This window comes from Streptomyces sp. NPDC006309 (genome assembly GCF_040613095.1).
In the GTDB taxonomy this organism is placed as follows: domain Bacteria; phylum Actinomycetota; class Actinomycetes; order Streptomycetales; family Streptomycetaceae; genus Streptomyces.
This window is the reverse complement of sequence record NZ_JBEXRO010000003.1, coordinates 430,444-482,051: the sequence shown is the minus strand read 5'-3', so window position 1 is coordinate 482,051 and position 51,608 is coordinate 430,444. Positions and strand designations below refer to the sequence as shown.

Sequence of the window (51,608 nt, the reverse complement as noted above, 5' to 3'; positions counted from 1 at the left end):
AAACGCCCGGTTACATACCGAACCCGGAAGCTAAGCCTCACAGCGCCGATGGTACTGCAGGGGGGACCCTGTGGGAGAGTAGGACACCGCCGAACAATCTTTGGGAAAACCCCCGCATCTTCGATGCGGGGGTTTTCTGCGTTTATCCCGATCACGGTCGATGACGAGCCTGGCGGTGTGGGGCCGGTCGTCGAGTGTGGTCGTGCTGTCGAAATACGGGGTGCCACCGACAGCGGGTCGTCTACGGTGACCACATGACCAGCCTTACCGGTGCACCTGGCCTGACCAGGGACGACTACACCATCCGTGCCATACGTCCCGACGAGTGGGCCGCTGTGCGGCAGCTGCGGCTCGACGCGTTGCGGGATCCGGCCGCGCGCATCGCCTTCCTGGACACCTACGAGGAGGCATCCCGCAGGCCCGACGACTTCTGGCAGGACCGGGCCGCCCGGTCCGGTGTGGGATCGACGACGTCGCAGCAGTTCATCGCCGAGGCGCCGGACGGGACGTGGGCCGGCACCGTCGCCGTGCTCATCGAGGAGGCCGGGACGAAGGACTGGGCCGGTTGCCCGGTCGAGCGGCGTCAGGGACACGCCGTGGGCGTGTACGTGCGGCCGGAACACCGTGGGAACGGGCTGATCGAGGCGCTGTTCACCGCCGCCGTCGACTGGGCCTGGCAGCAGCGGGCCGAACGGATGCGGCTGATCGTGCACGAGGACAACGTGCGGGCCCAGGGCGCCTACCGCAAGGTGGGGTTCGTGCCGAGCGGACTCGTCGTCGCGTTCTCCCACGACGAGTCCGAGAACGAGCTGGAGTTCGTCCTGGACCGGCAGGCGGAGAACCCGCCAGCTTAGGCCGCGTCCGCGTTCTCAGACCGGCAGTTCCTGGTGCGGCCAGCGGGAGCGGGCCTGTTCGCGGGAGCGGAGCAGGGCCAGCGTCGGCAGGCCCTGGTCGGTTCCGGTGGCGAGCAGGGCCGGCAGCTCGGGGAACGGGGCCACGGCGGCGATGTCGTCCAGGACCAGGGTGAGTGGTGGGTCGAGCCGACCGGAGGATGACCGTTCGGCCATGCGCCGGCCGTGCTCGACCACGCTGGAGACGAGGGCCGTCAGGAGCGGCATCGCGCCCGGATCGCTCCTGGGATCCTCGATGGATTCACCGACCACGTAAAGTGTGCCCCCCTCGTGGACGAAGGAATCCAGGGCGAGGGCGTCGGTTCGGTTCGGGGTGCAGGCCTCGCGGATGTTGACCGTGAAGAGGGCGGACAGGGCCCTGCTGGTCAGTTCCTGGGCGATGTCCCGGCGTTCGGGGTGTGCGGTGAGGGCCGCCTCGAGTTCGCCCGCGGCGCCGGGAGCGGCCTTGGAGTGGGTGCGCAGCGTCCGTACGGCGTCCTGGACCTGGGTGCCCTGGGCCCAGCGGTGGACGTGGCGGATGGTGCGGTTCTCCAGGGCGGCGGCGTGGAGGTAGCTGCGCAGGAGGGTGGTCGCCGTGTCGGCCACGGCCTGGTCGATCCTGGCGGTGGGCCGCACGGGGGCGAGGAGGGCTGTCGCCCGGTGCAGCGCCGTCTGTCTGTCCGCGCAGCCCGCCGTGGGCGACCAGTGGAGGCGGGCCGGGGTGTCGCAGAGGTGCGCGGGGTCGTAGAGGAGAGTGGGGCCCAGCTTGGCCTTCGCGTCCTTCGTCTCCGCCCAGAGTGCCGGGTTCGACGTGACGACGAGGGTGGGGCCGGCGGCGTCCCGGATGGCCTGGACCGCGGCCGGCTGCCGGGTCGCGGGGGTGCCGTAGAGCACCGGGCCGTCGATGCGGGAGGCTTCCCAGCCGCCCGTCCGCGCGGCGCCGGCCGACAGGGGGCCGGCCCCCTGCGGCTCGGGTTCGCTGCGAGGCGCCGGGATCTCGCGCGTGGGTGCGGGGGCGGGTACGGCCGTGGGTGGGGGTGGCGGCGTGGGTGCCGGTGTCGGGGCTGGGGCCCGGACCTCGAACGCCGGACTCGCGGTCATGGGCTCGGGGGCGACAGGCCCCTTGGCCGAGGGCCCTGTGGCATCAGGTCCGCTGACCCCGGCCCCGTCGTCCGTCAGCCCACCGCGTCGGATCGTCGCCCGGCGCGCGCGCCATCGCGTCACCGTGCCGATCACGAACACGGTGAGGACGAAGAGGATCATCAGCTGGCCGATGAACAGGCCCCAGAAAAGGCCCCAGCCGGACAGCTGGGCCGGTGGGGTGTCCGGCCAGGCGCCGGTGATGTCGTGGGGGCGGGCGATGAGGTGCCGCATGGCCAGGGGGGTCCGGGTGAAGGTGACGCCGTGGGGCCAGGCGCCCTGCGCGAACCGGGCCGCCAGCCCCGTGGCCGTCCACACCAGCAGGGTCATGCCGAGGAGGAACGCGAGCATGCCGACCAGCAGCCCGTCGGGGATGCCGCCGCCCCGGCCCTCCCCGCGGCCGTCACGGCGGTCGTCCGGTCTCACCGCGCCCCTCCCTCCCTACGCCACCGTCGACTCGGGATCGCCCAGATGCTGCTCCACGAAGGCCGCCGCGCGCTGCTCGGCCTCCAGCTCGGCCGCGCGCAGGGCCTCGTCGGCCGCCAGGTCGCTGGAGGACTGGGTCATCGCCCGGTCGGTGAAGACCAGTGGGCGTTCGGTCTCCGTGATCAGGTGTTTGACCACCTGGACGTTGCCGTTGACGTCCCAGACCGCGATGCCGGGGGTGAGCGTCGGGATGATCTCGACCGCCCATCTGGGCAGGCCCAGCACCCGGCCCGTGGCGCGTGCCTCGTCGGCCTTCTGGGCGTAGATCGTGCGGGTCGACGCCATCTTCAGGATGGCCGCCGCCTCCTTCGCGGCGGCACCGTCGACCACGTCGGACAGGTGGTGGACGACGGCCACGAAGGACAGGCCGAGCCGCCGGCCGAACTTCAGCAGCCGCTGGAACAGCTGGGCCACGAAGGGGCTGTTGATGATGTGCCAGGCCTCCTCGACCAGGAAGATGCGCTTCTTCCGGTCGGGGCGGATCCAGGTGTGCTCCAGCCAGACGCCGACGATCGCCATGAGGATGGGCATGGCGATGGAGTTGCGGTCGATGTGGGAGAGGTCGAAGACGATCAGCGGGGCGTCGAGGTCGATGCCCACCGTGGTCGGGCCGTCGAACATGCCGCGCAGGTCACCGTCGACCAGCCGGTCCAGGACCAGGGCGACGTCGAGGCCCCAGGCGCGTACGTCGTCTATGGCGACGTTCATCGCCTCGGCCGACTCCGGCTCCGGGTGCCGTAGCTGCTCGACGATGTCGGTGAGGACCGGCTGACGGTCGAGAATGGTCTCGTTGACGTAGGAGTGGGCGACCTTGAGGGCGAAGCCGGCGCGTTCGTCCAGGCCGTGGCCCATCGCCACCTCGATGATCGTCCGGAGCAGCGCGAGCTGCCCGGTGGTGGTGATCGCCGGGTCCAGGGGGTTGAGCCGGATCCCGTGGTTCAGGGCGGCCGTCGGGTCGAGCCGGATGGGGGTTATTCCCAGCTCCTCGGCGATCAGGTTCCACTCGCCGACCCCGTCCTCGCCCTGGGCGTCCAGGACGACGACCTGGCGGTCCTTGAACCGCAGCTGGCGCAGGACGTACGTCTTCTCCAGCGCCGACTTGCCGTTGCCGGACTCGCCGAGGACGAGCCAGTGGGGGGCCGGGAGCTGCTGGCCGTACAGCTGGAAGGGGTCGTAGATGTATCCCTTCCCGGAGTAGACCTCGCGGCCGATGATGACGCCGGAGTCGCCGAGGCCGGGCGCGGCCGTGGGCAGGTAGACGGCCTGGGCCTGGCCCGTGGAGGTGCGCACCGGCAGCCGGGTCGTCTCCACCTTCCCGAAGAGGAAGGAGGTGAAGGCTTCGGTGAGGACGGACAGCGGATCCCGCATCGGCGAATCAGCCCCTACCTTCGGATGCCGGTGGCGAACGGAAGTGTGTTCACGAAGGCGCGGTGGTGCTCTCGGTCGCACCATTCCAGCTTGAGGTACGACTTGCCGGCGGAGGCCCTTATCGTGCGCTTGTCGCGGGCGAGGGCCTCGGGGGAACGGGAGGAGACGGTGATGTAGCCGACGAGGTTGACGCCCGCGGCGCCGCTGGCGAGATCCTCGCCGCGCTGGTCGAGGCGGTTGTGGGCGGCGATGTCCCGGGGGTCCACGGTGCGGTTCATCTTGGCGGCGCGGGACGCCTCGGCGTCGTCGTTGGTCTTCTCGGTCAGCATGCGCTCGATGGCCACCTCGGTGGGTTCGAGGTCCATCGTCACGGCGACCGTCCGGATGACGTCCGGGGTGTGGACGAGCAGCGGGGCGAGGAAGTTGACGCCGACGGGGGTCATCGGCCACTCCTTCACCCAGGCGGTGGCGTGGCACCAGGGGGCGCGGGTGCGGGACTCGCGGGTCTTGGCCTGGAGGAAGGTGGGCTCCATGGCGTCCAGCTCGGCCGGCCAGGCGTTGCGCTTGGTCATCGCCTGGATGTGGTCGATGGGGTGGTCGGGGTCGTACATGGAGTGGATGAGGGAGGCCAGCCGGCCCTGGCCCAGGGGCTGCCGGACGCGGATGTCGGCCTCCTGGAGCCGCGAGCAGATGTCGGTCAGCTCGCGGGCCATGACGACGGCGAGCCCGGCGTCCCGGTCGACCTTGGTGCCGCGGGCGCGGACGGCGCGGGCCATGGCGTTCGCCTCGGCGGCCAGGTCGCGGGTGTAGTGCATGCAGGCGACGAGGTAGGCGCGGTGCTGCTCGCTGCTGGTGGACACCATGGACTGCAACTGGTCGTAGGAGCGCTGGAGCCAGTCCGGGGAGCGGTCGTCGCCGCGCAGGGTGACGTCCTTGGCGTGCGCGTCCGGGTCGGCGGGCAGGGTCCGGGCGAGCATCTGGATCCGGGTGACGAAGCCGTCCCCGTTGGCGACGTGCTTGAGCAGCGTGCCGAAGCGGTCGACGAGGGCCTCCTGGTCCTCGGAGTCGCGCAGGCCGACGCCCGGGCCCTCGATCTCGATGGCGGCCGTGACCGTCTTGCGGTCGGCGTGCAGCAGTACGGCGATCTCGTCGGGCCCGAAGGGGGCGGCGAGCCAGTTGATGCGCCCGATGCCGGGGGGAGGCCCGATCTCGACCTCGCGTCCGTCGAGGCCGGTGCCGGCCTCCATGACGGTCGAGCGGTAGTGGGCGTTCCGCTTGACGGTCCGTTTGTAGCTGCGGTTGATCTCGAACCACTTGTAGAAGGTGCGGCGCTTGTACGGCACGTAGACCGCGGCGAGCGCGAGCAGCGGGAAGCCGGTCAGCAGCACGATGCGCAGGGGCAGCACCGGGACGAGGAGGCCGCACATCATGCCGAGGAACGCGCCGATGACGATCAGCGCGATCTCGCCGGACTCGCGGTTCCGGCCGACGATCGCGTTGGGCCGGGCGCGGCCGATCAGATACGTACGGCGGGGCGTGATCGGATGGGACAGATGGGACTCGGTCGTCAACGCCCTTCACCTCCCGAGCGGTTGTTGCGGGTGTTGCCGGCGTGCGGGGTGTTGACCGGGCTGGCCGCGCGGGGCGCGGGGGCGGCGGAGGGGACGGCTCCGCCGGAGCTCCCGGTCGGGGTACGGCTGCTGTGGGCGGCGACACCGCCGGCGAGGGGGTTGGCCGGGCGGGGGGCGCCGCCGGACTGGCCTCCGCCGCCGTTGTTGTCGGCGCGGGTGCTGTGGGTCTTGATGCCCTGGGCGACGAGGGTGGCGGGCGAGCTGATGACGGCGGCGGCCTTGCCCTCGGCGCCCTGCATGATGCGGTTGCTGCGGGAGCCGGCGATCTCGTCGCCGAAGCCGGGGACGAAACGGTAGATCATCGCGCTGGCGAAGATGGCGAGCAGGATGATGGCGAGGCCGGAGACGACGGCGGAGAAGGCGTCGGGGCCGTCGGCGCCGGAGAGGGCTCCGGCGAGGCCGAGCACGATTACGATGACCGGTTTCACGAGGATGACGGCGATCATGATGCCGGCCCAGCGGCGTACGTGGCCCCACAGGTTCTTGTCGACCAGTCCGGCGTAGACGACGGTGCCGAGGAGGGCGCCGACGTAGAGCAGGGCGGCGCGGATGACCAGCTCCAGCCAGAGGATGCCGGCGGCGAGGATGCTGACCAGGGAGACCACGATCAGCATGATGGGGCCGCCGCCGATGTCGGTGCCCTTGTTCAGGGCGCCGGAGAAGGTGCCGAAGAACGTGTCGGTCTGGTCGCCGGTGGCCTTGGCGAGGACGTCCGTCACGCCGTCCGTCGCCGACACGACCGTGTACAGGATCAGGGGCGTGAAGGCGGAGGCGAGCACCGTCAGCCACAGGAACCCGATGGCCTCCGAGATGGCGGTGGTGAGCGGCACACCGCGGACGGCCCGCTTGGCCACGGCCAGGAGCCACAGGAGGAGGGTGAGGATCGTGGAGGCGGCGAAGACGACGGCGTACTGCTGAAGGAACTTCGCGTTGGTGAAGTCTACGTTTGCGGTTTCCTTCACGGCCTTGCTGAGCTTGCCGATGGTCCACGCGGCGGCGTCGGCACAGCCCTTCGCGAGAGAGGAAAGGGGGTCGAGGGTGTCGGTTAGGGGGTTGTTGGTGATACCGGAGGAGCCTTTAGAGCTGCCGCCGCCCTTTTCGCAGTACTGCTTGGCGGGTCCGACGATGAGGTCGCACTTGTCGGAGGATGAGTAGGACGGGGTGGGAGTAGGGGCGGCTACAGCTCGTCCGGCCACCAGGAAGAGAGCACCCTGGACGACACTGACGGCGGTGGCGACTTTGAGTACGCGGCGCGGGCTACCGGGCATAAGTGAAGCCTCCGTACTCCTCGACTGCTTTGGCCATCTGATCAGCGTTGGACGCTTTGTCGTCACCAGGGACCGGCGCCGGGCCGTCCTTCTGGGAGAAGCTGCTGACCTTCCAGTCATCACCCGACCAACTCAGCTCAAGAGTCATGGTGAACCAGTCGCTGGTGACAGGGCTGGTCGAATCGGCGCCGGCGGTACCGAACACACCGGTGCACCACACCTCGACAGTGGCAGCGGTGCCGGAATAGCTAATCGTCTTAGTGCCGATCGGTGCCGTACGTGAGACATACGTGTGTCCGGCAGGCGCATTGCCGTTGGCGTCAAGGCCCAGGTTGGTCAGGAATTCCTTGCTGTAAGCCTTGTTGAACTTGCTGATCAAGGCGGCTTGCTGGTCCGCTGCAAACACCTGACTGACAATCGCGCTTCGTCGCATCGGCTTGAGGATGTCGGCAGAGACGAGCACGACCGAGTAGTTCGCCGCCGCACTCTGCGCCCCCTGTTCCGTGCGGGGGAAGTTTGAGGGGATGCCTGTGGTCTTGGTGCCGACGGGGTGGGTGCCTGAGGGGGCTGTCGAGGAGGTCTGGGGGCGGGAGCCCTTGGTGGTGGCGGTGTCCTTGGTCGTGTCGTCGCCCCTGTTCGCGAAGGCGATGGCCGCGATCAGGAGGACCACCACGCCGACCACCGTGACCAGGCTCTTGGAGGAGGAGCGGTGGGGGCGGCGGGGGGCGCCGCCGTAGGGGTCGTTCTCCGGTAGGCGGGTGCGGGTGTGGCCCGTGTCGCCGTAGTCGGTGTAGCCCTGTTCGTCTCCGGGATTCATGCCGCGTACGCCCCCTCCACCTCGTAGACATACGACGGTAGCCGTGCTGGTTCCCGCGCGGGCGCGGTGTGGTGACTCGACATCAGGGAGACGCAACCTCAGCCGGTGGGCACGACGGGTGGGTGGGGTGGAGGGGACAGCCGTGGCCGGGCGTGCCCGGGAGGGGAGGGGCTACACCGCCATGCCGTACACGATGGTGAACAGGGTGCCGAGGGAGCCGATGATGAAGACTCCGGTGAGGCCGGCGATGATCAGGCCTTTGCCCTGTTCCGCGCTGAAGGTGTCCCGCAGGGCCGTGGCGCCGATGCGCTGCTTCGCCGCGCCCCATACCGCGAGGCCGAGGCAGAGGAGGATGGCCACGGCCATGACCACCTCGATCATCACCTTGGCCTCGTTGCCCAGGCTGCCGAAGGGGCCCCAGTCCGGAGCGATACCGCCGATGATGGTGTTGATGTCTCCCTTGTCGGCCGCAAAGAGCATGTAAGTCACCGCCCCTGGTGGGTAGTTCCGCGTGTGCCTCTGCGGTGTGCAGAGGTCAGGCCTCATTGTCGCCGACAACGTCGCCTACGTATGTCGACTTGGCGTCATTGGCTGGCGGGTTTCGTGCGAACGGTCCGCACGGTCACTCTGTGTATCACGGCAGGTCACCCCGGGCAATGAGGTCGGAGCGGAACCTGGTGCGTGGTTCGGTCGTTGACTCCCTTCACGGCCGGTTGCGGTTCGTGGCGCGGTTTCTGACGGCCGGTCGGGGGGAGGTTCCGTGCCGATGTTCTCACGGGTGGTGGGGTCGGTGGCTCGGCGGACCCGGCCGGCGCGGTCCTCGTGGGGTGGCGGCCGGGGGTGGTTGTCGGGGGTGGTTGTCGGGCTCGGCCGTATGTTCGATGAGGTGGCCGGCGGGTGGGTGCTGGGGCCTGGTGGCCCTTGGGTTTTGGTGTCTGCGGTGGCGGGGCACCTGGTGTTCACAGGAGAATCTCAGTGATGTCGGAGCAGGTTTCTCAGCTTCGTGGGACAGAGTGGGGCTTGATGAAGCGCATCTCACGCATCTCACGCATGTCGGTCACCTCCCGGCCCGCGCTGCTCGGCGCGGTGGTGCTGCTGGCGCTGACCTCGGCGTCGGTGGCCGCCGCCGACGACGGGCGGGGGCCGCTGGAGGTCACGGCCGACGCGGTCCCGACCCGCCAGAGCGCGCGGGTCGGGGCGCTGTTCGGCGCGGACCGGGCGGGCAGGCCGTCCGGCGGTCACTTCTGCACCGCCTCGGTGGTGCACAGCCCGCGCGGTGACCTCGTCGTCACCGCCGCGCACTGCGTGGACGGCGACGACGGCGACCTGGTGTTCGCGCCGGGCTACCGGGACGGCCGGACGCCGTTCGGGGTGTGGAAGGTGACGCGGCGGTTCCTGCCCGATGGGTGGACCGGCGGCCAGGACGAGGACAGTGACGTGGCCTTCGCCGCCGTCGCCGAGCGTGACGGTGAGCGGCTCGAGGACGTCGTCGGGGCCAACCGGTTCGCGGCCGGGGTGGCCACCGGTGCCACCGCCGTGACCGTCACCGGCTATCCGGACTCCCGCGAGGCGCCCATCAGCTGCACCGACAGGCCGGCATCGCACAGCACTACGCAGCAGCGCATCACGTGCCCGGACTTCACCGGCGGCACCAGCGGCAGCCCCTGGGTCAACGGTGACGGCCAGGTCGTCGGTGTCATCGGCGGCCATGAGCAGGGCGGGGACACGGCCGACGTCTCCTACAGCGTGGTGCTGGGCGGCGAGGCGGCCGAGCTGTACCGGGACGCGGCCTCCGCGTCCTGAGAAGGCGTCAGTCCGGGCGGTTCAACTGTGAAATGGCGCCACTTCGCGTCCAAATGGCCTTGAACGGGGTCCGCATGGGGGAAAGTTGAACCGTGCGGAAGGTATGGGTGTTCGGTGGGGCGGCCGTCGCGCTCGGCATGGGCTTCGTCATGCTGCTCGTCGTCGGGGTGTACATCGTGGCCGGGAACCTGGTCAACGGGGCGACCTCGGGTGCCCGGGGGCTGGCCAAGGGCGCCGTGCCGGCCGCCTACAAGTCGCTCGTGCAGCAGTGGGGCAACCTGTGCCCGGCGCTCAGTCCGGCGCTGCTCGCCGCCCAGCTGTACCAGGAGAGCGGGTGGAACCCGACGGTGGTCAGCCCGGCCGACGCCCGCGGCATCGCCCAGTTCATCCCGAGCACGTGGGCGACCCACGGGATCGACGGCAACGGCGACGGCAGGCGGGACATCTGGGACCCGAATGACGCGATTCCGTCGGCCGCGTCGTACGACTGCGAACTCGCCAAGTACGTCAAGGACGTCCCCGGCAACGTCTCCGACAACATGCTCGCCGCCTACAACGCGGGCGCATACCGCGTCATAAGGGCGCGCGGGGTCCCGGCCATCAGCGAGACGCGGAACTACGTCCAGCGCATCCGCAGCCTGGAGGAGAGCTTCGCCGCGCCGGTCAGCCGGCTGGACCCGACCCGGGCGGCGGCGGGCGCCATCGCCTTCGCGCAGAGCAGGCTCGGCACGCCCTATCTGTGGGGCGGCAACGGCACCGCCGACCAGGGCGGACGCTTCGACTGCTCGGGTCTGACGAAGGCCGCGTACGAGAAGGTCGGCATCACCCTGCCCCGGGTCGCCAACGACCAGTACAACGCCGGCCCGCACCCCTCGCGGGACCAGCTGCTCCCCGGTGACCTCGTGTTCTTCTCGGACAATCTGACCGACTCCCGGGCCATCCGGCACGTGGGTATCTACGTCGGCGGCGGGTACATGATCGACGCGCCCCGCACGGGTGCCGTGATCCGGTTCGACCCCGTCGACACCCCGGACTACTTCGGGGCGACCAGGGTCACCGAAGATGGCGCAAAAGCACTCCCCACGAGGGTGTGAACCGTGTGTGAACCCACCCCCTGAGCTGCGGCGATGAGTCTCTCTTCGATAACGTCTGCGTGATCATTCGGTGGAGAGTGGAACGTATGAATGGTGGCTGTGCGTTCCTGTTGACGTAGCCGAGCGGACGTCAGTGCGGCAGTGCAGCGGAAGCGGATCTACGTACCACAGGGGGCAGGAGCGACGCACACCCGGTGCGTCCGGACGAACGACGAAGGGGCCGCAGCACCATGGCTGTACTCGCCGATTCCGGATCGAACCCCGACGTCGACCTGCTCTACGACATCAATGGCCTGGCCAAGGACGCGCCGCACTGGTGGGACCGGGTCATGGCGTTCGTCGGCGAGTACGGCCTGCTGGTGGCCATGGTGCTGCTGATCCTGGGCTGCTGGTGGTCGGTGCGGCGCCGAGGCGGTGAGGAGGCGGCGCCCTCGGTGGCCGCGCTGCTGTGGGCGCCGCTGGCGGCCGGCCTGGCGGTGCTGGTGAACGTCCCGATACGGGGTTTCGTGCAGCGCCCCCGCCCCTTCCTGGACCACGAGGGCCTGGACGTCCTGGTCGCCGGGAAGAACGACTTCTCCTTCGTCAGCGACCACGCGACGATCACGATGGCGCTCGGGGTCGGTCTGTTCGTCGCCCACCGGCGCTTCGGCCTCGTGGGCATCGGCCTGGCCCTGCTGGAGGGCTTCTGCCGGGTCTACATGGGCGTGCACTACCCGACGGACGTCGTCGGCGGTTTCGCGCTCGGTACGGCGGTCGTCCTGCTCCTGTCCCCGCCGGCCATGGCCCTGCTGACCCCGCTGATGCGGGCCGTGGAGCGCTCGCCGTGGGCGGGCGGGCTGGTGCGGCGGCGCTCGGCGCCGGGCGTCCCGGTCCTCGCCGGCGCCCACCGGCCGGCGGACTCCGAGGAACGGGACCTGGCCGCGTGAGCCGGGCCCGGCGGTGTCCCCCGCCGGGGGATGACACCGGCGGGTGCTACAGCCCCTGCGTGTAGGAGAAGAAGCGCTGGGGGTCGTACTGCTTCTTGACCTTGGCCAGACGGGTGGCCGCGTCCCCGTAGTACGCCGTCTTCCAGTCCTTCAGCGTCGGGTCGGTGTAGTTCTGGTAGGCGGCGCCCGAGGCGTACGGCTTCATCGCGGTGTGGGCCGACGTGAGCCAGGACCGGGCGGTGCCGCCGGTGGCCCCCGCGCCCCAGGAGACTATGTACTGGGCCAGCATCCGGGAGCGGCGGTGCACGAAAGCGGTGGCGGTCGGCGAGACCCGGTTGACGGCGCCGCCGAGCGCGGTGAACGCGATGCTGCCCGCGCCGCCCCGCACGGCGGCGGTCTGCTTGAGCACGGTCTGGATGCCGGCCGCGGACAGCGAGCGGTCGAAGAAGTCGGAGCGGGCCGCGTACGTCTCCCGGCCGAGCCTGCCCTGCGGGGAGCGGCCCGGGGTGGAGCCTGGCAGGTGGCACTGGGCGTCGGCGGCGAAGGAGGAGCAGCCGGCGTAGATCTCCATCGCCTCCTCGTAGCCGCGGCGGCGCAGGGTGACGGAGGCGGCGTCGGCGCCGGCCCGGTGGGCCAGGTGGTCCACGGCGTTCTGGAGTTCGCCGTAGGTGCCGAGGGAGAAGCAGGAGACCGAGACGCTCGGGGTGCGGCCGGGGGAGCACGACAGGTGCAGGGAGGACCAGATCTCGTCGGGCTGGCTCGGGCCCCACTCCTGCCAGGCCTTGAGCACCTGGGCGGCCTTGGCCCAGGGCCAGGTCAGGTAGGCGGTCACGGCCTGCGGTGCCGGGTGCGTCCGGAAGTGCAGCTCGGTGACGACGCCGAAGTTGCCGTTGCCGGCGCCGCGCAGCGCCCAGAACAGGTCGGGGTGGTGGGTGGCGTCCGTGGTGACCTGGGTGCCGTCCGCGGTGATCAGGGTGGCCTGGGTGAGGTTGTCGCAGGTGAGGCCGTAGGCGCGGGAGGCGACTCCGTGGCCGCCGCCGAGCACCAGGCCGGAGATGCCGACGGTGGGGCAGGAGCCGGCGGGCAGGGTGACGCCCTTCGCGGCGAGCCCGCGGTAGACGTCGATCAGCTTGGCGCCGGCGCCCACGACGGCCTGGCCGCCGCCGGCCCGGACGCGGTTGAGCCGGGAGACGTCGAGGATGAGCCGGTTGTCGCCGGAGGAGTAGCCGGCGTAGGAGTGGCCGCCGTTGCGTATCGACACCTTGATGCGGTGCGCGCGGGCGTAGGCCAGGGTCGTACGGATGTCGGCGGGGTGCTCGACGTAGGCCACCGCGGCCGGCCTGAGACCGTCGAAGCGGGTGTTGTACAGCTGGTGGGCCGTCTTCCAGGAGGCGTCACCGGGCCGTACCAGGGTGCCGTCGAGGTCGCGGGCGAGGGCGGCCCAGTTCGCGGCGGCGCTCGCGCTGGTGGTCCTCAGGGCCGTCAGCGAGGACGAACCCGCCGGTGACGGTGTGCCCGGGTGCGCCGCGGCCGGGGCGGAACCGCCTCCGCCCGCACCGCACGCGGTCAGTGCGGTCGTCGCCAGTGCGGCCGTGCCACCCGAGATGAACGTACGCCGTTCCATGTCCGTCGCCTTTCGTCGGCTCTCGGGGAACGAGACGGCGCCCCGCGTCGGGGGGTTCCCCCGTCCGGATGAAGAGCATCGAATATACGTCCGCGTGCTCCGGCCGTCGGAACCTCCACGTGCTCTCCCCGTGAGCATTCCGTGACCTCACCGGGCCGACGGCAGGGGTTCACTCCTCGTTCACTTCCGGCCATTGGTGGCTTCACCTGTTCTGCCTAGTTTCGGCCGTACCGGGTGCTGAGTGCGGGCATGAACGCGCTCAACGCATTCATGCACCTTTTCGACCCTCGCGCGCCGCCCGACAGCGGCGGCTCCTGGAAGGAACCACCAGAAGTGAAGCTTCAGCGCAAGAACCGGCTGCGCGCCCTCTCTCTCGGTGCTGTCGCTGTCTCCGGCGCCCTGGCCCTGACGGCGTGCGGCTCGGACGACAACGGCGGCGGCGGCAAGGCGTCGGGCAACACCTCCGCGTCGGCCGGCGCCGGCTCGGTCAAGTGCGACGACGCCAAGGGTCAGCTGCTCGCGGACGGCTCCTCCGCGCAGAAGAACGCGATCGACGCCTGGGTCAAGGCCTTCTCCCAGGCCTGTCACGTGCAGATCAACTACAAGGGCGCCGGCTCGGGTGCCGGTGTCACCTCCTTCAACCAGGGCCAGATCGCGTTCGCCGGTTCGGACTCCGCGCTGAAGCCCGAAGAGGTCACCGCCTCCAAGAAGGTCTGCTCCGGCGGCCAGGGCATCGACCTGCCGATGGTCGGCGGCCCGATCGCCCTCGGCTACAACGTCCCGGGTGTCGACAACCTGGTCCTGGACGCCCCGACCCTCGCCAAGATCTTCGACAGCAAGATCACCAACTGGAACGACGCGGCGATCAAGCAGCTGAACCCCGGCGCGAAGCTGCCCGACCTGAAGATCCAGGCGTTCCACCGCTCCGAGGACTCCGGCACCACGGACAACTTCACCAAGTACCTGATCGCCACCACCCCGGACAACTGGAAGTACTCCGGCGGCAAGGCCTGGCAGGCCAAGGGCGGCCAGGCGGCCTCCGGTTCGGCCGGTGTGGCCCAGGGCGTCAAGCAGAACTCCGGCGCGATCGGCTACTTCGAGCTGTCCTACGCCAAGGACATCTCCACGGTCTCCATCGCCACCGGCGCCAAGTCCCCGGTGAAGCCGTCGACCGATTCCGCCACCGCCGACATCGCGGCCGCCAAGGTCGTGGGCACCGGCAAGGACCTGTCGCTCCAGCTGGACTACAAGACCAAGGCCGACGGCGCCTACCCGATCACCCTGGTCACCTACGAGATCGTCTGCGACAAGGGCAACAAGGCCGACACCCTGCCCGCCACCAAGGCGTTCCTGCGCTACATCGCCGGCGAGGACGGCCAGAAGGTGCTGGCGCAGAACGACTACGCCCCGATCCCCGACGAGATCATCACCAAGGTCCGCTCCACCATCGAGGGCCTGAGCTGACCTGATCCGAGAGTGCGGCCCGGGACCACCCAGGTCCGGGGTCGCACCGTCCGGTGCACCGCCGCCACGAGCCGCGGCCCCAGGTGGGGGCGCGGCTCCGCAGACCGGAGAACCCGATGGACATATCGACGACGACCGACGTTCCCCCTCCAAGCCCTCAGCCACCGGTGACGGAGCAGAAGCGCGTGTCCCGGGGCGCGACCCGCCCCGGTGACCGGATCTTCCTGGGCCTGACCCGCGGCTCCGGCATCCTGCTGCTCGTGGTGATGGGCGCGATCGCGGTGTTCCTCACCTACCGCGCCTCCCTCGCGATCAGCAAGGACCACGGGAACTTCCTCACCACCTTCGAGTGGAACACCAACCTCACCCCGCCGGTGTTCGGCATCGCGGTGCTGGCCTTCGGCACGGTCGTCTCCTCGATCGTCGCCATGGCCATCGCGGTCCCGATCGCCGTCGCGATCGCGCTGTTCCTCACCCACTACGCCCCGCGCCGGCTGAGCGGTCTCATCGCCTACGTGATCGACCTGCTCGCCGCCGTACCGTCCATCGTCTACGGCCTGTGGGGTGCCCTCGTCCTCGTCCCGCACATGCAGGGCCTGTACGCCTGGCTGGACACCTACCTCGGCTGGACGGGCCTGTTCGCCTGGGACGGCGGGGCGCCCCGCGCGATGCTCACCGTCGGCATCCTGCTGGCGATCATGATCCTGCCGATCATCACCAACGTCAGCCGTGAGGTCTTCCGGCAGGTCCCGCGGATGCACGAGGAGGCCGCGCTGGCCCTCGGCGCCACCCGCTGGGAGGTCGTCCGCATGTCCGTCCTGCCCTTCGGCCGCTCCGGTGTGATCTCCGCGTCGATGCTCGGCCTCGGCCGCGCCCTCGGCGAGACGATGGCCGTCGCCACCGTGCTCTCCCCGGACTACGACATCCATCTCAGCCTGCTCGACCCGGGCGGCGGCACCTTCGCCCAGAACATCGCCAGCAAGTTCGGTGAGGCCACCGAGCAGGGCCGCGACGCGCTGATCGCCTCCGGTCTCGTCCTGTTCGTCATCACCCTGGTGGTCAACGGCGCGGCCCGCGCGATCATCGCCCGCCGCAAGGAGTACTCGGGGGCCAACGCATGAGCACCGCAGCCGTCACCGACAAGCGCCCCGGCTCGCTGCGCGGCGCCCGCCTGCCGAAGTGGTCCCCGTGGGCCATCGCCGCCGGTTCGATCGTCCTCGCGGTCGTCATCGGCCTGGCCGGCGGCCTGCACAGCAAGGTCCAGTGGGGCCTGATCGCCGCGATCCTCTTCATCCTCGGCACCTACGGCATCGCCACCCGGGTCGAGGGCCGCCGGCAGGCCAAGGACCGAATCGCCACCGCCCTCGTCTGGGTCGCCTTCCTGATCGCCGTCGTCCCGCTGGTCTCCCTGGTCTGGACGACCGTCTCCCGCGGCACGAAGGTCCTCGACTTCTACTTCCTCAGCCACTCCATGGGCGTCGTCGCCGACTCCGAGGCCGGCGGCGGCATCTACCACGCCATCATCGGCAGCCTGGAGCAGGTCGGCCTCGCCACCGTCATCGGCGCCCCGGTCGGCGTGCTCACCGCGATCTACCTGGTGGAGTACGGGCGGGGCCGCCTCTCGCAGGCGGTGACCTTCTTCGTCGACGTCATGACGGGCATCCCGTCGATCGTCGCGGGCCTGTTCATCCTCAGCCTGATGCTCATCTTCAAGATGCAGCCGTTCGGCTTCGCCGGTTCGCTGGCCCTGGCCATCCTGATGATGCCGGTCGTCGTCCGCTCCACCGAGGAGATGCTCAAGCTCGTCCCGAACGAGCTGCGCGAGGCATCCCTGGCGCTCGGCGTGCCGAAGTGGCGGACCATCCTGAAGGTGGTCCTGCCGACGTCCATCGGCGGCATCACCACCGGCATCATGCTCGCCATCGCCCGTATCGCGGGCGAGACGGCGCCGGTCCTGCTGCTCGTCTTCGGCAACCCGTTCATCAACAACAACCCGTTCGAGGGCGCCCAGGCGTCGCTGCCGCTGTACATCTACCAGCAGTACGCGCAGAGCGCGGGCGCCAACGCGGCGTACGACCGCGCGTGGGCGGCGTCCCTCACGCTGATCGCCTTCGTGATGATCCTCAACCTGGTGGCCCGCGGTATCGCCCGCTGGAAGGCCCCGCGCTGACAATCCGCGGCTACCGCCGCGTGGCCGGCCGCCGACCGGGGCCCGCCAGTGCGACTGACTGGAAGTGAAGTAGTAATGGCCAAGCGAATCGACGTGAGCGGACTCACCGCCTACTACGGCTCACACAAGGCGATCGAAGACATCTCGATGACCGTCGAGCCGCGCTCGGTGACGGCGTTCATCGGCCCCTCCGGCTGCGGCAAGTCGACGTTCCTGCGCACGCTGAACCGGATGCACGAGGTCACCCCGGGTGGCCGTGTCGAGGGCAAGGTGCTGCTCGACGACGAGGACCTGTACGGCACCGGGATCGACCCGGTGTCCGTCCGCCGCGAGGTGGGCATGGTCTTCCAGCGCCCGAACCCGTTCCCCACCATGTCGATCTTCGACAACGTGGCGGCGGGCCTGCGGCTGAACGGCAGCTACAAGAAGAGCGAGCTGAACGACGTCGTCGAGAAGTCGCTCAAGGGCGCGAACCTCTGGAACGAGGTCAAGGACCGTCTGAACAAGCCGGGCTCCGGCCTGTCCGGCGGCCAGCAGCAGCGCCTGTGCATCGCCCGCGCGATCGCGGTCGCGCCGGACGTCCTGCTGATGGACGAGCCCTGCTCGGCGCTGGACCCGATCTCCACGCTCGCCATCGAGGACCTGATCTGTGAGCTGAAGGAGCGCTTCACGATCGTCATCGTGACGCACAACATGCAGCAGGCGGCCCGGGTCTCGGACCGCACGGCGTTCTTCAACCTGTCGGCGGTCGGCCAGCCCGGCCGGCTGATCGAGATCGACGACACCGAGCGGATCTTCTCCAACCCGTCCGTCCAGGCCACCGAGGACTACATCTCGGGCCGCTTCGGCTGACCCCGGAACACCTCGCGGTGCTGCATGGCGGTGCCACCGCGAGGATGCGGAAGGGCCCGCCCCCGGAATCCCGGGGGCGGGCCCGACGCGTTGTCCGTCAGAGCGCCACGAGGTCGACGATCCCGAAGGCCGCGGCGGCGACCAGCGCGGCGGCCGGCATCGTGATGAACCAGCCGAGGACGATGTTCTTCGCCACGCCCCAGCGGACGGCGTTGACGCGCTTGGTCGCGCCCACGCCCATGATCGCCGAGGTGATGACGTGGGTCGTGGAGATCGGCGCCTTGAAGAGGAAGGCGGTCGTGAACATGATCGACGCGCCCGTCGTCTCCGCGGCGAAGCCCTGCGGCGGGTCCAGCTCGATGATCTTGCGGCCCAGGGTGCGCATGATCCGCCAGCCGCCGGCGTAGGTGCCGAGCGAGAGCATCATCGCGCAGACGAGCTTCACCCAGACCGGGATCGGGTCGTCGAACGTCGCGTTGCCGGAGATCACCAGGGCCAGCACCACGACACCCATGGTCTTCTGGGCGTCCTGGAGGCCGTGGCCGAGCGCCATGCCGGCCGCCGAGACGGTCTGCGCGATGCGGAAGCCCCGCTTGGCCTTGTGCGGGTTGGACCGCCGGAACAACCACATGATCGCGGTCATCATCAGGTAGCCGACGACCAGACCCACGACCGGCGACAGGAACATCGGAATGATGACCTTGTCGAGGACGCCGCTCCAGAGCACGTCCGTGCCGCCCGCCAGCGCCGCGCCCACCATGCCGCCGAACAGCGCGTGGGACGAGGAGGAGGGCAGCCCGAAGTACCAGGTGACCAGGTTCCAGACGATCGCGCCGATCAGCGCGGCGAAGAGGATGCCCAGTCCCTTCGAGCCCTGGGGTGTCTCGATCAGGCCCTCGCTGACCGTCTTGGCGACCCCGGAACCGAGGAAGGCGCCGGCGAGGTTCATCACGGCCGCCATGGCGAGGGCCGCCCGCGGGGTCAGCGCCCGCGTCGACACCGAGGTGGCGATCGCGTTCGCGGAGTCGTGAAAACCGTTGGTGTACGTGAAGAAGAGCGCGACCGCGATGGTCACGATCAGGGCGAAGGTGTCCATCGACGCCTCAGGACTCCTTGACGGCGATGGTCTCCACCGTGTTCGCCACGTGCTCGAACGCGTCCGCCGCCTCTTCCAGGACGTCGACGATCTGCTTGAGCTTCAGCACCTCGATCGCGTCGTACTTGCCGTTGAAGAGCTGGGCGAGCAGCTTGCGGTGGATCTGGTCCGCCTGGTTCTCCAGCCGGTTGACCTCGATCCAGTACTCGGTGAGGTTGTCCATGGTCCGCAGGTTCGGCATGGCCTCGGCCGTCAGCTCGGCCGCCCGGGCCAGGACCTCGATCTGCTGCTCGACGCCCTTGGGCAGTTCCTCGACGTTGTAGAGGACGACCAGGTCGACGGCCTCCTCCATGAAGTCCATGATGTCGTCGAGGGACGACGCGAGGTTGTAGATGTCCTCGCGGTCGAAGGGCGTGATGAAGGAGGAGTTCAGCTGGTGGAAGATCGCGTGCGTGGCGTCGTCACCGGCGTGTTCCGCGGCCCGCATACGCTCTGCGATCTCGGCCCGGGCGGAGGAGTCCGCCCCGAGCAGTTCCATCAGGAGCTTCGAGCCTGTGACGATGTTGTCCGCGGACGCGGCGAACATGTCGTAGAAGCTCGTCTCCCTGGGGGTCAGACGAAAGCGCACGTGGGGTCCTCGGGGTGCTTCGGTTTCGGTCAGGCTGATGCTAGGCGCATCATCCGGCCACGGCTAATGGGCCGTCCCCCAGTGTCGCCCATGAACCTCGGTGATCAGCACGGGGGCGTACCAACGGCCCTCTACCCCGGAAAGTTCGTTACCATATACCCACAGGGGGTATGTATCCCTTTTGTCCGCAGCTCGTTCCGAGACGGAGGCCAGCGATGACGACGACCGAGGCCGGCGCCACGCACGGCTACCACCAGCAGAAGGACGAGCACCTCAAGCGGCTGCGCCGCATCGAGGGCCAGATCCGCGGTCTCCAGCGGATGGTCGAGGAGGACACCTACTGCATCGACATACTCACCCAGGTCTCCGCCTCCACCAAGGCCCTCCAGTCCTTCGCGCTCCAGCTGCTGGAGGAGCACCTGCGGCACTGCGTCGCCGACGCGGCCGTCAAGGGTGGTGACGAGATCGACGCGAAGGTGGACGAGGCGACGAAGGCGATCGGCCGCCTGCTGCGCACCTGAGCTGCCCGGTGCCGGTCCCGGTCGGGGCGGGCGTCAGGCCGGATCCCGCTCCTTCGCCACCCGCAGCACCTCGTCGATGCTCTCCAGGCTGAGCCGGTCCTCGGCCGCCGACGCCGCGATGATCAGCTCTCCGCACAGTTCGATCTCGGCGAGAGCCACGTGGTCCTGTACCGCCGTACCACCGACCGGAGCCACCCGCCTCACCTCTTCCCCGCCGTCACCGACTTCCTAGGGTAGGCAGCGGCCCACACACCGCGCATGGCACGGACGGGCTACTTACCGGGTGGTGTCCCGGACTAGTGCGCCGGCCGGTTTCCGACCCCGCCGCTGGTGGTGCGCTCGGCGACCCGGCCGGCGTAGATGTCCGCCGGCGCCGGCAGCCGCACCTCGGCGGGGACGCCGAAGTCGTACAGCAGCAGGGTCGAGGCGACCGCCACGGTGGCCTTCCGGCGGCCGTTGACGAAGCTGAAGCGCTGCCGGAGCTTGCGGATACGGCCCTGGTCGTCCAGGTAGACGTCGAACGGCACCGCGGCCGTGGCGAAGCCCTTCGCCGCCGCGGCCAGGGACGCGGCGTTGCCCGCGGAGGCGGACCGGGCCGCCCGGGCCAGGTCGGCGATGCCCCGGTAGTGCCGCACCGCCGTCCCGCCGACCCGGGTCCGGCCGACGAAGACCGCCTGCCGCGTCCCGCGCAGCACCTCGGCCGCCGCGTACGGGTCGGTCGCGCCGCCGGTGACCAGGTTGCCGTCGGACAGCGTCGCGCTGTCCACCCGCACCCACTTGTCGGCGGGCACGCCCGCGCCCCGGTTCTTCATGAACAGCGCGCCGGGGGCGAGGAGTTCGGTGATGGGGCGGTGCTCGGAGGTGCCCGCGGGGTCCTCGGGCAGCATGACGGTGAGCCGGCCCAGGCGGCGCCGGTAGTCGTAGACACCCCGGCCGCGGATGGTGACCCGGGTGCCGCCCGTCGCCATCTCCATCGAGGTGCCGGCCTTGGAACTGCCCGCGTCGCGCAGCGCGTCGGCCGCCCGGTGCAGGACGGCGACCGGATCGCCGCCGCCCTTGACGTCCTCGGCGGCGGCCCCGCTGCCCGCACAGCCGGTGGCGCCCGTCCCGAGGCCGAGGAGGATGCCCACCGCGACGACCGTCCTGCCCGCGCGTCTGTCCTGCCGCCGATCCATCGCCTGCCTACCCCCAGCCGGAGTGTCCGTCACGGGTCGCCCTGTCGTCCGGATAACGACGGCTGGGGAACGCCGTCACGCGCAGCGCCGGGCGCCCGGGCGCAGGCGCGCGAACCCCGGGGACGCGCGGGGGTGGCTTCGCCGTCGGCTGGGTACCGTTGTCGGCGTGGCAGTCACCGCGGCGCAGCAGGACGGGCCGGAGCGTGCCCGGCCCGGGCAGGAACACCTCACGACGACGGCCGAGCAGGGCCGTTTCTGCGTGGCCAGATGCAGCTGCGGCTGGCGCGGCCCCGCCCGCCGAGCCCGCAGCCAGGCCCGCACGGACGCGGAGAGCCACACGACGCTCCGGTGACGCGTCCGCCCCCGTCACCGCGCGCGGGCCGGTGAGCCTGGCGGGCCCCCGGCCCCCGGCGGCCCGGTGACCGGACTCGCCCCCACCGTCGCGCACAGCCGGCCCGCCTGACAGGCCCCGGCCACGCGATGGCCGGCGCCCGGCGCCGGGCGTTGCGGCAGGTGGTTGGCTGTCCGGTCGACGGGGGCGTCGACGGCCTGGCCCGGTGGCGGGGTTCGATCGTGTCGTTGCGTGCGGCTGGTGGGTGTGGCGGCCCTCTGCCACGTGGCGCTCGGTGCCGGGCGTTGCGGCAGGTGGTTGGCTGTCCGGTTCGACGGGGGTGTCGACGGCCTGGCCCGGTGGCGGGGTTCGATCGTGTCGTTGCGTGCGGCCGGTGGGTCGGCGGCCCCCCGCCACCGGGCGGCCCTGGACCGGATGTTGGACACCGGCATGTCCGACGCCACGGCCTCCTGGCACCTCGGCCCCGACGGCGAGTGGACCCGGCACGCGGTTGGCCGTCCGGTCCACGGGGTGTCCGCGCCCCGGCCCGGTGCCGGGGCGGGCCGCTGTGTGCGGGCCGCCCCGGTCGGCGGGAGGCGTTCGCCCGGTGGCCCGGTGGTGAGGACGGGCCCCGTGCCGCCGGGTGTCCCTGGGGCTCAGGGGGTGGCGGCCGTGTGCTTCTGCCAGGTTCGCTGGAAGGTGAAGCGGGATGCTTCCACCTCGTGGCGCTGGTCGGCGTGGAGGACACCGAGGGCGTAGGCCGTGGCCGGGGTGATGCGGGGGGTGCGGGCGGCCTGGGCCGCCGCGGCTGCCGCCTCCGAGGCGTCCCGGTGGCGGTTGAGGGCCTGGCCCGCGGCCAGCAGGCGTACGTCCACGGGGGCGGCGGTGCCGGGGCCGTGCAGGACCTCGTGGGCGTACCGGTGCAGGCGCAGCAGGAGGCGGACCTGGTGCCAGGGGCCGTCCTGGGGGTGCGGTGACGGGTCCGGGGACAGACCGTGGACCAGGGCCTCCGCGTTGTAGGGGTGGCCGGCGGCGACCAGGGGGAGGGCGGCGACGGCGTCGGTGAGGCGTTCCTCGGCGGCCGCGGCGAGCGTGTGCAGGGCGGTGGTGGGGGCGGCCGGGGCGAGGGGCACCTCGCTGGCGAGCAGGGCGACCTTGTCCGCGACGGCGTGGAAGCGGGAGGAGCCGAGGGCCTGGAGGGCCGTGGAGTGGGCCCGGGTCCGGGCCAGGGTGAGCTGGCGTTCGAGCAGGGCGCCCGCCTTGGCCGCGCCGACCGTGAGGGTGCTGCGCTCCGCTGTCGCCGTCGGGCGGTCGGGGCCTGAGGGGCCGACGGCGGCCGGGGTCGCCGTGCGCCCGGGGAACACCACCGCTCCCGACAGCCGCTGCAACGCCAGCAGCAGCCGCTCCAGCCGGGCCTCGTAGGCGTGCTCCAGGCCCAGCGTGCCCGACAGCCAGGCCAGTTCCGGGCGCATCTCCTCGGACCAGTCGGGGTCGAGCAGGGGACGGAAGGTGTGCAGGCTGGCGCTGATGCGGCGGGCCGAGCGGCGCAGGGCGCGGGCGGCGTCGACGGACGCCTCCGTGCCGTTCGGGCCCACGCCTGCGCCGCCGCCCGCGCGTGCCCGGGCGGGGGTGTTTCCGCTCTGGCCCCCGGTCTCCCGGTGCAGGCGCAGGGCGCGGAGGAACTCCGTGGCCTGGGCACGCAGGTAGCCCGCGAGGGCGTCCCCGGTGGCCGTGAGGGGCGGGGTGTCCGTCGGGTCAGGGTGTCGCTGTGCCACGCCGGCGCCTCCGGGCGTCTATGAGCATCTCCTGGACGTTGCGCAGGGGCTGGCCGTCCGTGTCGGTCGCGTGCCGGGTCCACTCGCCGTCGGGGCCGAGGTGCCAGGAGGCCGTGGCGTCGGACATGCCGGCGTCCAGCATCCGGTCCAGGGCCGCCCGGTGGCCGGGGTCGACGACCCGGACCAGGGCTTCTATCCGGCGGTCGAGGTTGCGGTGCATCATGTCGGCGCTGCCGAACCACACCTCGGGGTCGCCGCCGTTGCCGAAGGCGAACACCCGGGAGTGTTCGAGGAATCGGCCGAGGATGGAGCGGACCCGGATGTTCTCCGACAGGCCCGCGACGCCGGGGCGGACGGCGCAGATGCCGCGGACCCAGATGTCGACCGGTACGCCCGCCTGGGACGCCCGGTACAGCGCGTCGATGATCGCCTCGTCCACCATCGAGTTGACCTTGATGCGGACGAACGCGGTCCGGCCGGCCCGGTGGTGCTGGGCCTCCTTGTCGATCCGCGCGATCAGGCCGTCGCGCAGGGACTTGGGGGCGACGAGGAGGCGGCGGTAGGTCTCGCGGCGCGAGTAGCCGGACAGCCGGTTGAAGAGGTCGGAGAGGTCCGCGCCGACCTGGGGGTCGGCCGTGAGCAGGCCGAGGTCCTCGTAGAGGCGGGCCGTCTTCGGGTGGTAGTTGCCGGTGCCGACGTGGCTGTACCGGCGCAGGGTGTCGCCCTCCTGGCGGACCACGAGGGACAGCTTGCAGTGCGTCTTCAGGCCGACCAGGCCGTAGACGACATGGCAGCCGGCCTCCTCCAGCTTGCGCGCCCACTTGATGTTGGCGTGCTCGTCGAAGCGGGCCTTGATCTCGACCAGGACGAGGACCTGTTTGCCGGACTCGGCGGCGTCGATGAGCGCGTCGACTATGGGGGAGTCGCCGGAGGTGCGGTACAGGGTCTGCTTGATGGCGAGGACGTCCGGGTCGGCCGCCGCCTGCTCCAGGAAGGCCTGCACGGAGGTGGAGAAGCTGTCGTACGGGTGGTGCAGGAGCACGTCCCGGGCGCGCAGGGCCGCGAAGACGTCGGGCGCGGACGCGGACTCGACCTCGGCGAGGTCGCGGTGGGTGCCGGCGACGAACTTGCGGTACTTCAGCTCCGGCCGGTCCAGGGAGGCGATGCGGAAGAGGCCGGTGAGGTCGAGGGGGCCCGGCAGCGGGTACACCTCGGCCTCGGAGATCTTCAGTTCGCGTACGAGGAGGTCGAGCACCTCGCGGTCGATGGACTCCTCGACCTCCAGGCGCACGGGCGGGCCGAAGCGGCGCCGCATGAGTTCCTTCTCCAGGGCCTGGAGGAGGTTCTCGGTGTCGTCCTCCTCGACCTCGAGGTCCTCGTTGCGGGTGAGGCGGAAGGTGTGGTGCTCCAGCACCTCCATGCCCGGGAACAGCTCTTCCAGGTGGGCGGCGATGACGTCCTCGATGGGGACGTAGCGGCCGGGGCTGCTCTCCAGGAAGCGGGACAGCAGCGGCGGCACCTTCACGCGCGCGAAGTGCCGGTGGCCGCTGACGGGGTTGCGTACGACGACGGCCAGGTTCAGGGAGAGGCCGGAGATGTACGGGAAGGGGTGCGCGGGGTCCACGGCCAGCGGGGTGAGGACGGGGAAGATCTGGTGCCGGAAGAGGGTGAAGAGCCGTGCCTGCTCCTTCTCGGCCAGCTCGTTCCAGCGGACGAGGTGGATGCCCTGCTCGGCGAGCGCGGGGGCGATGTCCTCGTGGTAGCAGGCGGCGTGCCGGGCCATCAGCTCCCGGGAGCGGGCCCAGATCATCTCCAGGACCTCGCGCGGCTGGAGGCCGGAGGCGGAGCGGGTGGCGACGCCGGTGGTGATGCGGCGCTTGAGGCCGGCCACCCGGACCATGAAGAACTCGTCGAGGTTGCTGGCGAAGATCGCGAGGAAGTTGGCGCGCTCCAGCAGGGGGGTGGCCGCGTCCTCGGCCAGTTCCAGGACGCGTTCGTTGAAGGCCAGCCAGCTGCGTTCCCGGTCGAGGAAGCGGCCCTGGGGCAGGAAGCTGTCGCCGGCCTGTGACTCCTCGTACGCGTCGAGGTCCGCGTCGATGTCGGGTTCCAGATCGGAGACCGCGGCCGCCACGGTGTGCTGGCGGTGCGCGGCGAGGGAGCCCACGGAGGGCTGGGGGTGCTGGACTTCCGCCTGGGTGTCTGACTGGCTCATGAACCCATTCTTCCGCGCGGCGGGTGACACAGGCGCGTCGGAACGTGCGGGCGGGAGCGTCACGGCCCCGTTCCCCGCGGGCCCCTCGGGGGGCGGCGAAGGTTCTGGCACGGCGGGCTTCATTGGCCGAGCGTCGCAAGCCCGTCTGAATCAGCGGTTACGGAGACATGACGTGCGGGATAGCGCGGGGCGGCCCGAAGGGGTTCCCGGTCGCGGAAAGGCCCGGTCCCGGTACGTCCGCGCCGTGCGGAGGCGTACCGGACCGGGTGCGGGCCGGAGGGTTCAGGCGGACCGGCGGCGCAGCACCGCGTACGCGGCGGTGGTGGCGAGCGCGGTCAGGGCGAGGGCCATGCCGGTGGCGGCCAGGTGCAGCGGCCAGAAGCCGTGCAGGGGGCCGCGCAGTGGCAGCCACAGCTCGCGCAGGTACAGCCGTACGGCCAGGGTGGCGGCGCAGGCGGCGGCGAGCGCGGGGAGCGTACGGCGCAGGGCCAGGCCGGCGAGGGCGCCCGTGGCCAGCGCGCACAGCGTGAGCGCGGGCAGCAGCGGGCCGCGCGGGACGAAGACGCGGTCCCAGGCCCAGTGGGTGACCAGGACGTCCTGGTCGGCGGACCACACCGTGTTGTACACCAGGGCGAGCACGGCGGTGCCGGCGAGCAGGGGCAGCGCGGCCGTGGCCAGCTTCGCGGTCAGCCAGCGGACCGGGGTGGCGCCCTGGGTCCAGGCGAGCGCGGCGGTGCCGGACTCCAGTTCGCGGCCGATCAGGGCGGCTCCGGCCCAGGCGGCCACCGCGCAAGGGGCGTAGGAGAGGGCTCGGCCGAGGAGGTTCATGACGTTGCCGGTGTCGGTGAACGCGGTGTACACGCACCAGCCTCCGGGCACGCAGGACCGGTCCCGGGGCGCCGCCGAGCAGTGGATCCAGAGCAGTCCGCCGGCCCCGACGACCACGAACGCCGTCCACACGAGCAGGGCCGGGCGGTGCAGCCGCAGCAGGGTGCGGCCGATGGCCGGGCGGCCGGCGGCCGGGTGGGCGGTGGCGGGCGAGAGGGTCATGCGGTGACTCCTCCGGTGGCGGTCCTGCCCGCGGTGGTGGCCTGGGCCGTGGCCGGTCCGGTCAGCCGGCGCAGGGCCAGGAAGCAGCCGAGGACGAGCAGCCCGGCCATGGCGAGGACCAGCGCGCCGGTGGTGAGCTGGAGCGGCCAGTAGTGGGAGAAGGGGTGGTAGGTGTTCCAGTGCCCGGTGAAACCGGCGTACGCGTTCCGGCACGCCTCGACGGAGCCGCACTGGGGGACGGGCACGTGGGCGCCGGTGCGGGTGATCATGCCCTGGTCGACGGTGAGGCCGGAGCCGGCGAATCCCTGGTCCATCGTGGAGACGCGGGTGACGGCGGGCCACAGGTGCGGCAGCGCGATCTCGGCCAGGCCCCGGACGCCGGCGGCGACGACCGTGCCGACCAGGAGCGCGGGCAGGGTACGGCGCAGCAGCAGCCCGGCGAGGGCGCCGGCGGCGAGCCCGGCGAGGGTCAGGGCGACGATGCTGGGGCCGCCCGCGTGGAAGGTCCAGCGGTCGGACCACGGCTTGGCGGTGTCGATGCGGCCGTGGCCCGCGTTCCAGGCCAGGTGGTGCAGCGAGAACAGCAGCGTGGTCCCGGCGGTGACGGCGAGGGCCGGCACGGCCAGCCGGACCGCCAGCCAGCGCGCCGGTGACGCGCCCTGCGTCCAGGACAGCAGGGCGGTGCCGGACTCCAGTTCCCGGCCGGTGAGGGCGGCGCCGGCCCAGGCGGCCACCAGGAGGGGCAGCGCGTTCAGCGCGAGGGTGGCGTAGCTGTAGTAGTCCTTGTAGCGCAGGATCGCGGCCTGGTCGTAGTGGCACCGCTCACCGGCGCAGGCGTTGTACTGCCGCCAGGCCTCGGCGGCGGCGTCGGCGAGCGGGCCGCGCAGGGCGAGCAGCAGGGCCGCCAGGACGAGCACCAGGCCCGCCCACCCGTACAGCGCGGGCCGGTGCAGGCGCAGCACCCAGCGGGACAGGCGCGGGCTCGTGGCGGCCGGCGCCGGGGCGGTGCCGGTCAGGGTGGCGGTCATGCGGCACTCTCCTCGGTCAGGCCCGGCGCGCCGGGGTTGCGCAGGTGGGCGAGGACCAGGTCCTCCAGTGAGGGCGCGGAGGTGCGCCAGTCGGCGGAAAGCGGTGCGGCCGGGCGGATCAGCGCGGTGAGCTGGCGGCCGGTGACCCGGGACTCCACCACGGTGTGCCCGCCGAGGGCGGTGGTGCCGGCGGCGCCGGTCACCCGCAGATGGGCGCCGAGCAGGTCGTCGATCTCGCCGGCCAGCCGGATCCGGCCGCCGCCGACCAGCAGCAGGTGGTCGCAGGAGTCCTCCAGCTCGGCGACGACGTGCGACGACATCACGATGGTGGTGCCGTACTGGGCGGCCTCCGCCATCAGCGTGCCCATCAGCTCGTGCCGGGCCAGCGGGTCCAGGTCGGCCATGGGCTCGTCGAGGAGCAGCAGGCCGGGCCGTTTGCCGAGGGCGAGAGCGAGCGCCACGCGGGTGCGCTGGCCGCCGGACAGGGAGCGGACGCGGGCCCTGGGGTCCAGGTCGCCGCCCGCGACGACCTGCTCGGCGACGGCCGTGTCCCAGTGGCCGGGATTGAGGTCGGCGCCCATGCGCAGGGTCTCGGCGATGGTGAGCTGCGGGTAGAGCGGCTTGTCCTGGGCGACGAAGCCGACCCGGGGGCGGGCCGCGGCGGGGGTGGTGCCGAGGACGCTCACGGTGCCCTCGGTGGGGGCGGTGAGGCCGGCGGCCAGGGCCAGCAGCGTGGACTTGCCGGCGCCGTTGGGGCCGACGACGGCGCACACGCGCCCGGTGGGCAGCCGGAACGAACAGTCCCGCAGGGCCCAGGCCCCGCGGCGGCCGAACCGTTTCCCGAGAGTCTCGGCCCTCAACGCCGTGTCGCTGCTCATGACGGATCTCCCTGGAAGTGCTTGTCGAGTACGGCGGTGAAGAGTGCGGCCACGTCGTCCCGCTCCAGCCCGGCGGCGCGGGCGCTGCGTGCCCACTGCTCCAGTTCGGTGCGCAGCGGGGAGTCGGCGGGGGCGGTGCCGAGGGACCGGCGCACGAAGGTGCCGAGTCCGCGTCGCGCCTCCACCAGACCCTCGCGTTCCAGCTCCCGGTAGGCCTTCAGGACGGTGTTGGGGTTGATGGCGGTGGCCTCCACCACTTCGCGTGCCGTCGGCAGCCGGTCGCCCGGTTCCAGCAGGCCCATGCGGAGCGCCTGTTTGGTCTGCTGGACGATCTGCACGTAGGTGGCCACGCCGCTGTGCCGGTCGATGCGGTATTCGACCATCGCTGCACCACCCTTTCACTAATCAAGTAGTGAAAGGGTGGTGCAAGGGTGCGCCAAAGTCAACTTCCCTCCGCCGGACCCCGGCTCCGGATGCCGCCGGGGTCCCTCACGCGCGGGTGCGGCCGGTGGGGCTCACGTCTCCGTGCGGTACATCAGGTCCGTCTCGTGGACCCGGAAGCCCAGGCGCTCGTAGACCGAGACCGCCGCCTTGTTGTCGGCGTCGACGTAGAGCATCGCGGCCGGCAGCTGCTGGGCGGCCAGGTGGCGCAGGCCGATCGTGGTGAGGGCCTTGCCGAGGCCGCCGCCCTGCGCCCCGGGGCGCACGCCGACGACGTACACCTCGCCCAGCCCCTCCTCGGCGTGCGTCTTGGTCCAGTGGAAGCCGATCAGCTCCCCGTCCCGCTCGGCGAGGAAGAACCCGGCCGGGTCGAACCACGGCTCGGCCTTGCGGGCGTCCAGGTCCCGCTGGGTCAGCGAGCCCTGCTCCGGGTGGTGGGCGAAGGCGGCGGCGTTCACCGCGAGCCAGGCCGCGTCGTCCTTGCCGGGCACGAAGGCGCGTACGGTCACGCCCTCGGGCAGTGTCGGGGCGGGCAGCTCCAGATCGGTCAACGAGCGCCGCATCTGGCGCAGTTCGCGGAAGAGAGTCAGTCCGAGGACCTGGGCGAGGTGCCGGGCGGCCGGGTGCCCGCCGTGCGCCCACACCCGCAGCCGCTTGCCGGAGGCGGCGAGCAGGGCCGAGCCGAGCGCCCGGCCGTGTCCGTGCCCGCGGTGCGCCGGGTGCACGACGAGCTCGGCGGCCGGCGCCTCCACCGGGTCGGTGTCCTCCAGCTGGGCATAGCCGGCGGGTTCCCCGTCGACGGTCAGCAGCAGATGGGAGACGCCCGGGCGGGCACCTCCGCGCAGCTGGAGCCGGCCCTGCTCGGACACCGGCTGCTGGCCGTCCACCCGGGCGGCCTCGCCGAGCAGGTGCAGCACGGCCTCGGCCCGGTCCGGGGTGAGCGCGGAGTAGGTCTCGATGGAGCGGGAGGGAAAGGCCCGTACGGCGTCGTCGCTGCTCATGCGTATGAGGGTACGGGGCGGGCGCCGGGAAGTGCCGAAACCAGGATGTGACCCTGAACCCCCTGTCGCGCTACGCGCGTTGACCCTAGGCTGCGCCGAGCCAGCACAGCCGACCCACAGGGGGGTCCCCATGCCAGCCGCGCCCCGGCGCACCGGACGTCGCACGTACGGTCTTCTCGCCACCGCCGCAGGCCTCGCCACGATGGCCGCGCTCACCGCCGCGCTCCCGGCCGGCGCGCACGACGGCGGGAGCCGTCCCGGCCGCTACCAGGACGTGCAGCTGCTCTCCTTCAACGACCTGCACGGCAACCTGGAGCCGCCGGCCGGCTCCTCCGGCCGGGTCAGCGAACTCCAGCCGGACGGTACGACGAAGACGGTCGACGCGGGCGGTGTCGAGTACCTCGCCACCCATCTCCGCCAGGCCCGTGCGGGCCACCCGTACTCGATCACCGCGGCCGGCGGCGACATGGTCGGCGCCTCCCCGCTGCTGTCGGGCCTCTTCCACGACGAGCCGACCGTCGAGGCGCTGAACAAGCTGGACCTGGACGTCACCTCGGTCGGCAACCACGAGTTCGACGAGGGCGCCCGGGAGCTGGCCCGCCTCCAGAACGGCGGCTGCCACCCGACGGACGGCTGCTACACCGGCGAGAGGTTCCGGGGCGCGGACTTCCCCTACCTGGCCGCGAACGTCCAGGACGAGAGGACCGGCAAGCCGATCCTGAAGCCGTACTGGATCTGGAAGAAGAAGGACGTCCGCATCGGCTTCATCGGCGTCACCCTGGAGGGCACCCCGGGCATCGTCTCCGCGGACGGCGTCAAGGGGCTGGCCTTCAAGGACGAGGCCGAGACCATCAACAAGTACGCCAAGGTGCTCCAGCGCCAGGGTGTGCAGTCGATCGTGGCCCTCATCCACGAGGGCGGCTACCCGGCCTCCGGCAGCTACAACTACGACTGCGACTCCCCGGGCGCCGGCACCGGCCTGTCCGGCCCGATCGTGGACATCGCCAGGAACGTCACCCCGGCGGTGGACGCCCTGGTCACCGGCCACACCCACCAGGCGTACGTCTGCACGGTCCCCGACCCGTCCGGCCGGCCCCGCATGGTGACCTCCGCGGCCTCCTTCGGCCGGCTCTACACGGACACCACGCTGACCTACGACCGCCGCACCGGTGACATCGCGCGTACGGCGGTGAGGTCCGCGAACCACGTGGTCACCCGGGACGTCCCCAGGGCACCGGACATGACCGACCTGATCTCCCGCTGGAACACCCTGGCGGCCCCCATCGGCAACCGCCCCATCGGCTACATCTCCGCCGACGTGGACAACACCGGCACCGAGTCCCCGATGGGCGACCTGATCGCCGACGCGCAGCTCGCCCACGGCCGCGCACTCGACCCGAGGACCAGCCTGGCCCTGATGAACCCCGGCGGGGTGCGGGCCGGACTGACCTACGCGGCCAAGGGCACCGAGGGCGACGGCGTGGTCACCTACGCCGAGGGCTTCACGGTCCAGCCGTTCGCCAACACCGTCAACCTCCAGGACTTCACCGGCGCCCAGCTGGTCCAGGTGCTGAAGGAGCAGGTGAGCGGGGTCAACGAGGCGGCGCCGAAGATTCTCCAGCCGTCGGCGGGGCTGACGTACACGCTGGACCTGACGAAGTCGGGCGCGGACCGCGTGGTGACCGACTCGATCCGGCTGAACGGCACGCCGGTCGACCCGGAGGCCACCTACCGCGTCGCCACCAACAGCTTCCTCGCGGGCGGCGGCGACGGCTTCCCGACCCTGGGACAGGGCACGGGCGACCTGGTGGGCAGGGACGACCTGACCGCCCTGGCGGACTACCTGACGGCGCACTCGTCGGCGAGCGGCCCGATGGCCCCGCCGAAAGCCGACCGGATCACCGTCGTGCGGTGAGACCCGGGTGAAACCCCTGCCGTGAGACCCCTGTGGCTCCGCACCCGTGACGACGGGTGCGGAGCCACCGCTGTCGCGCGGCCGGCGGGTTCAGGACGCGGTGGGCGTCCAGTCGCCGAGCCAGTCGGCGACCTCCTGGTCCGCCGCGCGGGCGTCGCTGAGCTGGGGCCGGTCGGCGCTCGCGGGGCCCGCGCCCGCCCCCGTGTTGCGGTACTCGGCGAAGCGGTCGTCCTTCCAGGAGAAGCCGCTCATGTCGGTCCACGGCGCGGTCCTGACCGCCGCGCTCAGCGTGGTGTCGCGGACGGTGGTCTGCGGGTCGAGAGTGGCGTCGCCGCCGGCGTGCCAGGGCCGCCCCAGGTAGAAGGTGCGGTCGGCGACGTCGCCGGTCACGGCCGAGTCCGCGATCAGGATGCCCTTGCGGCCGGCCGCGGTGCTGGGCGCGGTGACGTAGCCGGCGGAGCTGCCGTCCCACCGCTTCTTCAGGGTGATGACCGACCTGTCGATGACCGCCGTGGCCCGGCCGAAGATGAAGTCGACGTTGCCGGTGACGTAGGAGTCGGTCAGGTGGACGCGGCCGAGTCTGTCCTTGGCGGCGGTGTCGAGGAGCAGGGTGTCCTGGTCGCCGCTGACGATGATCCCGTCGAGGAACACCTTGTCGGCGGCGGTGCGCAGGGCGACCGCCTGCTGGGCGATGTCCTGGTGGGCGCGCTCGTCGAAGTCGTTGGCGATGGTGAGGTTGCGGGCCTGGAAGTCGTCGGCCTCGACGGCGACGGTGGCGCTGCCGCCGGTGCCGTAGGTGCCCGACCCGTCGGGTTTCCTCGTGCCGGAGGCGTTGTCGTAGACGATGACGGTGTCCTTGCGGCTGGTGCCGGTGCCCCGGAGGGTGACGTGCGGCTTGTCCGCCGGGATGCGGACGGTCTCCCGGTAGGTGCCCGGCTTGACGGCGATGACGACCCGGGAGGGGTTGTTCGCGGGTACGGCGTTCACGGCGGCCTGCACGGTCGAGTACCGGCCCGAGCCGTCCTTGGCGACGGTGAGCGTGGTGGTGGCCTTCGTCGTGGTGGCGGGCGTCGTACCGAGCGACCCGCGCGGACCGGCACCGGACTTCACGACGGACGGCACGTCGGCGGCCTTGTCGAGGGTGTAGCCGTAGTAGCTCCGCGGGTCCCAGGCGGCGCCCGTGCCGCCGCTCTCGTTGCGGCCGGTGGTGCCGGAGAAGACGTTGCCGCGCTGGACGAGGGTGGCGGTGGCGTCCCTGATCACCGGGTTGGTGATGCCCTGGAAGTAGCTGTTCTCCAGCAGCATGTCGGTCCTGCCGCGCGCGTAGTTGCCGTACGAGGAGGTGATCGCCGTGCCCGGGTCGTCCTCCAGGTAGTTGTTGTACAGGTGCGCGTGGGCGACGTTGTCCGTGGACGGGTTGCGCTGTTCGGTCTCGCGGATCCAGTTGTGGTGGATCGTGATGTCGGCGGTGGTGTTCTCGGTCCAGCCGATGCCGAACGCCTTGTTCTCCTGGCCGAGCCGGTTGAAGGACACGGTCAGGTAGGTGGTGTCCTTGCGGCTGTCGATGAGTCCGTCGGCCATGTGCCGGATGTCGTTGTGATCGATCCAGACGTGGTGGGCGCCGTCCATCTGGATGCCGTCGAAGTCGTGCTCCTTGTCGTTCCACACGCCCTGGTAGGCGTCCCGGATGGTCAGGTTCCGGATGATCACGTTGTGGACGCCTTGGCCGAGGAAGAAGCCGCCGCCGACGATCTGTCCCGAGGTGCCGGAACCGATGATCGTCTTGTCGGAGGCGACCTTGATCTCCTTGCCGACCGGGTCCATCGTGATCGCCGCGGCGACGACGATGACGTACGGCTTGTCGGCCGTGGCGTACTTCTCCAGGTCGGCGAGTGTCCGCACGGTGACGAGCCGGCCGCCCCGGCCGCCGTACGTGCCGTTCTGCCCGAGGGCGTGCACCGAGGCGAAGCCGTCCGCGGTGGCGGTGGCCCAGGCCGGCGCGGCCGCGGGGGCGGGGGCGGCGGAGGCCCGCGACTGGGCACCGGGTGCGAGGAAGCCGTAGCCGAGGGCGCCGCCGGCGGCGAGCGCGAGCGGCAGCCCGCACGCGAGCGCCGTACGGCTTCTGCGGTGCCGGGAGCGAGGGGGGCGGGGGACGCGGGGGCTCATGGGCGGCTCCAGTCGGTGATCCGGGCGGGTGCTGCTGTGCAGTCGCCGCGGGCCGGGGGAAGGTTGCCGCCGGGGAGGCGGATGGTCCGGCGCCCGGGGGGGCTGCCGGACCGGCGTGGGGCCGTTCAGCCGGCCGGTGTCTCCGGCGGCGGGGTCGGCGCCCCCGGCAGCCGTACGGTCGCCACCGTGCCGCCGCCCTCCGCGCGGGCCAGGGTGACCTCGCCGCCCGCCTGCCGGACCGTACGGGCGACGATCGACAGGCCGAGGCCCGAGCCGGGCAGGGCGCGGGCGCTGGGGGAGCGCCAGAACCGGTCGAAGACGTAGGGGAGTTCGTCCTCGGGGATGCCGGGTCCGTGATCGCGGATCGTCAGCTCGCCCCCGCTCAGCCGCACGTCGACCGTGCCGCCCCCGGGGCTGAACTTCACCGCGTTGTCGAGGATGTTGACGACCGCCCGCTCCAGCGCGGAGGGTTCCGCCCGGACGAACCAGGGCTCCAGGTCGGCGGTGATCTTCACTTCCGGGCCGCGCAGCCGTGCCCGGCGCAGGGCCGCCTCGACCGCGTCCTGGAACGCGGTGACCTGGACCCGCTCGCCGCGCTGGTTCTCCGTGCGGGACAGCTCCTGGAGGTCGCCGATGAGGGCGGCCAGTTCGGTCATCTGCGCCTTCACCGAGGCGAGCAGCGCCTTGCGGTCCGCCGGCGGGATGGGACGACCGGTCTCCTCGCTGCGGCTGAGGAGTTCGACGTTCGTCCGCAACGACGTCAGCGGCGTGCGCAGTTCGTGGCCGGCGTCCGCGATCAGCTGCTGCTGGAGGTCGCGGGAGCTGGCCAGGGAGGCGGTCATCGAATTGAACGACCGGGAGAGCCGGGCCACCTCGTCCTCGCTGTCGTCCTGGACGGGGATGCGGATCGTCAGGTCCTCCGTGCGGGCCACGTGTTCCACGGCCTCGGTGAGCTTGTCGACCGGACGCAGCCCGGCCCGGGCGACCGCGAGGCCGGCGGCTCCGGCGCCGACGACGCCGATCGCGGACACCAGGAGGAGGACCAGGGCGAGATCGTTGAGCGTCTTCTCGGTGCTCTTGAGCGGCAGGGCGACGAGCACACCGATGTTGGGGCCCGGTTCGCCGCTCGCGGTGGAGGTGGGTCCGAACGGCTGGGTGAGCACCCGCAGCTCGTTGCCCCCGCTGTCGGTCCCGTTGCGGAAGTAGATGACGCCGGGCTTCAGGTCCGCGATCTCGGACTTGTCGCCCTGGGTGACCCGGATCCTGCCCGAGGCGCCGCCGAACAGGCAGACCTGGCCGTCCTCGGTGACCACCTGGGAGTACCGGTCCCGGAACAGGCCGTTGCTCTGCGGGGTGTCGGTGCAGTGCTCGAGGGTGTCGCGGAGCTGGTCGGTCTGCGTGGTGGCCCGCAGCGACTTCTTCAGGTCCTCGTCCAGCTGGTCGTACAGCTTGCGCTGCACGATGAACCAGCACGTCACCGAGACCGCCGCCACCGCGAACGCGACCGCCGCCGCGACCAGCATCGCCAGCCGGGCGCGGATCGGCAGCGCCCGGTAGCGGCGCACCAGCTGGTTCACTCGGCGCCGCCCTGGCGCAGGACGTAGCCCACGCCGCGCACGGTGTGCACGAGGCGGGGCTCGCCGCCGGCCTCGGTCTTGCGGCGCAGGTACATGACGTAGACGTCGAGGGAGTTGGACGACGGCTCGAAGTCGAAGCCCCAGACCGCCTTGAGGATCTGCTCGCGGGTGAGGACCTGGCGCGGATGGGCCATGAACATCTCCAGGAGCGTGAACTCGGTGCGGGTCAGCTCCACCTGCCGGGTACCGCGCGTCACCTCCCGGGTCGACAGGTCCATGCGCAGGTCGGCGAAGGTGAGGGCGTCGTCCTGCTGGGCCTCGGCGGACACGGTGACCGCGTAGGAGCTGCGGCGCAGCAGGGCGCGGATACGGGCGAAGAGTTCGTCCAGCTCGAACGGCTTGACCAGGTAGTCGTCGGCGCCGGCGTCGAGGCCGGTGACCCGGTCGCCGACCGTGTCGCGGGCCGTGAGCATCAGGATGGGGGTGGTGTCTCCGGCGCCGCGGATGCGGCGGGCCGCGGTCAGGCCGTCCATGCGCGGCATCTGGATGTCGAGGACGACCAGGTCCGGCTGGTAGGCGGTGGCCCTGTCCAGCGCGTCCGCGCCGTCGACGGCGACCTCGGTGTCGTACCCCTCGAAGGCGAGGCTGCGCTGGAGTGCCTCGCGTACGGCCGGTTCGTCGTCGACGATCAGGATGCGCTGGGGGTCACGGTCGCCTTCGGCGGGGCTCATCGCTCGCGGTTCCTCGGGGTGTGGTGGGTGGCCCGGTCGGGGGCTTCCAGCCTCGCACGGTCCCGGGCCGGACAGCGGGCAGGCCGGGCCTCAGACGCCGAGCGCGCTCAGGCTGCGCATCGTGTTGAGTCGGTTCAGCGGCACCTTGCGCCGGTGCGGCCGGGCGGCGGAGGTGCGCAGGCCCATCAGCTCGGGGACCGGGGTGGGGACGACCTCGGGGGCGCGGTCGGTCCTCGCGAGGGCGTGCAGCTCGTGGGCGACCGAGAGGGCGACGGTCAGGTCGGCCGGGCCGCGGCCCGCTTCCTGGTGCGAAACCTGCTGGATCATGACGTGCTCCCTGCTGGCTGGACGGACGCCGGCCGGACGGGTGCCGGCCGGGCGGCCGTCAGTTCTGTGCACCCGACCTGAGCTTGGCCAGGTCGGACTCGACGGTGTTGACGGGGATGGCGAAGCCGAGGCCGACGCTGCCCGCGTCCGAGGACGAGGACGACTGCGCGCTCGACGCGTACATCGCGGAGTTGATGCCGATGATGTGACCGCTCGCGTCGATGAGGGCACCGCCGGAGTTGCCGGGGTTCAGCGACGCGTCGGTCTGGATGGCCTTGTACGTGGTGGTGGACGAGCCGGTGTCGCCGTTGAACTCACGGCCGCCGAACTGGAACGGCCACTGTCCGTCGCCGCCCTGGCCCTGGCTCTGGCCCTCCTCGGTGGGCACGGTGACGTCCCGGTTCAGGGCGGAGACGATGCCGCTGGTGACGGTGCCGGTCAGGCCCTCGGGGGAGCCGATCGCGACGACCGTGTCACCGACCTGGACGCTGCCGGAGTCGCCGAGCGCGGCCGTCCTCAGACCCGAGGCGCCCTGGACCTTGATCAGGGCGAGGTCCTTGGAGCTGTCGGTGCCGACGACCCGGGCGGGGTAGCTCCTGCCGTCGCTGGTGCGCACCTTGACCGAGGTGGCGCCGGAGATGACGTGGTTGTTGGTGACGATCTCGCCGCCGGAGGTGATGACCACACCGGAGCCGGTGGAGGTGCCGTTGCTCAGCGTCGCGTTGATCTCGACCACGCTGGGGCTGACCGCCGCGGCGATCGTGGCGACGTCGCCCTTCTTGGCGGCCGGCACCACGGTGGTGCTGCTGCCGGCGACGGCGACGCTGTCCGTGCCGGACAGCTCCTGGAAGGCGTAGGCGGTGCCGCCGCCGACGGCCGCCGCGACGATCGCGACCGCCGCGAGCAGGGCCACCGGCCTGCGGCGGCGCGTCTGCCGCGGCGCCGGTTCCGGGGCGCCGGCCGCCGTCAGCGGCGCGTACGGCGGCGGGGGCGGCCACTCGGGGTTCACGGGAGCGGAGTAGCTGTGCTGCTGGGGGTACGCGCCCTGGGTGTCGTCGTACCCGTACTCGCCGCTGCGGCGGATGCTCTCGGTCATGACACAAGAGTCCCCCGCGACCATGAGAGCTTCCTGAGTGCACCCTGAGAAGCCCGGCAGAACCTCGTCCGCCCGGTACGAAGGCCCGCCGGGCCGGTCAGCCCAGGCAGCCGCAGGAGGTCCGCACCACGAGCCGGGACGGGAACGTCTTCAGCCGCTCGCGCCGCGACCCGGCGACGCGCAGCCCGTCGTCCAGCACCAGGTCGACCGCGGCCCGGGCCATCGCCGAGCGGTCGGAGGCAACCGTGGTCAGCGGCGGGTCGGCGAGCGCGGCCTCCTTGATGTCGTCGAAACCGGCCACCGCGAGCTTCCCGGGCACGTCGATGCGCAGCTCGCGCGCGGCCCGCAGCAGGCCGATCGCCTGGTCGTCGGTGGAGCAGAACACCGCGGGCGGCCGGTGCGGGCCGGCGAGCAGCTCCAGGGCGACGCGGTAGGCGTCGTAGCGGTTGTACGGCGCCTCGAACAGCCGGCCCTCGGTGGGCAGGCCGGCCTCGGTCATGGCCCGCCGCCAGCCCTCGACGTGGTCGGACACGGGGTCGCCGACGGCCGGTGTCTGTGCCGTGCCGCCCATGCAGGCGACGTACTCGTAACCGTGTTCCAGCAGGTGGCGCACGGCGAGGTGGGCGCCGCCGAGGTCGTCCGTCACCACGGCGACGTCGTCGATGGCCTCCGGGCGTTCGTGCAGCAGCACCACCCGGGCGTCCCAGGCGTCGATCTCGGCGGCGGCGCTGTCGTTCAGCGCGTGGGAGACGAGGATGAGTCCGGAGACCCGCATGCCGAGGAAGGCGCGCAGGTAGTGGACCTCGCGTTCGCCGATGTAGTCGGTGTTGCCGACGAGGACCATTTTCCCGCGCTCGGAGGCGGCCTGCTCGACCGCGTGCGCCATCTCGCCGAAGAACGGCTGGCGGGCGTCCGGGATGATCAGGCCTATGAGGTCCGTGCGGCGGGACGCCATCGCCTGGGCGACCCGGTCGGGCCGGTACCCCAGCTCCTTGATCGCGGCGAGGACACGCTCGCGCGTGGCCGGTGCGACCGGCCGGGGTCCGTTGTTGATGACATAACTGACGACGGCGGTGGAGGTCCCCGCCAGCCGTGCCACATCATCCCGAGTCACCTTGGCCACGCGCGGAGTCTACGCGGATTGACCCGCCCTGGGCAGGGCGTATCACATCCCGGCCGGCCGGGCCGGGCACCCCGCCCGGGCCCTGCCGCCCGGCCCTAAGCCTCGGCGTGGATCTCGACGCCGTCCAGGACGGCGGTCGGCGTGTCGTGCGTCGTGGGCCGGCCCGTCCTGGCCTGTGCCTCGTCGGCGGAGCGTTCGGGTTTGTCGGCGGACCGCTCGGGCTTCTCGGGCGTGACGAAGCGGTAGCCGACGTTGCGTACGGTCCCGATCAGCGACTCGTGCTCCGGGCCGAGCTTGGCCCGCAGCCGCCGTACGTGCACGTCGACCGTCCGGGTGCCGCCGAAGTAGTCGTAGCCCCACACCTCCTGGAGCAGCTGGGCGCGGGTGAAGACCCGGCCCGGGTGCTGGGCGAGGTACTTGAGCAGCTCGAACTCCTTGAAGGTCAGGTCGAGGACCCGGCCCTTGAGCTTCGCGGAGTAGGTCGCCTCGTCCACCGAGAGGTCACCGTTGCGGATCTCCATCGGGGAGTCGTCGTTGACGATCTGCTGGCGGCCCATGGCCAGCCGCAGTCTCGCCTCGACCTCCGCGGGACCGGCGGTGTCGAGGAGCACGTCGTCGATGCCCCACTCGGCGGTGACGGCGGCGAGGCCGCCCTCGGTGACCACGAGGACCAGCGGACAGCCGGGTCCGGTGGAGCGCAGCAGCTGGCACAGGCTGCGCACCTGTGGGAGGTCGCGGCGGCCGTCGACCAGGATCACGTCGGCGCCCGGGGTGTCGACCAGTGCGGGGCCCTCCGCCGGGGCGACCCGCACGTTGTGCAGGAGCAGGCCGAGGGCGGGGAGCACCTCCGTCGACGGCTGGAGGGCGTTGGTCAGGAGCAGCAGAGAACTCATACGTCTGGTTCCTCCTCGGTCCCTGCGAGGACGTGTGCGGTGCGGCACTGCTCTGCGATCCCGAAGGCCCCGTACACCGGCGGTCACCTGAGGTTTCCCGCTTCGTATACAACGCTTCCGAAAGCACGAAAGGACCCGGGGGCTACGCTGCCCGAGTCCTCTGCCCAGCAGAATAGCCCACATGAGCAACCGTCCGGCAGGTCATGTGGCAGGTTCCACCATTCGTCCGAATGCCGAGACAGGCAGACGGGGCCCTATCCGGACGTTTCTGCGCACGGCCGACGGAATCGCGGTCGAAGCCGTATACGATCCCGGCGCCGCCGTGCCCTCGGCATCCCCGGACGCCTCCCGTGCACCCGCCCGTGACCTGGTGTTCGTGATCGCCCACGGGTTCACCGGGGACGTGGACCGGCCGCACGTGCGCCGGGTGGCACGCGTCCTGGGCGCTCACGGCGCGGTCGTCACCTTCTCCTTCCGCGGCCACGGACGCTCCGGCGGCCGGTCCACGGTGGGTGACAAGGAGGTGCTGGACCTCGCCGCCGCCGTGGAGTGGGCCGGCGGCCTCGGGCACGCGCGCGTGGTGACCCTCGGCTTCTCCATGGGCGGCTCGGTCGTCCTGCGGCACGCGGCGCTGCACCCGGGCACGGTCGACGCCGTGGTCTCGGTGAGTTCACCGGCCCGCTGGTACTACCGGGGCACGGCACCCATGCGCCGCCTGCACTGGCTGGTCACCCGCCCCGCGGGCCGCCTGGTCGGCCGCTACGGCCTGCGCACGCGCATCCATCACCGGGACTGGAACCCCGTACCGCTCTCCCCGGTGCAGGCGGTCCCGAGGATCGCCCCCACCCCGCTGCTGGTCGTGCACGGTGACCGGGACGGCTACTTCCCCCTCGACCACCCCCGGATGCTCGCCGAGGCGGCCGGTGACCACGCGGAACTCTGGGTGGAGGCGGGCATGGGCCACGCGGAGAACGCGGCGGACGACGCCCTGCTGGCCCGGATCGGGGACTGGGCGGTGTCGGCGGCGGGCTAGCCTGACCCCACACTGTCTTCGTCCATGTCTTTTCCTGCCGTCGAGTGAGGATCGAGATGCCCAAGGTCACGGTGCGGTACTGGGCCGCCGCCAAGGCCGCGGCCCAGGTCGCCGAGGAGCCGTACGAGGCGGACACACTGGCCGACGCGCTGGCCGCCGTGCGCGCGCGCCACCCCGGTGAGCTGACGCGCGTGCTGAAGCGGTGCTCCTTCCTCGTCGACGGCGACCCGGCCGGGACCCGGGCGCATGAGACGGTACGGCTGGCCGAGGGCGGCACGGTCGAGGTGCTCCCGCCGTTCGCAGGAGGGTGAGCATGACCGACCAGCCGTATCAGGGCGGCCCCTACGAGGGCTACGACCAGCACCAGCAGCACTGGCCCGGGCACGAGCCGCGGCAGGGGCAGCAGCCCGGGCACGATCCGGAACTCACCCAGCAGTGGCAGGGCCAGACCTGGGAGACGCAGACGCACGCGCCGCTGCCGGACCCGGCGTATCCGCCGCGGCAGGAGCAGCAGCCGTATCCCCGGCCGGCGTACCAGCAGCCGTACGGGCAGGAGCGGTACCAGCAGGAGCAGTACCCGCCGTACGAGGGCTCGTACGGCGGCGGTTCGCACGGCGGCGGTTCCTACGGCGGCGGCGCGTACGGGGAGGCCTACGCCCCCGCGCAGCACCCCGAACCGGCTCCGCCACAGCCCCCGGCAACACCGGCCCAGATCCCGGCCCCCGCGCCGGTGCCCGTACCCGGGCCGGAATCGCAGGCCGGGGAGGGGCCGGAGTACGGTCCCGCCACCCTGGCCGGCAACGCGCGGATCACCGACGCCCAGCGGGCCCGCCTGGAGGGCCGCTCACCGGTCATCCCGCCCGGCATGCAGCCGGCGGCACTCACCGCCGTACTGGGCCTGCTGCTGGCCGTGACGGCGCCGGTCGCCTCCTACGCGCTCGTCGTGCCGCTCGTGGTGCTCCAGGCCGTGACGGCGGCGGGCTGGTTCCGGCTGAACGGCATGTGGCCGGCCCGGCAGGGCATCGCGCTGGCCTTCGCGGGCGCGCTGACCGCCGACGTGGCCGTCCTGGCCGCCGGCCCCGACCACGCCCTGGTGGCGATCCTCGGCTCGCTCGGCCTGTGGGTCCTGCTGTCCCTCGTCCTCCAGCTGCGCTCGCACGCCTCGGCGGACGAGCGGATCCACGGCCTGATGGCGACGGTCGCCTCGGCGGCGCTCGCCGTACTGGCGACCGGGTTCCTGGCCGCCGGCACGCACGCGGTGTCGGTGGGCGCGGCGGCGGTCGCGGTGGCCGTCCTGGCCCGCGCCCTGCCCCTGCCGACCCCGGCGTCGGTCGCGGTGTCCGTGCTGGCCGCGGCGGGTGCGGGGATCGCCGTCGGCACGATGACCGGCTTCGGCACGACGGGGGCGCTGCTGGGCGGGGCCGCCGGGGTGTGCGCGCTGATCGGCCACCGGGTCGCGAGCTACGACTACCCGTCCCGCTTCGTCCACTTCACGGCCGGCGTGGCCCTGCCCCTGTCGGCGGCGGCACCGGTGGTGTGGCTGCTGGGACGGGCACTGGGCCACTAGGCCGTGTCGTCGGACTCCCGCCTGCTCCACGACGCCATGCACGCACTCTCGCCGCACCGGGCCCCGACCCGAGTACGTCCGGTACGAGAGTCAGGACCCGGCACGCCGAGAGCACGCACCTGACGCCGCAGAGCCCGCCCTCCGGGCGAACGACGGGAGTCCGACGACACGACCCAGGCCGTCAGAGCGGGTCGAGGCGGGCCTTGAGCAGGCAGAACTCATAGCCCTCGGGGTCGGCGAGGACGTGCCGGTACTCCTCGCCGGTCCGGCCGATGTCGGCGGGGCGCGCCCCGAGCGCCAGCAGGCGTTCGAGCCCGGCGTCCTGATCGCGGTCGGTGGCGTCGACGTCGATGTGCAGCCGGAGCTTTCCCGGCTCCGGCTCGTCCCTGCGGCTGAGGAAGATCGTCGGCTGTGGCCCGCCGAACCCGTCGCGCGGCCCGATCTTGAGGCTGCCGTCCTCCTCACGGCCGAGCCGCGAGGGGTGCCCAGGCCGAGAGAGGGGCACGGTCACCGGGCGCGGTGATGCCGGAGACCGGCGGTACTGGTGGTCACTCGCCTCATGGCCGGGCGGGTTACGGCAGGAGCGTGGCGAGCAGGGCGCGGATGCGTCGCTCGATCTCGTCGCGGATCGGGCGGACGGCCTCGACGCCCTGGCCGGCGGGGTCGTCGAGGTCCCAGTCGAGGTAGGTCTTGCCGGGGAGGACGGGGCAGGTGTCGCCGCAGCCCATCGTGATCACCACGTCGGACGCCCGGACGGCCTCGACGGTCAGGACCTTCGGTGTCTCGGCCGACATGTCGATGCCGGTCTCCGCCATCGCCTGTACGGCGGCCGGGTTCACGGCATCGGCCGGTGCGGATCCGGCGGAGCGGACCTCGACCCGGCCCTCGGAGAGGTGGGTGAGGAAGGCGGCTGCCATCTGGGAGCGTCCGGCGTTGTGGACGCACACGAACAGCACGGACGGCTTGGGCTCAGACACGGGCGGAACCTTCCGGAGCGGTGACCGGTTCGGTCGTCGGGGCGGGCTGGGGGAAGAAGCGGCGGGCGGCGAGGGCGACGTGCACCAGGCCGATCAGGACGGGTACCTCGATGAGAGGGCCGACGACTCCGGCGAGGGCCTGCCCGGAGGTGGCGCCGAACGTGGCGATGGTGACCGCGACGGCCAGCTCGAAGTTGTTGCCCGCGGCGGTGAACGCCAGCGTCGTCGCCCTCGGGTGGTCGAGTCCGATCGCGCGGCCGGCGGCCATGGACCCGGCCCACATCAGCGCGAAGTACGCCAGGAGTGGCAGCGCGATCCGGGCGACGTCCAGGGGCCGGGAGGTGATGGCGTCGCCCTGGAGGGCGAAGAGCACGACGATGGTGAACAGCAGCCCGTACAGCGCGAACGGGCCGATCCGGGGGATCAGCTTCGTCTCGTACCAGGTACGGCCCTTGGCCTTCTCGCCGACGCGGCGGGTGAGGAACCCGGCCAGCAGCGGGATGCCGAGGAAGATCAGTACGGAGCGGGTGATCTCCCACACCGACACGTGCAGCGCGGTCTGCTCCAGTCCCAGCCGGCCGGGCAGCACGCTGAGGTAGAACCAGCCCAGCCCGGAGAACGCGATCACCTGGAACACGGAGTTCAGCGCCACCAGGACGGCGGCGGCCTCGCGGTCGCCGCAGGCGAGGTCGTTCCAGATGACGACCATGGCGATGCAGCGGGCGAGGCCGACGATGATCAGCCCGGTGCGGTACTCGGGCAGGTCCGGCAGGAGGAGCCAGGCGAGCGCGAACATCAGCGCCGGGCCGACGATCCAGTTCAGCACCAGCGACGGGATCAGCAGGCGGCGGTCGCGGGTGACGGCGTCGAGGCGGTCGTAGCGGACCTTCGCCAGGACCGGGTACATCATCACCAGCAGCCCGAGCGCGATCGGCAGCGAGACCCCGGTGACGGTGACCTTCGCGAGTGCGTCCCCCAGGCCCGGGACGAGGCGGCCCAGGCCGAGGCCGGCAGCCATCGCGGCGAGGATCCACACGGCGAGGAACCGGTCCAGGAAGGACAGCCGGCCGGCGACCGCTCCGGGGGACGCGGCGGTGCCGGTGCTCACGAGGCGGCCCCGGCGGACCCGGGCAGGGGTGTTCCGGTGGGGCGGGTCAGGATCGCGGCGAGCTGGTCGGTCATCTCGGGCAGCAGCCGGTAGTACACCCACGTCCCGCGCCGTTCGGAGCCGATCAGTCCGGCCTGCTTCAGCAGCTTCAGGTGATGGGAGATGGTGGGCTGCGACAGGTCGAAGGCGGGGGTGAGGTCGCAGACGCAGACCTCGCCGCCCGCCCGTGAGGCGATCAGCGACAGCAGCCGCAGCCGCACCGGGTCGCCCAGCGCCTTGAACACCTTCGCCAGCGTCTCGGCCCGGTCCTCGTCCAGGGGAGCGGTCAGCAGGCCGGGGCAGCATCCGCCGGCGTCGTCCCGGCCGAGCACCACAAGCTCTTGTTTCGACATACGTCTATGTTGACGTTCTTCGATCCAAGGCGCAAGGTTGCATCGACAGACATCAATGCAACCTGACCGGAGTGACCGTCATGTCCCGTGTCCAGCTCGCACTCAACGTCGCCGACCTCGAGGCGTCCGTCGCCTTCTACTCCGAGCTGTTCGGTGTCGAGCCCGCCAAGCGGCGCCCCGGCTACGCGAACTTCGCGATCACCGCCCCGCCGCTCAAGCTCGTCCTCATCGAGGGCGAGCCCGGCCAGGAGACCCGCCTCGACCACCTCGGCGTCGAGGTCGGCACCACCGGCGAGGTCACCGCCGCCGCCACCCGCCTCAAGGACGCGGGGCTCGCGACCTTCGAGGAGACCGACACGTCCTGCTGCTACGCCCTTCAGGACAAGGTGTGGGTCCACGGCCCCGGCAAGGAGCCCTGGGAGGTCTACGTCGTCAAGGCCGACGCCGACCGGATGGGCGCGAGCCCCGTCCTGGGCGGAGCCGCCGGGTGCGCGTGCTGACCGGTGCTTCGCGCACGTCCACGGCGTGTCGGGCCGCCAAAAGGGTGGTGTCAGCGGGTTCCGGGGTCACATGGGTGCGCGGTGCGTCATCGTGATCACGCTCGGTGCATCGAGCATGACGCAGAGGAGTCCGACGCATGTCCACGCCTGTTGTCAGCATCTTCACCCCCCTCAGCCCCCCGGAAGCCGCCCCGCGAGCCCTGGCCGCCGCCCCCTATGACACCCACTGGCCGCTGGACGGCGGAACCGCCTGGGTGTTCTACAGCTCCCCGGACCAGACGCACGTCAGGCGGCCGGTGATCCTCGCCGACGGCTTCTCCCTCGGAGCGAGCAACGTGGACGCCCTGTACGAGGGCCTGGAGAACGGCGCGTTCCCGTTCGTCTCCGCGCTGCGCGAGCAGGGCTACGACCTCGTACTCCTCGGTTTCGACGAGCGGTCGGCGTCCATCACCGACAACGCCGCCGTCGCGATCGAATGCATCAAGAAGGCGATCGACGACCGCGAGGGCTCCGCACAGCTGACAGTGGGCGGCTTCAGCATGGGCGGCCTGGTCACCCGCTACGCCCTGGCCAAGCTGGGCAGCGAGGGCTTCCGTCACGAGACCGCCACCTACCTCTCCTACGACACCCCGCACCGCGGCGCCTGGCTCCCCGTCGGCGTCCAGGCGTTCGCGCACTTCGTGAAGAAGCACTGGGGCGGGATGCCCCTGGTCGGCGAGCTGCTCGGCCGCTTCTCCACCATGGTCAACAGCCCCGCCGCCCGCCAGCTGCTGCGCTGGCACGTCGAGACCGCCGAGGCCACCGCGGACCAGGACCGGGCGCGCACCGACTTCCTCGACGAACTCGAACGGGTCGGCAGCTGGCCGGCCGGCGTCCGCCTGCTCGGTGTCGCCAACGGCGCGGGCAACGGCATCGGCAACGCCATTCCCAAGGGCGTCCCGGCGATGAGCAGCACCGGCCCCGTCCTGAACGGCACGCAGCTCTTCACCCAGGACATCGGCAACCCCGTCGTCGCCAACCTGCACGGGGCGAACAAGGAGTCGGTCGTGGTCCGCACCGACGGCCTGCCCGACATCGACGGCGCCCCCGGCGGCCTGTTCCCCGTGACGCCCGGCCTGCCGGGCAACCCGGCCAACTTCGGGACCGCCGCCATGCTGGCCGAGGTACTCGACCGCAAGCCGGCGGAACTGGTCTACAACGCCAGCGTGTTCGTCCCCACCGTCAGCGCCGTGGCCGCGGGCGACATCGACGACCGGCACATGCTGTACGGCAAGATCGACCCGGAGGCCAGCGAGCTGGACGATTTCCTGTGTGCCGGTGAGAACGAAGGGCACACCGTCATGACCGAAGAGCTGGGCCGGTGGATCCTGGAGCGGATCACGGCCGACTGACCGGGTGAGCGCGCGGGGGGCCGCTCACGCGGTTCCCCGCGCGCTCAGTCGGTGCGGCCGGTGCTCGTCCCGTCAGGACGCGGTCGCGCCGCGCAGGCCGCGGAAGAAGGCCCGGATGTCGCCGACGAGCAGGTCCGGCTCCTCCATCGCGGCGAAGTGGCCTCCCCGGTCGAACTCCGTCCAGCGGACGATGTTGTCGGTGCGTTCGGCGATGTGGCGCAGGGCGAGAAAGTTCTCCCGGGGGAAGGAGGCGAACGCGGTGGGGGCGGTCGAGGGCTCCGGCGGTTCTCCCCGGTAGGCCGCGTGGGCGCGCTCGTAGTAGATGCGCCCGGCGGAGCCGGCGGTCCCGGTCAGCCAGTACAGCATCACGTGGGTCAGGAGATGGTCCCGGTCGACGGCGTCCTCCGGCCGGTCGACCGAATCCGTCCACTCCTTGAACTTCTCGGCGATCCAGGCGAGCTGACCGACGGGTGAGTCGGAAAGCGCGTAGGCGAGGGTCTGCGGACGCGTGGACTGGATGTCCGCGTAACCCTGCTTGTCGCGGCTCCACGCCCGCATCCGCTCCCAGGAGGCCAGGGTGCGCTCTCGTTCCGCAGGGCTGAGGGCGGCGAGTTCCGCCTGTGACGGCTCGGCCGCGGCCCCGGCGCCGGGAATCAGGTTCAGATGGACGCCGATGACGTGGCCGGGGCGGATGCGCCCCAGTTCGCGGGAGACGGCCGCTCCCCAGTCACCGCCCTGAGTCCCGTAACGGTGGTAGTCCAGGCGGCGCATCAACTCGGCGAACGCGGCCGCGACACGGCGGTACTCCCAGCCCCTCTCGCGGGTGGGGCCGGAGAACCCGAAGCCGGGGATGCTCGGCAGGACCAGATGGAAGGCGTCCGCCAGGTCGGCGCCGTGCGCCCGGGGGTCGGTGAGCGGGCCGGCGATCCGCTCGAACTCGACGATGGACCCCGGCCAGCCGTGCGTGATGATCAGCGGCGTGGCATCCGGTTCCGGCGAGCGGATGTGCGCGAAGTGGATGTTCGCGCCGTCGATCGTGGTCGTGAACTGCGGCCACCGGTTCAGACGGGCCTCCGCCGCCCGCCAGTCGTACTCATGCCGCCAGTAGTGCGCGAGTTCCCTCAGGTAGTCACCCGGAACGCCGTACGACCAGCCGACGTCCGGCAGTTCGTCCGGCCAGCGGGTGCGGTCGAGGCGGTACCTCAGATCGTCCAGATCGCTGTCCGGGACCGAGACCCGGAACGGTCGGATCATTCGAGCGGACTCTCGTCCCTGACCCCGGCCACGAAGGCCGCCCAGGTGCTCGCCTGGAAGACGAGGGCTCCACGGGCAGGGGCCTTGCTGTCGCGGACGGGGACGACGGAGGGGAGGTCGTCGGCGACCTCCAGGCACTCGCCGCCGTCGGAGTTGCTGTAGCTGCTCTTGCGCCAAGCCGCGCTCAGGAAGTCGTCCGATACTTCGATGCAAGCGCCGCCGTCGGAGTTGCTGTAGCTGCTCTTGCGCCATGTCGCGTGGATCAGATCGATGGCTCGCACGGCTCTTCCTCCAACAATCGCAGGATGAACTTTCGCGACTCGGCCGGGGACAGGGCCATGTCGCGCACCGCATCATATGTACGCTGCAAACGCTCGACGTTGCCGTTCTCTTCGACTAGTTCACCATGCACGTCATTCTCGGTGTAGGCCACGGTGCGGCCGTCCAGCAGGCGTAGGTAGGTCACCTCGGTGCTCATCAGGCCGTGCAGCCCCGTACCGAAGGGCACGACGTGGAGGGTGATGTTCGGGCGCTCCGCCACCTCCGCCAGGTACTCCAACTGTTCTCGCCAGGCCCGGCCGTCCCGCAGTGACGTACGCAGGGCCGCCTCGGAGAGGATGGTGCGGAACGCCGGCGGGTCCGCGCCCTCCAGCAGCGTCCGTCGTCCAATGCGCGCCTCGACTTGCTGATCCAGTCGCTCGCCACCGATACCGCCTGCTGCGAGCAACTCACGCGCGTATCTAGGGGTCTGAAGCAACCCGTGCAGGGTGCCACCCCCGTAGTGCCAGAGACTGATGGCCTCCGCCTCCAGCTCCATGTACCGCCGATACTGCTCCTTGAACTGAGTCGGGTCGGCGACCGCCAGCTCCCACAGGGTCACCAGCAGTCCCGGTGTCCCGTAGAACTGGTCCAGTGCCTGTACGACCTCCGGGCCGCCCAGGGTCTGGCCGCTCTCCATCTTGCTGAACTGGGACGAGTCCCAGCCCACCTCCTTGGCGAGGTCCCGCAGGGACAGGCCGCGTTCGCTTCTGAGGTGCCGTAGCTCCTCGGTGAACCGCGCCCTCGGCTCCTGGCTCCGTCCGGTGATCACCAGCCGTTGTGGCATCGCGCTCCTGTTGAATTTGTTGAAGTTGGTGGGCCCAGCGTTGAATTTGGGCCTCTCAGCAGCTCAAACGCGCTTTTCGTGGGCCATGCTCGTAGGCATTCCGAACACGCAGGGTAGTCCTACGTATGCGCTGCGCTCAGGCGTTCATGGAAAGGAGCAGGCCGCGATGACAACGACGTCGGAGCCCCACGAGCCGGGGAGCCTCCTCTACGATCCGGCCACCGACAGGGTCGGCGAGTACCGCGACCGGGCCGGCCCGTACGCGTTGCTGCGCCCCGTCGGCGGCGGGGTGGAGTGGGAGGCCGATCCGGGGACGCTGCGCCCGGCCACCGACCGGGAGCGGCTCTGCGCGAGTGTCCGCGCCGTCAACCGCCGTGCGGGGGCGCTGCCTTCGCTGCCCGCGCCGCTGGACGAGGCCAGTCGGCCACCGAGCCCCGTGCCCGGCTGTGCCGCCTGCGTGGAGCTGGCGGAGCGCCGGGAGGACGCGCGGGCGGCGCACGACCGCAGCGCCGAGACCGACGCCAACGTGCTGCTGCGCCAGCACCAGCGACAGGAGCACCGGGCATGACGGTGACCGGGGGGCTGCCGTACGAGGAGTGCGCGCGGTGGGGGCGGCGCTCGCCACGGGACGCCGTGGGTCCGTGGCCCGCCTACGCCCTGCCGCCGTTCCGCCCGGCGCCCCGGCCACCCGTGCACCGGCCGCCCGTCACCCGTCCCCGTCCCCGGCGCCGAGTGTCCGACCAATCGGCCGTGAGCAGCGTGCTCACCGCGCTCTGCGCCGCCGCGCTGCTCGTGACCGTGGTTCTCGCGACCGTCCGGACGCGGGGCTGACGGGAGGTCCCGGGACAGCCGAAGGGCCGCACCCCCACTGGCGTCCAACCCAGGGGATGCGGCCCTCAGCCGTCACGGAGTCCGTCCGGAAACGGTGGCTCAGACCGCGATGGCGACCTCGGCCAGGCCGCCGTGCTGGGCGACGACCGTGCGGTCGGCCGTGCCGCCGGGCACCAGCGCCCGGACGGTCCACGTGCCCTCGGCCGCGTAGAAGCGGAACTGGCCGGTCGCGGAGGTGGGAACCTCGGCGGTGAACTCGCCGGTCGAGTCGAGCAGTCGGACGTAACCGACCACGGGCTCGCCGTCGCGGGTCACGTGGCCCTGGATCGTGGTCTCACCGGGCTTGATGGTCGAGGCGTCCGGGCCGCCGGCCTTCGCTCCACACATGCTGTCTCTCCAGAGGGGTCTGACCGGGAAGGTCGGTCGGATGGGTTACTTGCCGGAGCCGAGTTCGATCGGCACGCCGACGAGGGAGCCGTACTCGGTCCAGGAGCCGTCGTAGTTCTTGACGTTCTCCACGCCGAGCAGCTCGTGCAGCACGAACCAGGTCAGGGCCGAGCGCTCACCGATGCGGCAGTAGGCGATCGTGTCCCTGGCCAGGTCGACGTCCTCCGCGGCGTAGAGGGCCTTGAGGTCCTCGTCCGACTTGAACGTGCCGTCGTCGTTGGCGTTCTTCGACCACGGGATGTTCTTTGCGCTCGGCACGTGACCCGGCCGCTGCGACTGCTCCTGCGGCAGGTGCGCCGGGGCGAGCAGCTTGCCGGAGAACTCGTCGGGCGAGCGGACGTCGACCAGGTTCTGCGCGCCGATCGCGGCGACGACGTCGTCCCGGAAGGCGCGGATCGCCTTGTTCTGCGGCTGGGCGGTGTACTCGGTCTTCGGGCGCTCGGGGACCTCGTCACCGGCGACCAGCTCGCGGGCGTCCAGCTCCCACTTCTTGCGGCCGCCGTCGAGGAGCTTGACGTTCTCGTGGCCGTACAGCTTGAAGTACCAGTAGGCGTACGACGCGAACCAGTTGTTGTTGCCGCCGTAGAGGATCACCGTGTGGTCGTTGGCGATGCCCTTCTCCGACAGGAGCTTCTCGAAGCCCTCCTGGTCGACGAAGTCACGGCGGACCGGGTCCTGGAGGTCCTTGGTCCAGTCGATGCGGATCGCGTTGCGGATGTGGTTCTTCTCGTAGGCGGACGTGTCCTCGTCCACCTCGACGATCGCGATGGTCGGGTCGTCCAGGTGCTCCTGGAGCCAGTCGGCGTCGACCAGGACGTCGCTGCGGCTCATGCTCTTTCTCCTCCGGGGCAGTTACGGCGGGGCGTGCGAAGTAGCGAGGGGCGCGCGCCCGGTATCCGAGCGGCGCACGAGATGCCCTGACGACAGGGCGGTGGGATGCGGGAGCCGGGCTCCCGCTCAGAAGGGGCGACAGAGCATGGCGGCAACGCGGCACAGGTCCACTGCCCGCCGCTTCGTGAGATCCGCCTGTCGCCTCATGCCGACGATCGTAGGGACGTACGGGCGGGCATGTCACCGGCGTGTCATATGTCGAGACGCGATCGTCCGAATGGCGGGATACGAAAAGCGCCCGGGGGCCCTCCGGGGACCTCCGGGCGCTCACGCGGACCACCACGCCTACGCTGCGAGCGGGACCGTCTCGCCAGTCGGACAATCGGTGTCCACCGGCGGTCCCGGCCCGCGGTGCCGGTCGACTATCCGGCCAGCCTCACGTCCGAACCCTTCACACTGATCTTCACGCCGTCCGGCGCGGCCTGCACCTTGTCCAGCTTGATGCCGCCGGGCAGCTGGTCGATGGCCTGCTGGAAGTCGGTGATCTCGCGGACGCGGCTCTCGGCGAGGGCGGCGGGGCCCAGCTTGGGCAGGGAGTCCGCGTGCACCTCGACCCGGTCGTTCACCACGGCCACCGAGCTGAGCACGGACACCGTCTGCGTCAGCCCGAGGGAC

Annotated in this window: 54 protein-coding genes and 1 rRNA gene (1 of these 55 running past the window's edge); 19 read left to right on the top strand and 36 right to left on the bottom strand. The window is 71.5% G+C overall.

Features of this window, described 5'->3' with window-relative positions; all coding sequences use genetic code 11:
- A 5S ribosomal RNA gene (rrf, locus tag ABZ117_RS07035) occupies positions 1–95 on the top strand; the annotation flags it as partial.
- 159 nt (positions 96–254) lie between these two features.
- Positions 255–854: a GNAT family N-acetyltransferase gene (locus tag ABZ117_RS07030; RefSeq protein ID WP_356818132.1), complete on the top strand. Its 600-nt coding sequence runs from the start codon at positions 255–257 to the stop codon at positions 852–854.
- Positions 855–869: 15 nt separating this feature from the next.
- On the opposite strand, the gene ABZ117_RS07025 is transcribed toward ABZ117_RS07030, so the two are convergent.
- The 6 genes from ABZ117_RS07025 to ABZ117_RS07000 all read right to left on the bottom strand — a co-directional run bounded on the left by ABZ117_RS07025 (position 870) and on the right by ABZ117_RS07000 (position 8,080).
- Entirely contained in the window at positions 870–2,456 is a 1,587-nt protein-coding gene (locus tag ABZ117_RS07025; RefSeq protein ID WP_356818130.1) for a type VI secretion protein, read from the bottom strand.
- A 15-nt stretch (positions 2,457–2,471) separates the two neighbouring features.
- Positions 2,472–3,884, bottom strand: coding sequence for an ATP-binding protein (locus tag ABZ117_RS07020; protein ID WP_356818128.1), 1,413 nt, complete (start codon positions 3,882–3,884; stop codon positions 2,472–2,474).
- A gap of 14 nt (positions 3,885–3,898) precedes the next feature.
- Positions 3,899–5,455: an SCO6880 family protein gene (locus ABZ117_RS07015; protein ID WP_356818126.1), complete on the bottom strand. Its 1,557-nt coding sequence runs from the start codon at positions 5,453–5,455 to the stop codon at positions 3,899–3,901.
- Entirely contained in the window at positions 5,452–6,783 is a 1,332-nt protein-coding gene (locus ABZ117_RS07010) for a hypothetical protein (protein ID WP_356818124.1), read from the bottom strand. Before ABZ117_RS07010 ends, ABZ117_RS07015 begins: the two co-directional genes overlap by 4 nt.
- Positions 6,773–7,600: a hypothetical protein gene (locus ABZ117_RS07005; RefSeq protein WP_356818123.1), complete on the bottom strand. Its 828-nt coding sequence runs from the start codon at positions 7,598–7,600 to the stop codon at positions 6,773–6,775. Before ABZ117_RS07005 ends, ABZ117_RS07010 begins: the two co-directional genes overlap by 11 nt.
- A 171-nt stretch (positions 7,601–7,771) precedes the next feature.
- Positions 7,772–8,080 carry a hypothetical protein gene (locus ABZ117_RS07000; protein WP_016436843.1) on the bottom strand — a complete coding sequence of 103 codons (309 nt, stop codon included), beginning with the start codon at positions 8,078–8,080 and terminating at the stop codon, positions 7,772–7,774.
- A gap of 543 nt (positions 8,081–8,623) precedes the next feature.
- Between ABZ117_RS07000 and ABZ117_RS06995 the strand changes: the two genes are divergently transcribed.
- The 3 genes from ABZ117_RS06995 (at position 8,624) to ABZ117_RS06985 (ending at position 11,423) form a co-directional block, all read left to right on the top strand.
- Positions 8,624–9,403 carry a trypsin-like peptidase domain-containing protein gene (locus ABZ117_RS06995; RefSeq protein WP_356818121.1) on the top strand — a complete coding sequence of 260 codons (780 nt, stop codon included), beginning with the start codon at positions 8,624–8,626 and terminating at the stop codon, positions 9,401–9,403.
- Between the two features lie 92 nt (positions 9,404–9,495).
- On the top strand, positions 9,496–10,497 hold the full coding sequence (locus ABZ117_RS06990) for a bifunctional lytic transglycosylase/C40 family peptidase (RefSeq protein WP_356818119.1): 1,002 nt from the start codon (positions 9,496–9,498) through the stop codon (positions 10,495–10,497).
- Between the two features lie 230 nt (positions 10,498–10,727).
- Positions 10,728–11,423, top strand: coding sequence for a phosphatase PAP2 family protein (locus ABZ117_RS06985; RefSeq protein ID WP_356818118.1), 696 nt, complete (start codon positions 10,728–10,730; stop codon positions 11,421–11,423).
- Positions 11,424–11,469: 46 nt separating this feature from the next.
- Here the strand turns inward: ABZ117_RS06985 and ABZ117_RS06980 are convergent, their stop codons facing one another.
- Positions 11,470–13,047 carry an FAD-binding oxidoreductase gene (locus ABZ117_RS06980; RefSeq protein ID WP_356818117.1) on the bottom strand — a complete coding sequence of 526 codons (1,578 nt, stop codon included), beginning with the start codon at positions 13,045–13,047 and terminating at the stop codon, positions 11,470–11,472.
- A gap of 333 nt (positions 13,048–13,380) precedes the next feature.
- Here ABZ117_RS06980 and pstS point away from each other — a divergent pair, with 333 nt between their 5' ends.
- The 4 genes from pstS (at position 13,381) to pstB (ending at position 17,533) form a co-directional block, all read left to right on the top strand.
- Positions 13,381–14,511, top strand: a complete 1,131-nt coding sequence (pstS, locus tag ABZ117_RS06975; RefSeq protein WP_356818115.1) for a phosphate ABC transporter substrate-binding protein PstS — start codon at positions 13,381–13,383, stop codon at positions 14,509–14,511.
- A 116-nt stretch (positions 14,512–14,627) separates the two neighbouring features.
- The gene (gene pstC, locus ABZ117_RS06970) at positions 14,628–15,632 is read left to right on the top strand and encodes a phosphate ABC transporter permease subunit PstC (RefSeq protein WP_356818113.1); all 1,005 of its coding nucleotides are present in this window, start codon (positions 14,628–14,630) and stop codon (positions 15,630–15,632) included.
- Positions 15,629–16,681, top strand: a complete 1,053-nt coding sequence (gene pstA / locus ABZ117_RS06965; RefSeq protein ID WP_356818111.1) for a phosphate ABC transporter permease PstA — start codon at positions 15,629–15,631, stop codon at positions 16,679–16,681. The genes pstC and pstA overlap by 4 nt, the downstream gene beginning before the upstream one ends.
- A gap of 75 nt (positions 16,682–16,756) precedes the next feature.
- Positions 16,757–17,533, top strand: a complete 777-nt coding sequence (gene pstB / locus ABZ117_RS06960; protein WP_356818110.1) for a phosphate ABC transporter ATP-binding protein PstB — start codon at positions 16,757–16,759, stop codon at positions 17,531–17,533.
- A gap of 97 nt (positions 17,534–17,630) precedes the next feature.
- Here pstB and ABZ117_RS06955 read toward each other — a convergent pair whose 3' ends face one another.
- Both ABZ117_RS06955 and ABZ117_RS06950 read right to left on the bottom strand, forming a co-directional pair.
- Positions 17,631–18,629 (bottom strand): inorganic phosphate transporter, encoded by a 999-nt coding sequence (locus ABZ117_RS06955; RefSeq protein WP_356818108.1) that lies wholly within the window; start codon positions 18,627–18,629, stop codon positions 17,631–17,633.
- A gap of 7 nt (positions 18,630–18,636) precedes the next feature.
- Entirely contained in the window at positions 18,637–19,257 is a 621-nt protein-coding gene (locus ABZ117_RS06950; RefSeq protein WP_121788071.1) for a DUF47 family protein, read from the bottom strand.
- A 215-nt stretch (positions 19,258–19,472) separates the two neighbouring features.
- On the opposite strand from ABZ117_RS06950, the gene ABZ117_RS06945 reads away from it, so the two are divergent.
- The gene (locus tag ABZ117_RS06945) at positions 19,473–19,778 is read left to right on the top strand and encodes a metal-sensitive transcriptional regulator (RefSeq protein WP_356818106.1); all 306 of its coding nucleotides are present in this window, start codon (positions 19,473–19,475) and stop codon (positions 19,776–19,778) included.
- A gap of 33 nt (positions 19,779–19,811) precedes the next feature.
- Here the strand turns inward: ABZ117_RS06945 and ABZ117_RS06940 are convergent, their stop codons facing one another.
- Together ABZ117_RS06940 and ABZ117_RS06935 are read right to left on the bottom strand one after the other, a co-directional pair.
- Positions 19,812–19,973 carry a hypothetical protein gene (locus ABZ117_RS06940; protein WP_356818184.1) on the bottom strand — a complete coding sequence of 54 codons (162 nt, stop codon included), beginning with the start codon at positions 19,971–19,973 and terminating at the stop codon, positions 19,812–19,814.
- Positions 19,974–20,074: 101 nt separating this feature from the next.
- Positions 20,075–20,953, bottom strand: coding sequence for a hypothetical protein (locus tag ABZ117_RS06935; protein ID WP_356818104.1), 879 nt, complete (start codon positions 20,951–20,953; stop codon positions 20,075–20,077).
- 166 nt (positions 20,954–21,119) lie between these two features.
- Between ABZ117_RS06935 and ABZ117_RS06930 the strand changes: the two genes are divergently transcribed.
- On the top strand, positions 21,120–21,305 hold the full coding sequence (locus tag ABZ117_RS06930; RefSeq protein WP_356818102.1) for a hypothetical protein: 186 nt from the start codon (positions 21,120–21,122) through the stop codon (positions 21,303–21,305).
- Positions 21,306–21,940: 635 nt separating this feature from the next.
- Here ABZ117_RS06930 and ABZ117_RS06925 read toward each other — a convergent pair.
- The 7 genes from ABZ117_RS06925 to mshD all read right to left on the bottom strand — a co-directional run bounded on the left by ABZ117_RS06925 (position 21,941) and on the right by mshD (position 29,669).
- On the bottom strand, positions 21,941–23,059 hold the full coding sequence (locus tag ABZ117_RS06925) for a CHAD domain-containing protein (RefSeq protein WP_356818100.1): 1,119 nt from the start codon (positions 23,057–23,059) through the stop codon (positions 21,941–21,943).
- Complete coding sequence (locus tag ABZ117_RS06920) at positions 23,040–25,271, bottom strand: RNA degradosome polyphosphate kinase (protein ID WP_356818098.1); 2,232 nt, start codon at positions 25,269–25,271, stop codon at positions 23,040–23,042. The genes ABZ117_RS06925 and ABZ117_RS06920 overlap by 20 nt, the downstream gene beginning before the upstream one ends.
- Before the next feature lie 282 nt (positions 25,272–25,553).
- On the bottom strand, positions 25,554–26,321 hold the full coding sequence (locus ABZ117_RS06915; RefSeq protein ID WP_356818097.1) for a hypothetical protein: 768 nt from the start codon (positions 26,319–26,321) through the stop codon (positions 25,554–25,556).
- Positions 26,318–27,349 (bottom strand): ABC transporter permease, encoded by a 1,032-nt coding sequence (locus ABZ117_RS06910; RefSeq protein WP_356818095.1) that lies wholly within the window; start codon positions 27,347–27,349, stop codon positions 26,318–26,320. Before ABZ117_RS06910 ends, ABZ117_RS06915 begins: the two co-directional genes overlap by 4 nt.
- On the bottom strand, positions 27,346–28,227 hold the full coding sequence (locus tag ABZ117_RS06905; RefSeq protein WP_356818093.1) for an ABC transporter ATP-binding protein: 882 nt from the start codon (positions 28,225–28,227) through the stop codon (positions 27,346–27,348). The genes ABZ117_RS06910 and ABZ117_RS06905 overlap by 4 nt, the downstream gene beginning before the upstream one ends.
- Positions 28,224–28,610, bottom strand: a complete 387-nt coding sequence (locus tag ABZ117_RS06900; RefSeq protein ID WP_121788080.1) for a GntR family transcriptional regulator — start codon at positions 28,608–28,610, stop codon at positions 28,224–28,226. The genes ABZ117_RS06905 and ABZ117_RS06900 overlap by 4 nt, the downstream gene beginning before the upstream one ends.
- Positions 28,611–28,742: 132 nt before the next feature.
- Positions 28,743–29,669, bottom strand: coding sequence for a mycothiol synthase (mshD, locus tag ABZ117_RS06895; protein WP_356818091.1), 927 nt, complete (start codon positions 29,667–29,669; stop codon positions 28,743–28,745).
- 130 nt (positions 29,670–29,799) lie between these two features.
- Here mshD and ABZ117_RS06890 point away from each other — a divergent pair, with 130 nt between their 5' ends.
- On the top strand, positions 29,800–31,584 hold the full coding sequence (locus ABZ117_RS06890) for a bifunctional metallophosphatase/5'-nucleotidase (RefSeq protein ID WP_356818089.1): 1,785 nt from the start codon (positions 29,800–29,802) through the stop codon (positions 31,582–31,584).
- Positions 31,585–31,674: 90 nt separating this feature from the next.
- On the opposite strand, the gene ABZ117_RS06885 is transcribed toward ABZ117_RS06890, so the two are convergent.
- The 7 genes from ABZ117_RS06885 to ABZ117_RS06855 form a co-directional block, all read right to left on the bottom strand.
- Entirely contained in the window at positions 31,675–33,750 is a 2,076-nt protein-coding gene (locus ABZ117_RS06885) for a pectinesterase family protein (RefSeq protein ID WP_356818087.1), read from the bottom strand.
- 125 nt (positions 33,751–33,875) lie between these two features.
- Positions 33,876–35,327: a HAMP domain-containing sensor histidine kinase gene (locus ABZ117_RS06880; protein ID WP_356818085.1), complete on the bottom strand. Its 1,452-nt coding sequence runs from the start codon at positions 35,325–35,327 to the stop codon at positions 33,876–33,878.
- On the bottom strand, positions 35,324–36,058 hold the full coding sequence (locus ABZ117_RS06875) for a response regulator transcription factor (RefSeq protein ID WP_356818083.1): 735 nt from the start codon (positions 36,056–36,058) through the stop codon (positions 35,324–35,326). Before ABZ117_RS06875 ends, ABZ117_RS06880 begins: the two co-directional genes overlap by 4 nt.
- A gap of 90 nt (positions 36,059–36,148) precedes the next feature.
- The gene (locus ABZ117_RS06870; protein ID WP_356818082.1) at positions 36,149–36,385 is read right to left on the bottom strand and encodes a hypothetical protein; all 237 of its coding nucleotides are present in this window, start codon (positions 36,383–36,385) and stop codon (positions 36,149–36,151) included.
- Between the two features lie 58 nt (positions 36,386–36,443).
- Positions 36,444–37,481: a trypsin-like peptidase domain-containing protein gene (locus ABZ117_RS06865; protein ID WP_356818080.1), complete on the bottom strand. Its 1,038-nt coding sequence runs from the start codon at positions 37,479–37,481 to the stop codon at positions 36,444–36,446.
- 97 nt (positions 37,482–37,578) lie between these two features.
- Positions 37,579–38,604, bottom strand: coding sequence for a LacI family DNA-binding transcriptional regulator (locus ABZ117_RS06860; RefSeq protein ID WP_356818078.1), 1,026 nt, complete (start codon positions 38,602–38,604; stop codon positions 37,579–37,581).
- A gap of 95 nt (positions 38,605–38,699) precedes the next feature.
- Positions 38,700–39,497, bottom strand: coding sequence for a response regulator transcription factor (locus tag ABZ117_RS06855; RefSeq protein WP_356818076.1), 798 nt, complete (start codon positions 39,495–39,497; stop codon positions 38,700–38,702).
- A 181-nt stretch (positions 39,498–39,678) separates the two neighbouring features.
- Between ABZ117_RS06855 and ABZ117_RS06850 the strand changes: the two genes are divergently transcribed.
- From ABZ117_RS06850 to ABZ117_RS06840, 3 genes are read left to right on the top strand one after another with little or no spacing between them, the layout of a single operon-like run.
- Positions 39,679–40,530 (top strand): alpha/beta fold hydrolase, encoded by an 852-nt coding sequence (locus ABZ117_RS06850; RefSeq protein ID WP_356818074.1) that lies wholly within the window; start codon positions 39,679–39,681, stop codon positions 40,528–40,530.
- A gap of 56 nt (positions 40,531–40,586) precedes the next feature.
- Entirely contained in the window at positions 40,587–40,841 is a 255-nt protein-coding gene (locus ABZ117_RS06845) for a MoaD/ThiS family protein (protein WP_356818073.1), read from the top strand.
- A 2-nt stretch (positions 40,842–40,843) separates the two neighbouring features.
- Entirely contained in the window at positions 40,844–42,097 is a 1,254-nt protein-coding gene (locus tag ABZ117_RS06840) for a hypothetical protein (RefSeq protein WP_356818071.1), read from the top strand.
- 181 nt (positions 42,098–42,278) lie between these two features.
- Here the strand turns inward: ABZ117_RS06840 and ABZ117_RS06835 are convergent, their stop codons facing one another.
- The 4 genes from ABZ117_RS06835 to ABZ117_RS06820 all read right to left on the bottom strand — a co-directional run bounded on the left by ABZ117_RS06835 (position 42,279) and on the right by ABZ117_RS06820 (position 44,574).
- Positions 42,279–42,602, bottom strand: a complete 324-nt coding sequence (locus tag ABZ117_RS06835) for a VOC family protein (protein ID WP_356818182.1) — start codon at positions 42,600–42,602, stop codon at positions 42,279–42,281.
- Positions 42,603–42,669: 67 nt separating this feature from the next.
- Positions 42,670–43,074, bottom strand: coding sequence for an arsenate reductase ArsC (locus tag ABZ117_RS06830; RefSeq protein ID WP_356818069.1), 405 nt, complete (start codon positions 43,072–43,074; stop codon positions 42,670–42,672).
- The gene (gene arsB, locus ABZ117_RS06825; RefSeq protein WP_356818067.1) at positions 43,067–44,182 is read right to left on the bottom strand and encodes an ACR3 family arsenite efflux transporter; all 1,116 of its coding nucleotides are present in this window, start codon (positions 44,180–44,182) and stop codon (positions 43,067–43,069) included. The genes ABZ117_RS06830 and arsB overlap by 8 nt, the downstream gene beginning before the upstream one ends.
- Positions 44,179–44,574: a metalloregulator ArsR/SmtB family transcription factor gene (locus tag ABZ117_RS06820; protein WP_356818065.1), complete on the bottom strand. Its 396-nt coding sequence runs from the start codon at positions 44,572–44,574 to the stop codon at positions 44,179–44,181. Before ABZ117_RS06820 ends, arsB begins: the two co-directional genes overlap by 4 nt.
- Before the next feature lie 80 nt (positions 44,575–44,654).
- On the opposite strand from ABZ117_RS06820, the gene ABZ117_RS06815 reads away from it, so the two are divergent.
- Together ABZ117_RS06815 and ABZ117_RS06810 are read left to right on the top strand one after the other, a co-directional pair.
- A complete protein-coding gene (locus ABZ117_RS06815) occupies positions 44,655–45,074 on the top strand; it encodes an ArsI/CadI family heavy metal resistance metalloenzyme (protein WP_356818063.1) in 420 nt (139 codons plus the stop codon).
- A gap of 137 nt (positions 45,075–45,211) precedes the next feature.
- Positions 45,212–46,465, top strand: coding sequence for a hypothetical protein (locus ABZ117_RS06810; protein ID WP_356818061.1), 1,254 nt, complete (start codon positions 45,212–45,214; stop codon positions 46,463–46,465).
- Positions 46,466–46,537: 72 nt separating this feature from the next.
- Here ABZ117_RS06810 and ABZ117_RS06805 read toward each other — a convergent pair whose 3' ends face one another.
- Genes ABZ117_RS06805 through ABZ117_RS06795 form a run of 3 tightly spaced genes read right to left on the bottom strand, consistent with a single transcriptional unit; the run spans position 46,538 to position 48,824 of the window.
- The gene (locus tag ABZ117_RS06805) at positions 46,538–47,719 is read right to left on the bottom strand and encodes an epoxide hydrolase family protein (protein WP_356818059.1); all 1,182 of its coding nucleotides are present in this window, start codon (positions 47,717–47,719) and stop codon (positions 46,538–46,540) included.
- Positions 47,716–48,000: a DUF397 domain-containing protein gene (locus ABZ117_RS06800; RefSeq protein WP_356818057.1), complete on the bottom strand. Its 285-nt coding sequence runs from the start codon at positions 47,998–48,000 to the stop codon at positions 47,716–47,718. Before ABZ117_RS06800 ends, ABZ117_RS06805 begins: the two co-directional genes overlap by 4 nt.
- Complete coding sequence (locus tag ABZ117_RS06795; protein ID WP_356818055.1) at positions 47,982–48,824, bottom strand: helix-turn-helix transcriptional regulator; 843 nt, start codon at positions 48,822–48,824, stop codon at positions 47,982–47,984. Before ABZ117_RS06795 ends, ABZ117_RS06800 begins: the two co-directional genes overlap by 19 nt.
- Before the next feature lie 166 nt (positions 48,825–48,990).
- Between ABZ117_RS06795 and ABZ117_RS06790 the strand changes: the two genes are divergently transcribed.
- Both ABZ117_RS06790 and ABZ117_RS06785 read left to right on the top strand, forming a co-directional pair.
- On the top strand, positions 48,991–49,392 hold the full coding sequence (locus tag ABZ117_RS06790; protein ID WP_356818054.1) for a hypothetical protein: 402 nt from the start codon (positions 48,991–48,993) through the stop codon (positions 49,390–49,392).
- The gene (locus ABZ117_RS06785; protein WP_356818052.1) at positions 49,389–49,655 is read left to right on the top strand and encodes a hypothetical protein; all 267 of its coding nucleotides are present in this window, start codon (positions 49,389–49,391) and stop codon (positions 49,653–49,655) included. The genes ABZ117_RS06790 and ABZ117_RS06785 overlap by 4 nt, the downstream gene beginning before the upstream one ends.
- A gap of 99 nt (positions 49,656–49,754) precedes the next feature.
- On the opposite strand, the gene ABZ117_RS06780 is transcribed toward ABZ117_RS06785, so the two are convergent.
- From ABZ117_RS06780 to ABZ117_RS06765, 4 genes are all read right to left on the bottom strand, one after another.
- Entirely contained in the window at positions 49,755–50,042 is a 288-nt protein-coding gene (locus ABZ117_RS06780; RefSeq protein ID WP_356818050.1) for a DUF1416 domain-containing protein, read from the bottom strand.
- 45 nt (positions 50,043–50,087) lie between these two features.
- Positions 50,088–50,933: a sulfurtransferase gene (locus tag ABZ117_RS06775; RefSeq protein WP_356818048.1), complete on the bottom strand. Its 846-nt coding sequence runs from the start codon at positions 50,931–50,933 to the stop codon at positions 50,088–50,090.
- 126 nt (positions 50,934–51,059) lie between these two features.
- Positions 51,060–51,140, bottom strand: coding sequence for an Ms5788A family Cys-rich leader peptide (locus tag ABZ117_RS06770; protein ID WP_351055874.1), 81 nt, complete (start codon positions 51,138–51,140; stop codon positions 51,060–51,062).
- A 215-nt stretch (positions 51,141–51,355) separates the two neighbouring features.
- A protein-coding gene (locus tag ABZ117_RS06765) for a DUF2993 domain-containing protein (protein ID WP_356818046.1) crosses the window boundary here: on the bottom strand, positions 51,356–51,608 show its 3' end. The gene runs 485 nt beyond the window's last position; the window shows 253 of its 738 coding nt (coding positions 486–738); its start codon lies beyond the right edge, outside the window; its stop codon occupies positions 51,356–51,358.

Bases quoted from the DNA above. Each gene is read 5' to 3' on its own strand.
- ABZ117_RS06810 (WP_356818061.1), top strand. From the start codon at position 45,212: ATGTCCACGCCTGTTGTCAGCATCTTCACCCCCCTCAGCCCCCCGGAA.
- ABZ117_RS06865 (WP_356818080.1), bottom strand. From the start codon at position 37,481: ATGACCGAGAGCATCCGCCGCAGCGGCGAGTACGGGTACGACGACACC.
- ABZ117_RS06770 (WP_351055874.1), bottom strand. From the start codon at position 51,140: ATGAGGCGACAGGCGGATCTCACGAAGCGGCGGGCAGTGGACCTGTGC.
- ABZ117_RS07005 (WP_356818123.1), bottom strand. From the start codon at position 7,600: ATGAATCCCGGAGACGAACAGGGCTACACCGACTACGGCGACACGGGC.
- ABZ117_RS07030 (WP_356818132.1), top strand. From the start codon at position 255: ATGACCAGCCTTACCGGTGCACCTGGCCTGACCAGGGACGACTACACC.
- ABZ117_RS07000 (WP_016436843.1), bottom strand. From the start codon at position 8,080: ATGCTCTTTGCGGCCGACAAGGGAGACATCAACACCATCATCGGCGGT.
- ABZ117_RS06920 (WP_356818098.1), bottom strand. From the start codon at position 25,271: ATGAGCCAGTCAGACACCCAGGCGGAAGTCCAGCACCCCCAGCCCTCC.
- ABZ117_RS06820 (WP_356818065.1), bottom strand. From the start codon at position 44,574: ATGTCGAAACAAGAGCTTGTGGTGCTCGGCCGGGACGACGCCGGCGGA.
- ABZ117_RS07020 (WP_356818128.1), bottom strand. From the start codon at position 3,884: ATGCGGGATCCGCTGTCCGTCCTCACCGAAGCCTTCACCTCCTTCCTC.
- ABZ117_RS06985 (WP_356818118.1), top strand. From the start codon at position 10,728: ATGGCTGTACTCGCCGATTCCGGATCGAACCCCGACGTCGACCTGCTC.
- ABZ117_RS06955 (WP_356818108.1), bottom strand. From the start codon at position 18,629: ATGGACACCTTCGCCCTGATCGTGACCATCGCGGTCGCGCTCTTCTTC.
- ABZ117_RS06885 (WP_356818087.1), bottom strand. From the start codon at position 33,750: ATGAGCCCCCGCGTCCCCCGCCCCCCTCGCTCCCGGCACCGCAGAAGC.
- ABZ117_RS06795 (WP_356818055.1), bottom strand. From the start codon at position 48,824: ATGCCACAACGGCTGGTGATCACCGGACGGAGCCAGGAGCCGAGGGCG.
- ABZ117_RS06805 (WP_356818059.1), bottom strand. From the start codon at position 47,719: ATGATCCGACCGTTCCGGGTCTCGGTCCCGGACAGCGATCTGGACGAT.
- ABZ117_RS06945 (WP_356818106.1), top strand. From the start codon at position 19,473: ATGACGACGACCGAGGCCGGCGCCACGCACGGCTACCACCAGCAGAAG.
- ABZ117_RS06785 (WP_356818052.1), top strand. From the start codon at position 49,389: ATGACGGTGACCGGGGGGCTGCCGTACGAGGAGTGCGCGCGGTGGGGG.
- ABZ117_RS06870 (WP_356818082.1), bottom strand. From the start codon at position 36,385: ATGATCCAGCAGGTTTCGCACCAGGAAGCGGGCCGCGGCCCGGCCGAC.
- ABZ117_RS06815 (WP_356818063.1), top strand. From the start codon at position 44,655: ATGTCCCGTGTCCAGCTCGCACTCAACGTCGCCGACCTCGAGGCGTCC.
- pstA (WP_356818111.1), top strand. From the start codon at position 15,629: ATGAGCACCGCAGCCGTCACCGACAAGCGCCCCGGCTCGCTGCGCGGC.
- ABZ117_RS06995 (WP_356818121.1), top strand. From the start codon at position 8,624: ATGAAGCGCATCTCACGCATCTCACGCATGTCGGTCACCTCCCGGCCC.
- ABZ117_RS06855 (WP_356818076.1), bottom strand. From the start codon at position 39,497: ATGAGTTCTCTGCTGCTCCTGACCAACGCCCTCCAGCCGTCGACGGAG.
- ABZ117_RS06850 (WP_356818074.1), top strand. From the start codon at position 39,679: ATGAGCAACCGTCCGGCAGGTCATGTGGCAGGTTCCACCATTCGTCCG.
- ABZ117_RS06905 (WP_356818093.1), bottom strand. From the start codon at position 28,227: ATGAGCAGCGACACGGCGTTGAGGGCCGAGACTCTCGGGAAACGGTTC.
- ABZ117_RS06910 (WP_356818095.1), bottom strand. From the start codon at position 27,349: ATGACCGCCACCCTGACCGGCACCGCCCCGGCGCCGGCCGCCACGAGC.
- ABZ117_RS06840 (WP_356818071.1), top strand. From the start codon at position 40,844: ATGACCGACCAGCCGTATCAGGGCGGCCCCTACGAGGGCTACGACCAG.
- ABZ117_RS06900 (WP_121788080.1), bottom strand. From the start codon at position 28,610: ATGGTCGAATACCGCATCGACCGGCACAGCGGCGTGGCCACCTACGTG.
- ABZ117_RS06790 (WP_356818054.1), top strand. From the start codon at position 48,991: ATGACAACGACGTCGGAGCCCCACGAGCCGGGGAGCCTCCTCTACGAT.
- ABZ117_RS06915 (WP_356818097.1), bottom strand. From the start codon at position 26,321: ATGACCCTCTCGCCCGCCACCGCCCACCCGGCCGCCGGCCGCCCGGCC.
- ABZ117_RS06845 (WP_356818073.1), top strand. From the start codon at position 40,587: ATGCCCAAGGTCACGGTGCGGTACTGGGCCGCCGCCAAGGCCGCGGCC.
- ABZ117_RS07010 (WP_356818124.1), bottom strand. From the start codon at position 6,783: ATGCCCGGTAGCCCGCGCCGCGTACTCAAAGTCGCCACCGCCGTCAGT.
- pstB (WP_356818110.1), top strand. From the start codon at position 16,757: ATGGCCAAGCGAATCGACGTGAGCGGACTCACCGCCTACTACGGCTCA.
- mshD (WP_356818091.1), bottom strand. From the start codon at position 29,669: ATGAGCAGCGACGACGCCGTACGGGCCTTTCCCTCCCGCTCCATCGAG.
- pstC (WP_356818113.1), top strand. From the start codon at position 14,628: ATGGACATATCGACGACGACCGACGTTCCCCCTCCAAGCCCTCAGCCA.
- ABZ117_RS06980 (WP_356818117.1), bottom strand. From the start codon at position 13,047: ATGGAACGGCGTACGTTCATCTCGGGTGGCACGGCCGCACTGGCGACG.
- ABZ117_RS06890 (WP_356818089.1), top strand. From the start codon at position 29,800: ATGCCAGCCGCGCCCCGGCGCACCGGACGTCGCACGTACGGTCTTCTC.
- ABZ117_RS06775 (WP_356818048.1), bottom strand. From the start codon at position 50,933: ATGAGCCGCAGCGACGTCCTGGTCGACGCCGACTGGCTCCAGGAGCAC.
- ABZ117_RS06875 (WP_356818083.1), bottom strand. From the start codon at position 36,058: ATGAGCCCCGCCGAAGGCGACCGTGACCCCCAGCGCATCCTGATCGTC.
- ABZ117_RS06935 (WP_356818104.1), bottom strand. From the start codon at position 20,953: ATGGATCGGCGGCAGGACAGACGCGCGGGCAGGACGGTCGTCGCGGTG.
- ABZ117_RS06780 (WP_356818050.1), bottom strand. From the start codon at position 50,042: ATGTGTGGAGCGAAGGCCGGCGGCCCGGACGCCTCGACCATCAAGCCC.